This is a genomic window from Kitasatospora sp. NPDC091335 (genome assembly GCF_044757205.1).
GTDB lineage: Bacteria > Actinomycetota > Actinomycetes > Streptomycetales > Streptomycetaceae > Kitasatospora.
Genome location: NZ_JBIVUM010000018.1, coordinates 52,201 through 106,238, shown reverse-complemented (window position 1 = coordinate 106,238; position 54,038 = coordinate 52,201). Strand labels below are relative to the sequence as shown.

At 74.2% G+C, this 54,038-nt stretch carries 58 protein-coding genes and 2 pseudogenes (2 of these 60 only partly in view); 37 read left to right on the top strand and 23 right to left on the bottom strand.

Annotated elements, in window-relative coordinates:
• The 8 genes from ACIQOW_RS31175 to ACIQOW_RS31140 form a co-directional block, all read left to right on the top strand.
• Positions 1–118, top strand: partial view of an ATP-grasp domain-containing protein gene (locus ACIQOW_RS31175; RefSeq protein WP_401090570.1) — the final stretch only. Its footprint begins 1,274 nt before the window's first position; 118 of the gene's 1,392 nt are visible here — the last part of the coding sequence; its start codon lies off the left edge, out of view; its stop codon occupies positions 116–118.
• Between the two features lie 8 nt (positions 119–126).
• Positions 127–672, top strand: a complete 546-nt coding sequence (locus ACIQOW_RS31170; RefSeq protein WP_401090568.1) for a GNAT family N-acetyltransferase — start codon at positions 127–129, stop codon at positions 670–672.
• A 120-nt stretch (positions 673–792) separates the two neighbouring features.
• Complete coding sequence (locus ACIQOW_RS31165; protein WP_401090566.1) at positions 793–1,746, top strand: DUF4331 family protein; 954 nt, start codon at positions 793–795, stop codon at positions 1,744–1,746.
• A 262-nt stretch (positions 1,747–2,008) separates the two neighbouring features.
• The gene (locus tag ACIQOW_RS31160) at positions 2,009–3,109 is read left to right on the top strand and encodes a sugar ABC transporter substrate-binding protein (protein ID WP_401090717.1); all 1,101 of its coding nucleotides are present in this window, start codon (positions 2,009–2,011) and stop codon (positions 3,107–3,109) included.
• A gap of 24 nt (positions 3,110–3,133) precedes the next feature.
• Positions 3,134–3,925: an ATP-binding cassette domain-containing protein gene (locus tag ACIQOW_RS31155; RefSeq protein ID WP_401090564.1), complete on the top strand. Its 792-nt coding sequence runs from the start codon at positions 3,134–3,136 to the stop codon at positions 3,923–3,925.
• Complete coding sequence (locus ACIQOW_RS31150) at positions 3,922–5,202, top strand: sugar ABC transporter permease (RefSeq protein ID WP_401090562.1); 1,281 nt, start codon at positions 3,922–3,924, stop codon at positions 5,200–5,202. Before ACIQOW_RS31155 ends, ACIQOW_RS31150 begins: the two co-directional genes overlap by 4 nt.
• 259 nt (positions 5,203–5,461) lie before the next feature.
• The gene (locus ACIQOW_RS31145) at positions 5,462–6,175 is read left to right on the top strand and encodes a tectonin domain-containing protein (RefSeq protein WP_401090560.1); all 714 of its coding nucleotides are present in this window, start codon (positions 5,462–5,464) and stop codon (positions 6,173–6,175) included.
• A gap of 44 nt (positions 6,176–6,219) precedes the next feature.
• The gene (locus tag ACIQOW_RS31140) at positions 6,220–6,399 is read left to right on the top strand and encodes a hypothetical protein (protein ID WP_401090558.1); all 180 of its coding nucleotides are present in this window, start codon (positions 6,220–6,222) and stop codon (positions 6,397–6,399) included.
• A 452-nt stretch (positions 6,400–6,851) separates the two neighbouring features.
• On the opposite strand, the gene ACIQOW_RS31135 is transcribed toward ACIQOW_RS31140, so the two are convergent.
• On the bottom strand, positions 6,852–7,826 hold the full coding sequence (locus ACIQOW_RS31135) for a helix-turn-helix domain-containing protein (RefSeq protein ID WP_401090556.1): 975 nt from the start codon (positions 7,824–7,826) through the stop codon (positions 6,852–6,854).
• Between the two features lie 227 nt (positions 7,827–8,053).
• Here ACIQOW_RS31135 and ACIQOW_RS31130 point away from each other — a divergent pair, with 227 nt between their 5' ends.
• Positions 8,054–8,395 (top strand): ASCH domain-containing protein, encoded by a 342-nt coding sequence (locus tag ACIQOW_RS31130; RefSeq protein ID WP_401090554.1) that lies wholly within the window; start codon positions 8,054–8,056, stop codon positions 8,393–8,395.
• Between the two features lie 21 nt (positions 8,396–8,416).
• Positions 8,417–8,641, top strand: a pseudogene (locus ACIQOW_RS31125) (GNAT family N-acetyltransferase); the annotation flags it as partial.
• A 26-nt stretch (positions 8,642–8,667) separates the two neighbouring features.
• Here the strand turns inward: ACIQOW_RS31125 and ACIQOW_RS31120 are convergent.
• Together ACIQOW_RS31120 and ACIQOW_RS31115 are read right to left on the bottom strand one after the other, a co-directional pair.
• Complete coding sequence (locus ACIQOW_RS31120; protein WP_401090552.1) at positions 8,668–9,201, bottom strand: NUDIX hydrolase; 534 nt, start codon at positions 9,199–9,201, stop codon at positions 8,668–8,670.
• Positions 9,202–9,511: 310 nt separating this feature from the next.
• Positions 9,512–9,817, bottom strand: a complete 306-nt coding sequence (locus ACIQOW_RS31115) for a TetR family transcriptional regulator (protein ID WP_401090551.1) — start codon at positions 9,815–9,817, stop codon at positions 9,512–9,514.
• 117 nt (positions 9,818–9,934) lie between these two features.
• Between ACIQOW_RS31115 and ACIQOW_RS31110 the strand changes: the two genes are divergently transcribed.
• Positions 9,935–10,591 (top strand): hypothetical protein, encoded by a 657-nt coding sequence (locus tag ACIQOW_RS31110; protein WP_401090549.1) that lies wholly within the window; start codon positions 9,935–9,937, stop codon positions 10,589–10,591.
• Between the two features lie 95 nt (positions 10,592–10,686).
• Entirely contained in the window at positions 10,687–10,971 is a 285-nt protein-coding gene (locus tag ACIQOW_RS31105; RefSeq protein ID WP_401090547.1) for an aquaporin, read from the top strand.
• Positions 10,972–11,192: 221 nt separating this feature from the next.
• On the opposite strand, the gene ACIQOW_RS31100 is transcribed toward ACIQOW_RS31105, so the two are convergent.
• Positions 11,193–12,110, bottom strand: a complete 918-nt coding sequence (locus ACIQOW_RS31100) for an MBL fold metallo-hydrolase (RefSeq protein WP_401090546.1) — start codon at positions 12,108–12,110, stop codon at positions 11,193–11,195.
• Between the two features lie 307 nt (positions 12,111–12,417).
• Between ACIQOW_RS31100 and ACIQOW_RS31095 the strand changes: the two genes are divergently transcribed.
• Positions 12,418–13,332, top strand: a complete 915-nt coding sequence (locus ACIQOW_RS31095; RefSeq protein WP_401090545.1) for a hypothetical protein — start codon at positions 12,418–12,420, stop codon at positions 13,330–13,332.
• Positions 13,333–13,370: 38 nt separating this feature from the next.
• On the opposite strand, the gene ACIQOW_RS31090 is transcribed toward ACIQOW_RS31095, so the two are convergent.
• Positions 13,371–13,904 carry a pyridoxamine 5'-phosphate oxidase family protein gene (locus ACIQOW_RS31090; protein ID WP_401090543.1) on the bottom strand — a complete coding sequence of 178 codons (534 nt, stop codon included), beginning with the start codon at positions 13,902–13,904 and terminating at the stop codon, positions 13,371–13,373.
• Between the two features lie 426 nt (positions 13,905–14,330).
• Between ACIQOW_RS31090 and ACIQOW_RS31085 the strand changes: the two genes are divergently transcribed.
• From ACIQOW_RS31085 to ACIQOW_RS31070, 4 genes are all read left to right on the top strand, one after another.
• Complete coding sequence (locus ACIQOW_RS31085) at positions 14,331–14,699, top strand: hypothetical protein (RefSeq protein WP_401090541.1); 369 nt, start codon at positions 14,331–14,333, stop codon at positions 14,697–14,699.
• A 60-nt stretch (positions 14,700–14,759) separates the two neighbouring features.
• Positions 14,760–14,903, top strand: coding sequence for a hypothetical protein (locus tag ACIQOW_RS31080; protein WP_401090539.1), 144 nt, complete (start codon positions 14,760–14,762; stop codon positions 14,901–14,903).
• Between the two features lie 82 nt (positions 14,904–14,985).
• Entirely contained in the window at positions 14,986–16,143 is a 1,158-nt protein-coding gene (locus ACIQOW_RS31075; protein ID WP_401090537.1) for a glycosyltransferase, read from the top strand.
• 17 nt (positions 16,144–16,160) lie between these two features.
• Positions 16,161–16,475: an isocitrate lyase/phosphoenolpyruvate mutase family protein gene (locus ACIQOW_RS31070; RefSeq protein WP_401090535.1), complete on the top strand. Its 315-nt coding sequence runs from the start codon at positions 16,161–16,163 to the stop codon at positions 16,473–16,475.
• Between the two features lie 100 nt (positions 16,476–16,575).
• On the opposite strand, the gene ACIQOW_RS31065 is transcribed toward ACIQOW_RS31070, so the two are convergent.
• Positions 16,576–17,073 (bottom strand): phosphoribosyltransferase, encoded by a 498-nt coding sequence (locus ACIQOW_RS31065; protein WP_188298224.1) that lies wholly within the window; start codon positions 17,071–17,073, stop codon positions 16,576–16,578.
• A gap of 145 nt (positions 17,074–17,218) precedes the next feature.
• Between ACIQOW_RS31065 and ACIQOW_RS31060 the strand changes: the two genes are divergently transcribed.
• The 3 genes from ACIQOW_RS31060 to ACIQOW_RS31050 all read left to right on the top strand — a co-directional run bounded on the left by ACIQOW_RS31060 (position 17,219) and on the right by ACIQOW_RS31050 (position 19,189).
• A complete protein-coding gene (locus tag ACIQOW_RS31060; RefSeq protein ID WP_188298223.1) occupies positions 17,219–17,509 on the top strand; it encodes a hypothetical protein in 291 nt (96 codons plus the stop codon).
• Positions 17,506–17,898, top strand: a complete 393-nt coding sequence (locus tag ACIQOW_RS31055; protein WP_188298222.1) for a hypothetical protein — start codon at positions 17,506–17,508, stop codon at positions 17,896–17,898. The genes ACIQOW_RS31060 and ACIQOW_RS31055 overlap by 4 nt, the downstream gene beginning before the upstream one ends.
• A 67-nt stretch (positions 17,899–17,965) precedes the next feature.
• Positions 17,966–19,189 carry a glycosyltransferase gene (locus ACIQOW_RS31050; RefSeq protein WP_401090532.1) on the top strand — a complete coding sequence of 408 codons (1,224 nt, stop codon included), beginning with the start codon at positions 17,966–17,968 and terminating at the stop codon, positions 19,187–19,189.
• A gap of 219 nt (positions 19,190–19,408) precedes the next feature.
• Here the strand turns inward: ACIQOW_RS31050 and ACIQOW_RS31045 are convergent, their stop codons facing one another.
• Positions 19,409–19,792 (bottom strand): hypothetical protein, encoded by a 384-nt coding sequence (locus tag ACIQOW_RS31045; protein WP_401090530.1) that lies wholly within the window; start codon positions 19,790–19,792, stop codon positions 19,409–19,411.
• Positions 19,793–20,050: 258 nt separating this feature from the next.
• Here ACIQOW_RS31045 and ACIQOW_RS31040 point away from each other — a divergent pair, with 258 nt between their 5' ends.
• Entirely contained in the window at positions 20,051–21,202 is a 1,152-nt protein-coding gene (locus tag ACIQOW_RS31040; protein ID WP_401090528.1) for a DNA gyrase subunit B, read from the top strand.
• A gap of 63 nt (positions 21,203–21,265) precedes the next feature.
• On the opposite strand, the gene ACIQOW_RS31035 is transcribed toward ACIQOW_RS31040, so the two are convergent.
• From ACIQOW_RS31035 to ACIQOW_RS31025, 3 genes are all read right to left on the bottom strand, one after another.
• Complete coding sequence (locus tag ACIQOW_RS31035; RefSeq protein WP_401090526.1) at positions 21,266–22,903, bottom strand: alkaline phosphatase D family protein; 1,638 nt, start codon at positions 22,901–22,903, stop codon at positions 21,266–21,268.
• Positions 22,904–23,232: 329 nt separating this feature from the next.
• Positions 23,233–24,873, bottom strand: coding sequence for a multicopper oxidase family protein (locus ACIQOW_RS31030; protein WP_401090524.1), 1,641 nt, complete (start codon positions 24,871–24,873; stop codon positions 23,233–23,235).
• Positions 24,866–25,333: a hypothetical protein gene (locus tag ACIQOW_RS31025; RefSeq protein ID WP_401090522.1), complete on the bottom strand. Its 468-nt coding sequence runs from the start codon at positions 25,331–25,333 to the stop codon at positions 24,866–24,868. The genes ACIQOW_RS31030 and ACIQOW_RS31025 overlap by 8 nt, the downstream gene beginning before the upstream one ends.
• Before the next feature lie 139 nt (positions 25,334–25,472).
• Here ACIQOW_RS31025 and ACIQOW_RS31020 point away from each other — a divergent pair, with 139 nt between their 5' ends.
• Positions 25,473–26,387 carry a LysR family transcriptional regulator gene (locus ACIQOW_RS31020; RefSeq protein ID WP_401090520.1) on the top strand — a complete coding sequence of 305 codons (915 nt, stop codon included), beginning with the start codon at positions 25,473–25,475 and terminating at the stop codon, positions 26,385–26,387.
• A gap of 67 nt (positions 26,388–26,454) precedes the next feature.
• Here ACIQOW_RS31020 and ACIQOW_RS31015 read toward each other — a convergent pair whose 3' ends face one another.
• The 4 genes and pseudogenes from ACIQOW_RS31015 to ACIQOW_RS31000 all read right to left on the bottom strand — a co-directional run bounded on the left by ACIQOW_RS31015 (position 26,455) and on the right by ACIQOW_RS31000 (position 30,576).
• Positions 26,455–27,360, bottom strand: a complete 906-nt coding sequence (locus ACIQOW_RS31015; RefSeq protein ID WP_401090518.1) for a neutral zinc metallopeptidase — start codon at positions 27,358–27,360, stop codon at positions 26,455–26,457.
• A 237-nt stretch (positions 27,361–27,597) separates the two neighbouring features.
• Positions 27,598–28,563: pseudogene (gene fusA / locus ACIQOW_RS31010) on the bottom strand (elongation factor G); the annotation flags it as partial.
• A gap of 488 nt (positions 28,564–29,051) precedes the next feature.
• Complete coding sequence (locus tag ACIQOW_RS31005; protein ID WP_401090516.1) at positions 29,052–29,579, bottom strand: hemerythrin domain-containing protein; 528 nt, start codon at positions 29,577–29,579, stop codon at positions 29,052–29,054.
• Positions 29,580–29,655: 76 nt separating this feature from the next.
• Positions 29,656–30,576 carry a DMT family transporter gene (locus ACIQOW_RS31000; RefSeq protein WP_401090514.1) on the bottom strand — a complete coding sequence of 307 codons (921 nt, stop codon included), beginning with the start codon at positions 30,574–30,576 and terminating at the stop codon, positions 29,656–29,658.
• 48 nt (positions 30,577–30,624) lie between these two features.
• Here ACIQOW_RS31000 and ACIQOW_RS30995 point away from each other — a divergent pair, with 48 nt between their 5' ends.
• From ACIQOW_RS30995 to ACIQOW_RS30985, 3 genes are all read left to right on the top strand, one after another.
• Positions 30,625–31,227: a MarR family winged helix-turn-helix transcriptional regulator gene (locus ACIQOW_RS30995; protein WP_401090513.1), complete on the top strand. Its 603-nt coding sequence runs from the start codon at positions 30,625–30,627 to the stop codon at positions 31,225–31,227.
• An 11-nt stretch (positions 31,228–31,238) separates the two neighbouring features.
• Positions 31,239–31,775 carry a DUF6328 family protein gene (locus ACIQOW_RS30990; protein WP_401090511.1) on the top strand — a complete coding sequence of 179 codons (537 nt, stop codon included), beginning with the start codon at positions 31,239–31,241 and terminating at the stop codon, positions 31,773–31,775.
• An 81-nt stretch (positions 31,776–31,856) separates the two neighbouring features.
• Positions 31,857–32,459: an AAA family ATPase gene (locus ACIQOW_RS30985; RefSeq protein ID WP_401090510.1), complete on the top strand. Its 603-nt coding sequence runs from the start codon at positions 31,857–31,859 to the stop codon at positions 32,457–32,459.
• A gap of 20 nt (positions 32,460–32,479) precedes the next feature.
• Here ACIQOW_RS30985 and ACIQOW_RS30980 read toward each other — a convergent pair whose 3' ends face one another.
• Both ACIQOW_RS30980 and ACIQOW_RS30975 read right to left on the bottom strand, forming a co-directional pair.
• The gene (locus ACIQOW_RS30980) at positions 32,480–32,869 is read right to left on the bottom strand and encodes a hypothetical protein (protein ID WP_401090508.1); all 390 of its coding nucleotides are present in this window, start codon (positions 32,867–32,869) and stop codon (positions 32,480–32,482) included.
• Between the two features lie 122 nt (positions 32,870–32,991).
• The gene (locus ACIQOW_RS30975; protein ID WP_401090506.1) at positions 32,992–33,465 is read right to left on the bottom strand and encodes a winged helix-turn-helix transcriptional regulator; all 474 of its coding nucleotides are present in this window, start codon (positions 33,463–33,465) and stop codon (positions 32,992–32,994) included.
• Between the two features lie 109 nt (positions 33,466–33,574).
• Here ACIQOW_RS30975 and ACIQOW_RS30970 point away from each other — a divergent pair, with 109 nt between their 5' ends.
• Complete coding sequence (locus ACIQOW_RS30970; protein WP_401090504.1) at positions 33,575–34,513, top strand: NADP-dependent oxidoreductase; 939 nt, start codon at positions 33,575–33,577, stop codon at positions 34,511–34,513.
• Positions 34,514–34,613: 100 nt separating this feature from the next.
• Here the strand turns inward: ACIQOW_RS30970 and ACIQOW_RS30965 are convergent, their stop codons facing one another.
• Positions 34,614–35,375 carry a helix-turn-helix domain-containing protein gene (locus ACIQOW_RS30965; RefSeq protein WP_401090502.1) on the bottom strand — a complete coding sequence of 254 codons (762 nt, stop codon included), beginning with the start codon at positions 35,373–35,375 and terminating at the stop codon, positions 34,614–34,616.
• 290 nt (positions 35,376–35,665) lie between these two features.
• Here ACIQOW_RS30965 and ACIQOW_RS30960 point away from each other — a divergent pair, with 290 nt between their 5' ends.
• The 3 genes from ACIQOW_RS30960 to ACIQOW_RS30950 all read left to right on the top strand — a co-directional run bounded on the left by ACIQOW_RS30960 (position 35,666) and on the right by ACIQOW_RS30950 (position 38,049).
• Positions 35,666–36,331 carry a DUF4097 family beta strand repeat-containing protein gene (locus ACIQOW_RS30960; protein ID WP_401090500.1) on the top strand — a complete coding sequence of 222 codons (666 nt, stop codon included), beginning with the start codon at positions 35,666–35,668 and terminating at the stop codon, positions 36,329–36,331.
• Between the two features lie 37 nt (positions 36,332–36,368).
• On the top strand, positions 36,369–37,190 hold the full coding sequence (locus ACIQOW_RS30955; protein WP_401090499.1) for an alpha/beta fold hydrolase: 822 nt from the start codon (positions 36,369–36,371) through the stop codon (positions 37,188–37,190).
• A gap of 61 nt (positions 37,191–37,251) precedes the next feature.
• A complete protein-coding gene (locus ACIQOW_RS30950; protein WP_401090497.1) occupies positions 37,252–38,049 on the top strand; it encodes a hypothetical protein in 798 nt (265 codons plus the stop codon).
• A 478-nt stretch (positions 38,050–38,527) separates the two neighbouring features.
• Here the strand turns inward: ACIQOW_RS30950 and ACIQOW_RS30945 are convergent, their stop codons facing one another.
• Both ACIQOW_RS30945 and ACIQOW_RS30940 read right to left on the bottom strand, forming a co-directional pair.
• Positions 38,528–39,301 (bottom strand): dienelactone hydrolase family protein, encoded by a 774-nt coding sequence (locus ACIQOW_RS30945; RefSeq protein WP_401090495.1) that lies wholly within the window; start codon positions 39,299–39,301, stop codon positions 38,528–38,530.
• Between the two features lie 247 nt (positions 39,302–39,548).
• Positions 39,549–40,811, bottom strand: coding sequence for a hypothetical protein (locus ACIQOW_RS30940; RefSeq protein WP_401090493.1), 1,263 nt, complete (start codon positions 40,809–40,811; stop codon positions 39,549–39,551).
• 237 nt (positions 40,812–41,048) lie between these two features.
• Here ACIQOW_RS30940 and ACIQOW_RS30935 point away from each other — a divergent pair, with 237 nt between their 5' ends.
• Positions 41,049–41,699 carry a GNAT family N-acetyltransferase gene (locus ACIQOW_RS30935; protein WP_401090491.1) on the top strand — a complete coding sequence of 217 codons (651 nt, stop codon included), beginning with the start codon at positions 41,049–41,051 and terminating at the stop codon, positions 41,697–41,699.
• Positions 41,700–41,938: 239 nt separating this feature from the next.
• Positions 41,939–43,399 (top strand): purine-cytosine permease family protein, encoded by a 1,461-nt coding sequence (locus tag ACIQOW_RS30930; RefSeq protein WP_401090489.1) that lies wholly within the window; start codon positions 41,939–41,941, stop codon positions 43,397–43,399.
• 679 nt (positions 43,400–44,078) lie between these two features.
• On the opposite strand, the gene ACIQOW_RS30925 is transcribed toward ACIQOW_RS30930, so the two are convergent.
• The gene (locus tag ACIQOW_RS30925; RefSeq protein ID WP_401090487.1) at positions 44,079–44,747 is read right to left on the bottom strand and encodes a TetR/AcrR family transcriptional regulator; all 669 of its coding nucleotides are present in this window, start codon (positions 44,745–44,747) and stop codon (positions 44,079–44,081) included.
• 150 nt (positions 44,748–44,897) lie between these two features.
• On the opposite strand from ACIQOW_RS30925, the gene ACIQOW_RS30920 reads away from it, so the two are divergent.
• The 3 genes from ACIQOW_RS30920 to ACIQOW_RS30910 all read left to right on the top strand — a co-directional run bounded on the left by ACIQOW_RS30920 (position 44,898) and on the right by ACIQOW_RS30910 (position 47,390).
• The gene (locus tag ACIQOW_RS30920; protein ID WP_401090485.1) at positions 44,898–45,605 is read left to right on the top strand and encodes an SDR family oxidoreductase; all 708 of its coding nucleotides are present in this window, start codon (positions 44,898–44,900) and stop codon (positions 45,603–45,605) included.
• A gap of 68 nt (positions 45,606–45,673) precedes the next feature.
• Complete coding sequence (locus ACIQOW_RS30915) at positions 45,674–46,096, top strand: tautomerase family protein (protein ID WP_401090483.1); 423 nt, start codon at positions 45,674–45,676, stop codon at positions 46,094–46,096.
• Positions 46,097–46,247: 151 nt separating this feature from the next.
• Positions 46,248–47,390 carry a Fic family protein gene (locus tag ACIQOW_RS30910; protein WP_401090481.1) on the top strand — a complete coding sequence of 381 codons (1,143 nt, stop codon included), beginning with the start codon at positions 46,248–46,250 and terminating at the stop codon, positions 47,388–47,390.
• Between the two features lie 36 nt (positions 47,391–47,426).
• Here the strand turns inward: ACIQOW_RS30910 and ACIQOW_RS30905 are convergent, their stop codons facing one another.
• Positions 47,427–48,716, bottom strand: a complete 1,290-nt coding sequence (locus tag ACIQOW_RS30905; RefSeq protein ID WP_401090479.1) for an alpha/beta hydrolase family protein — start codon at positions 48,714–48,716, stop codon at positions 47,427–47,429.
• Positions 48,717–48,847: 131 nt separating this feature from the next.
• Complete coding sequence (locus ACIQOW_RS30900; protein WP_401090477.1) at positions 48,848–49,180, bottom strand: ArsR/SmtB family transcription factor; 333 nt, start codon at positions 49,178–49,180, stop codon at positions 48,848–48,850.
• A gap of 170 nt (positions 49,181–49,350) precedes the next feature.
• Here ACIQOW_RS30900 and ACIQOW_RS30895 point away from each other — a divergent pair, with 170 nt between their 5' ends.
• Positions 49,351–50,532, top strand: coding sequence for an MFS transporter (locus ACIQOW_RS30895; protein WP_401090475.1), 1,182 nt, complete (start codon positions 49,351–49,353; stop codon positions 50,530–50,532).
• Positions 50,533–50,604: 72 nt separating this feature from the next.
• On the opposite strand, the gene pgm is transcribed toward ACIQOW_RS30895, so the two are convergent.
• Positions 50,605–52,245, bottom strand: a complete 1,641-nt coding sequence (gene pgm, locus ACIQOW_RS30890) for a phosphoglucomutase (alpha-D-glucose-1,6-bisphosphate-dependent) (protein WP_401090473.1) — start codon at positions 52,243–52,245, stop codon at positions 50,605–50,607.
• 543 nt (positions 52,246–52,788) lie between these two features.
• Between pgm and ACIQOW_RS30885 the strand changes: the two genes are divergently transcribed.
• Entirely contained in the window at positions 52,789–53,709 is a 921-nt protein-coding gene (locus ACIQOW_RS30885; protein WP_401090471.1) for a hypothetical protein, read from the top strand.
• A gap of 32 nt (positions 53,710–53,741) precedes the next feature.
• Positions 53,742–54,038, top strand: the 5' portion of a protein-coding gene (locus ACIQOW_RS30880; protein ID WP_401090470.1) for a hypothetical protein. 42 nt of this gene lie beyond the right edge of the window; only the first 297 of its 339 coding nucleotides appear in the window; the start codon lies at positions 53,742–53,744; its stop codon lies beyond the right edge, outside the window.

The window sequence follows — 54,038 nt, the reverse complement described above, 5'->3', positions numbered from 1 at the left end:
GACCACGGCGGACGGCACCGTGCTCGCCGCGTCCGGCCGGCAGCTGGTGGACGCCCTGCGGTCGGGTTTCACCCTCGAACCCGTGGAAGCGCCCCGGGCGTCGGCCGCGCCGTGCTGAGAGCGCCGGTGCCGCTGTACGTCCGCCCCGCGGTGCCCGCCGACCTCCCCCGGCTGGCGGCGCTGCGCGCGGAGGCCGCCGCCTGGATCGCCCGGGACCACGGCTCGGCCCAGTGGTCGTCCCCGTACGACGCCGAGCGCGGCCTGGCGCTCGTCGCCGCGGGTGCGACCGTGGTCGCCGCGCCGGCGCCGCGGGGCGAGGCCGTCGCGACCTTGACGCTGCGCCCGACCGGCAGCCCCCGTCTGTGGAGCGGCGAGGAACTCGCCGTCCCGGCCCGCTACCTGAGCTCGTTCACGGTGGACCGCCGGTACGCCGGGCAGGGCGTCGGTGCCCGGCTGGGCGACTGGGCCGCCTGGCGGGCCGCGCGGGCGGGCGCGGGGCTGCTGCGGGTGAACGTGTGGAGCGACAACACCGCGCTGCACGCCTACTACCGTGCGCGGGGCTGGCGCTGGGTGCGCACCGTGGCCGGCAGCCGCAGCGGCGCCCTGTTCGAGCGCGCGACGAGCGCGGTGGTGCCGGCGCGGGTCCACGAGGTGGGCCTCCTGCGGGCGTGACGGGCCCGGGCCCGCCGGCCCGCCCGCCGTCCGGACGGCGCAGCAGGGCGGGCCGGGGGCGGGCGTGCGTGCTAGCAATGGGCCGGGGGCCGGACCCAACGCCCGAAGCGGGAGAACGTCTTGTCACACCACCTGAGCGGACCCAACCTGCGCTCGCCCCAGGGCGACGCGCGCCTGGACCTGACCGACCTGTTCGCCTTCGCCGCGCCGGAGCCCGGCCGCGGTGTGCTGATCATGAACGTGAACCCGGTCGCGCCGAGCGGCGGGCAGGCCTTCCACCCGCGGGCGGTGTACCGGATCGACATCGACACCGACGGTGACCAGCGGGCCGACATCGCGTACAGCTTCACGTTCTCCGACCCGGCGGACGGCGCTCAGACCATGACGGTGCGGCGGGCCACCGGCGAGGGGGCGCGCGGGCACGAGGCGACCGGCGAGGTGCTGGTGTCGGGGGCGCCGGTGAGTTTCACCGGGACCCCGGCGGTGGTGGAGGCGGGGGCGTACCGGGTGAGCGCGGGGCTGCGCAGCGACCCGTTCTTCGCGGACCTGGACGGGATCGTGAAGGACTTCCAGTGGACGGGGGTGGACTGGGGCGCGGACAAGAACGTGTTCGGGATCGTGCTGGAGGGCCCCGAGACGGAGTTCGGCGCGGTGGACGAGATCGGGGTGTGGGCGCGGGTGAGCGTGCGCCAGGACGGGGGCCTGGTGTCGGTGGACCGGGGCGCGCATCCGTCACTGACGGCGTACTTCAACGAGGAGGACGCCAAGGACGCGTACAACGCCGGGGAGCCGGTGGACGACTGGGTGACCTACCGCGAGCCGTGGACGGCGAAGCTCCAGCACTTCGGCGGGTACACCACGGACGCGGCCGAGGCGCAGCTGCGGATCGTCCTGCCGGACGTGCTGCGCTACGACCGCACCCGCCGGGCCGGCTACCCGAACGGGCGGACGCTGACCGACGACGTGACGTCGGCGCGGCTGACCATGCTCACCGACGGCAAGGTGTCCGGTGACCACATCGGCCCGCACACGGACCTGCTGCCCGGCTTCCCGTACCTGGGGCACCCGCACTGACGGGGCGGGGCCGGTCGACCCGGTCACGCCCGGCCGTCCCTGATGTTCCGTCGGTTCCGTTCCGGGGGTGCCCGCCGCTCGAAGGGAGCGGCGGGCACCCCCGCTTTCGCGCGCCTTGCGCCCGGGGCGTGTTCACGAAGATAACGAGTGGTTGTGGATTGCGGGCAGTGTGGTTTTACTTATTGACGTCATGTACGCGCTCAGGATTGACTCCCCTCCGACCCTGCCGCGAAGCCGCGGCGACCCCAGGGAGAGGCACATGATGAACGCCGTTCTGCGTCGCGCCCTCGTCTCCACCGTGGGCCTCGCACTGACCCTGTCCATGACCGCCGCCTGTGGCAAGGCCGGCGGTGCCAAGAACGAGAACTCCGCCGCCGCCGGCAACACGGACGCCATCGGCCTGCTGCTGCCCGAGAACGCCTCCTCCGTGCGCTACGAGTCCTTCGACCGGCCGTTCATCGAGGCCAAGGTCAAGGCCCTGTGCGCGCCGTGCAAGGTGCTCTACAACAACGCCGAGGGCAGCGCCGCCAAGCAGAAGCAGCAGTTCGACACCCTGCTCGCCCAGGGCGTCAAGGTGATCATCCTCGACCCGTACAACGCCGAGTCCACCCAGGGCTGGGTCCAGGAGGCCGCCGCCAAGGGCGTCAAGGTCGTCGCCTACGACCGCCTCGCCGACGGCCCGGTCGCCGCCTACACCTCCTTCGACAACGAGAAGGTCGGCGAACTCCAGGGCCAGGCCCTGCTGGACGCGCTCGGGGCGAAGGCCGCCGAGGCGAACATCGTCATGATCAACGGCGACGACGCCGACCCCAACTCCGCCCAGTTCAAGACCGGCGCGCACAAGGTCCTCGACGGCAGGGTGAAGAAGGTCGTCTACGAGCAGTCCGGGCAGTGGGACGCCACCGTCGCCGGGCAGAAGATCTCCGCCGCCGTCACCGAGTTCGGCAAGAACGGCTTCCAGGCCGTCTACTCCGCCAACGACGGCATGGCCGCCGCCATCATCACCCAGCTCAAGGGCGCCGGCATCACGATCCCCGTCGGCGGCCAGGACGCCGGCCTGGACGCGATCCAGCGCATCCTCGCCGGCGACCAGGCGTACACCATCTACAAGGCCTACCGCCCGCTCGCCGAGACCGCCGCCGAACTGGCCGTCGCCCTCCTGCGCGGCAAGGACGTCAAGGCCATCGCCACCGGCAGCGCCGACAACGCCACCGCCAGGAACATCCCGGCCAAGCTGCTCGACGCCAAGGTCGTCACCAAGGACGACATCACCGCCACCGTCCTCGCCGACGGCCTCTACAAGGCCTCCGACATCTGCACCGCCGACTACGCCGCCGCGTGCGCCGCCGCCGGACTCAAGTAGGCCCTCCCCCAAGGTGGTTGAACCGTGAAAGGCGCACCCGTCCTCCGACTGCGCGCGGTCTCCAAGCGCTTCGGCGCCGTACAGGCCCTCACCGGGGTCGACCTCGACGTCCACGCCGGTGAGGTGCTCGCCCTCGTCGGCGACAACGGCGCCGGCAAGTCCACCCTCGTCAAGACCATCGCCGGCGTCCACCCCGTGGACGAGGGCACCCTGACCTGGCACGGCGAGCCGGCCCGGCTGGCCCGCCCCCAGGACGCCACCGCCCTCGGCATCGCCACCGTGTACCAGGACCTCGCCCTGTGCGACAACCTCGACGTCATCGCCAACCTCTTCCTCGGCCGTGAGAAACGCCGCCGCGGCCTGCTCGACGAGGTCGCCATGGAACAGCACGCCCGCCGCCTGCTGGACACCCTCGCCATCCGCATCCCCGACGTGCGCACCCCCGTGGCCGCGCTGTCCGGCGGACAGCGGCAGGTGGTGGCCATCGCCCGCGCCCTGGTCGGCGAGCCCTCCCTGGTCGTCCTGGACGAACCCACCGCCGCCCTCGGCGTCGAGCAGACCGCCCAGGTCCTCGACCTGGTGGAACGGCTGCGCGAACGCGGCCTCGCGGTGGTGCTGGTCAGTCACAACATGGCCGACGTACGGGCCGTGGCCGACACCGTCGCGGTGCTGCGCCTGGGCCGCAACAACGGCGTGTTCCCGGTGGCGGGCACCACCCAGGAGCAGATCGTCGCCGCCATCACCGGCGCCACCGACAACGCCCACGCCCGCCGGGCCCGCCGCACCGAGGAGACCGAGGAGGCCGAGGCCGTATGAGCACCCCCGACGCACCCGCCGGCGCCGCTGCTGCTGCCGGTGCCGCTGCCGCTGCCGCCGCCGCCGACCCCAGGCTGCACCCGCCCGCGCGGGGCTGGGCCGGGCGGGCGGCCGCCGCCCGGCACCGCCTGGCCTCCGGCGAACTCGGCTCGCTGCCCGTCGTGGTCGGCCTGGTCGTCATCGCCGTCGTCTTCCAGTCCGTCACCCACCACTTCCTCCAGGCCGACAACCTCACCAACATCACCCGCTTCATCGCCGGGCCCGGCCTGATCGCGGTCGGCGTCGTCTTCGTGCTGATCCTCGGCGAGATCGACCTCTCCCTCGGCTCCGTCGCCGGCTCCGGCGCCGCGATCGCCGCCGTCCTCGCCGTCCGCCAGGACCTGCCCGAATGGCTCGCCATCCTCGCCGCCCTCGGCGCGGCCTGCGCCATGGGCCTGCTCCACGGCTTCTTCTTCGCCCGCATCGGCGTCCCCGCGTTCGTGGTCACCCTGGCCGGCATGCTCGCCTGGAGCGGCCTCCAGGAGTGGGTCCTGGGCAGCGGCGGCACCGTCAACAACCGCCACGACGGCATCATCGCGAGCCTGGACACCACCTTCCTCGGCGACGGCGACATCGCCTACGCCTGGGGCCTGGCGGTCCTCGCCCCCGCCCTCTACCTGGCCGCCCACCTGCACACCGCCCGCCGTCGCCGCGCCGCCGGCCTCACCGCCCGCCCCACCGCCGACAGCGCCATCCGCGCCGGCGCCCTGGCCGTCCTCACCCTGGCCGCCGCCTACGCCCTCAACCAGGACCGCGGCCTGCCGCTGTCCCTGGTCGTGCTGCTCGGCGCCGTCCTCGCCACCGACTTCGTGCTGCGCCGCACCCGCTACGGCCGGCAGGTCTTCGCCGTCGGCGGCGGCATCGAGGCCGCCCGGCGCGCCGGCGTCAACGTCGCCCGGGTACGGATCTCGGTGTTCGTGCTCTCCGCGTTCCTGGCCGGCCTCGGCGGCCTCTTCTACGCCTCCCAGCAGGGCTCCGCCGACAAGCAACTGGGCAGCGGCAACGTGCTGATGAGCGCGATCGCCGCGGCCGTCATCGGCGGCACCAGCCTCTTCGGCGGCCGCGGCAGGACCTGGTCGGCGCTGCTGGGCATCCTGGTCATCCAGTCCATCACCACCGGCCTGGACATGGTCCACGCCGCCCAGGCCATCCAGTACATGATCACCGGCGCCGTCCTGCTCGCCGCCGTCGTCCTCGACTCCCTCACCCGCCGCACCCGCGGCACCGGGCGCACGTAGGACCCGGCGCCATCACGAGCGCGTCGTCCTGACCGGATACACGAACCGGCGCCCGCGTCGATCCCCCCTGGGTGGGACAACCGTTCCGGCCATCCGCTCCGGACCGGACCCGTCCGCACCCCCGTCCCGCACAGCGACCGGAGGCGAAACATCGTTTTTTCGCCGCAGCCGACGCCGGAACAAGAACGATCCCGCCCGGCCGGCTCGCACCTTCGCCCATGATGACTGCCAACTCCGTTTGACGAAAGGTGAGTTCAACATGGCTGACTGGGTGAAGGTCACGGGCGGTCTCTCCGCCGTCTCGGCGGGCTCCAGGACCACGGTGTGGGGCGTGAACGGGGCAAGCGCCATCTTCCGGTACACCAACTACGACGGCAGTCCGTGGATCAACATCCCCGGGGGTCTCAGCGACATCGGCGCGGCCTCCGACGGCACCACATGGGGCGTCAACGGCGGCAACCAGATCTACCGCTACGTCGGGGACCAGGGGGCGCAGGACCCGTGGCTGGGCATCACCGGCAGCCTGGTGCGCATCGACGCGGGTTCCCGGACCAACGTGTGGGGCGTGGACTCCGCCGGCGCCATCTACCGGTACACCAACAACGACGCCAACCCGTGGATCAAGATCCCGGGGGCGCTGAGCGACATCGGCGCGGGCGCCGACGGCACCGTATGGGGTGTCAACGGCGGCAACCAGGTCTTCCGGTACGTCGGGGACCAGGACGGCTCGAACCCCTGGAAGAACGTCAACGGCAGCCTCAAGCGCATCGCGGTGGGCTCCCGGACGAACGTGTGGGGCGTCGATCCCGCCGGCGCCATCTACCGGTACACCAACAACGACGCCAGTGGCGGCAACCCCTGGATCAAGATCCCCGGCACCGCCACCGACATCGCCGCCGGCGCCGACGGCACCGCCTGGCACCTCAACACCGCCGGCGAGATCTACCGGTACACCGGCGACCAGCCGAGCTGACCCCGCCCCCGCACACCGTGCGGGTCCCCGGGCCGGACGACGAGATGCACCTGACGGCGAAGGAGCGGCCCGGCCCGGCCGTGGCGGAGGCCACCGACCTCCTCCACGGCCGGTTCGGCGCCGACACCGCCGACTTCGGCCGGGCCCGCACCCGGGTCCTCGGCATGGTCGGCATGCCCTCCCGCGGCATCATCGAGCAGTTCCCCGGCGCCTTCGGCCAGTGACCGCCGCCGCTGCTCCCGGCACGAGGCGCCGGGAGCAGCGGCGTGCACCACAGGCGTACACCGAACGGCACGTCCCGGCGCCGGCGGTTCGTCGGCCACGCGGTGAGGGCGAAGCGGATCTCGATGTGGCAGTCGTCGGGGGCGTCGGAGTGCTGGACGGCAATGGCGAACAGTTCGCCGAGGAGGAGTTCGGCGGTGTCGCGGTAGCACTCGCCGGTGGACAGGCCGGAGAGGTAGGCGCGGAGCAAGTACCGGGCCAGGGGCGTGGATTCGATACGGGAATCGAGTCGCGCGACGAACATGCGGGGGCGGCCGCAGAAGACGTCGCCAAGGTGAGGTGCCCACGGCGGCACAGGAACGTGCGCCGTTTCGTGGGCCGGGTATCGTCCACTCATGCACACAGACGGTAAGCGTGCGGCTACCGTCGAATATGAACCGGTGGAATACCGCCCCTATCCGTCCAGGTGGAATCGGTCGGACATGTAGCGCAGCTTCTCGCGGGTGGCCGAGCGCTCGGCGTAGACGATCTTGCGCAGGGTGGCGCGGCCGATCGGATGGTTGCGCACGAGCTGCGGGGCGATGCGCTCCGCCGCCTCCAGGGCCTGAAGCGCCTTGTCGCGATTGCCGTCCCACAGCCAGGCGCGGGCCAGGTCCATCTGGTGATGGCCCCGCCGGGAGGCCGGGAGGGCGGCGACCTTCGCCGGATCGGCACGCTCGTTGAGGACCAGCGCCCGGGCATGGTCACCCATCTCCAGCTGCACGGAAACGGCGTGGATCTGGACGTTGCCGCCGGAGAACGTCAGCGAGTGCCGGTCGAAGAACGGGCCGGGCCGGCCTTCTTCCATCAACTCAGCTGCCCCGTCGGCATGTTGGATGCGGTCTTCGGTCTCCGCTCGCCGGCCGGCGCGTGCGGCGGAGACGGCGGCACGCAGGTGTAGGGACCCCCAAGCCCTTACGGCCAGGGGGTCGTTGGCGCGGTAGCGGTCCTCGACGAGCCGGAGTGCCTTGTCGGACAGCGCCAGGGCGTCGTCCCAGTCCGCTGTGGCCCACATGTCCCACACCCGCATCCAGTCCGCGACCGCCTCCGTCACCGGGTCGCCGGACAGCCGGGCCGACCAGGCGGCCCGTTCGCAGGCCATCGCGATCAGCAGCTCCCGCAGGATGGCGGCGGCCGACACCTGCCACTGGTTCTCCGATGCCGTGCCCGCGACGAAGGGCCGCTCTATGAGGTCGTTGGGGTGGCAGTGCAGCGCTGCCGCGATCTGGTTGATGATGCCGGCCCGGTCGAGTTCGATCGCGCCCTTCTCGACCTTCGACACCCAGCCCTGGGTCCTGCCGGTCGCGGCGGCCAGGTCGGCCTGGGTCATGCCCAGCCGCAGCCGCGCCCGCCGCACCCGCTTGCCGGTCGACTCCCGTTCCTCCAGCACAGCAGTCAGCAGTCCTCCCGCACTCGCGCCCGCCGGCCCTGTCCGTGAGCCCGCGGTGCCACCAGGAAGTTACCCCGTTCCGGCGGGCCGCGTCACAGACCCGCTCGTCAAGGCCATGCTCGGCTCCTCGAACACCGATACCCTCCGGACAGCGCCGTCGGCGAACTGCACGGGCGCCTGACTGCCCTGACCCTTCCTCCCTCGGCACAGAAGCGGAACACCACCCCATGCCAGACCAGGAACGCGTCATCCGGATCCGCCGCCCCTACCTCGACCTGATCGCCAACGGCACCAAGACCATCGAGGTGCGCGTCGGCTACCCCGGCATGCGCAGGATCCACCCGGGCCAGCTGCTCGCCTTCGAGGCCGGGGACGCCCACTGCCGCACCCGGGTCGTCAAGGTCTCCGAGTACCCGAGCTTCGAGGCGATGCTCGACTCCGAGGGCAACGAGGCGATCGGATCCGAGGGCATGGACCGCGCCGAACTCCTCGCCGCCTGCCGGGAGATCTACCCACCCGAGAAGGAACGGCTCGGCGTCCTCGCCATCCACCTGTGCCTCGCCCCGTAGCCGGGGCCCGGCACCTCGCCGCTCGGCGTCCGCCCGCCCTGGCGCGGCACCGGCACCGCCCGCCGCATCCATGACGCGCTGCTGGCCGGGCGCGCCGAAGGCCGTGTCACGTTGCCGGTGAACCCGCTCGCCGGGGATGGGAAAGTCCAGCACCTCTACGAGTCCTGGGGCTACCAGGCGTTCAACGCCCAGCAGCCCTCACCGGACTCACCCCGGCTGACGGCGATGATCCGTCCGACCCGCTGAACCGGACGGGGCACCCACGGGCCGGCCTAAGGACACCGGGCGAGCACCTGGAGCAGGCCGGTGACCGCGACGCCTGCCACGATCTCCCGCCGGTCGATCATGCCCTGGATCCGGGAGACCGGAATCCACTCGATCCGGTCGGCCTCATGGGTGTCCACCGGCGGCGCGACGTAGGTCGCACCGCGGCCGAGAAACACGTGGTGCTCGGCGTTGCTCATGCCGCCGATGGGCTGGGTGTAGGCAAGTGCCTCGACCTCGTCCACCTGCCAGCCGGTTTCCTCCAGCACCTCGCGGACCGCTGCGGCCTCGAGGGACTCCCCGTCCTCGACGATGCCGCTGGGGATCTCCCAGCTCCAGGTGCCCGTCGCAAAGCGGTGCCGCCACATCATCAGCACTTCGTTCCGGTCGTTGATCACGACGACGGCCGCGACCGGTGCGAATCGCACCAGGTGGTGCTCGTAGCGGGCCCTTCCGAGCGGCTCGACGTCGACCAGGTCGAGCCGCACCCACGGACTGGTGTAGACGGGACGACTGCCGTGGACGGTCCACTCGCTGCTCACTCGTGCCTCATGATCTCGGCGGGGCGGGTCGGCGCCATCCTGTCAGAGGTGCCTACGGTGGCGGCCCGCCCGGCTTCGAGGCGACGCTCGACGCCGAGGGCAATGAGGCGATCGACTCCGAGGGGATGAGCCACGCCGAACTCCTCACCGCCGGCCGGGAGACTGTCCAGCGGAGAGGGAGCAGCCCGACACCCCACCTCCACCAGTCACACCCCGTCAACCCAGCGCGCCAGAAGTCGGCGGGTCCGACTTCTGGCGCTGGGTGGTGGTTTGGGTGCGGCAGTGGACGAGGGCGTAGGTGATGCGTCGGTCAGGGCCTGGACGGTGTTCGCGGTGCCGGTGCGGATGCGGACGAGATGACCGCGCCCATCCGCAGGTCCGCCGCCGCGTGGACGAAGCGGCGCAGGGCCTCGAAGGCGTCGTCGTCCGCCGCGGCCGCCGCTTCCGCCGCGCCCTCCAGGCGGGTGAGCAGGTCGCCGGCGAGGTCCCGGACGAGCGCTTCCCGGTCGGGGTAGCGGCGGTAGAGCGTGCCGGGCCCGATCCCGGCCCGGCGCACGATCAGGTCCAGCGGCGCGTCGAGGATCCGTCGTCTGCTGTGTGCCGCATCCGCCCGCACGATGTACCGCCTTCCATCGCCCCACCGAACCGGAGAGTTCTTCTCCGCCTATGCTATCGTCCTAAACGGAGAGAAAATCTCCCCTTAAGGGTTCCATCTCGTCGAAAGGAGCACGCCGTGAACGGCGCGCTGACCGTCCGGACCGTGATCGACGGCACGGAGTACACGCAGGACGACATCCGCCGGTGGGAGCTGGACCGCGCCCGGAACGCGCTCGCCCTGCTCAAGAACCGAATCGGCGACGAGCTGATGCGGGAGCTGCTCTCCGAGGACCTCCGGGTGGCGGACGAGATCATGGCCCCGCTGCCGGACGGCGCGTGGCAGTCCGCCGTGACCGAGATGGAGATCGACGGGATCACCGCCGAGGAGTTCCTGACCTGGTGGCAGGGCCGGCTCGCGAGCGCCGACCGGACGGCGCTGCTCGCGGCCAACCCGGAGCACTACCTCGCCGACTCCGCAGACGGCGTGGTCGAGATCATCGAGACCATCGGCTCCGGACCGCTGCGCTTCTTCCTCACCTTCCACGACGGCGTCGCGATCGAGGACGAGGGCCACGAGACCTACCCCGTCCGGATCGGCGGCACCGGCCGGCTCACGGACGGCACCGAGATCTGCCGCGTCATGCACGAGTTCGGCGACGGTCCCCGCGGCCTGCGCATCCGCCTGACGATCCAGTTCCCCGCGAGCGCCCCCGAGCACGTCTTCACCGGCCACAAGTGGCACTTCGCCTGCGAGTTCCTCAACTGGCTGGAGGCCGCACACGCGGCTCGGTGACGACGGCCGAACGGCGGTGGGGAACCCTCGCGCTGCCCGGTTCCCCACCCCACAGTCCTGCCGGCACGCACCCCACACCATCGAGTCCACCCCTCATGCGGACCAGGAAACCGCCCGCGAATCCGGACACCCCCTCCTCCACGTCGCCTCTCCCGCAGCCCTCCCCCGCCCGGCACACACCCCGCAGCGGCGGATCCGCCAACCCCGCACGACAGTTCGGCCCGGCGCTCCTGTCCGGGAACACCACCGAACTGTGGATCCACCTGCTCGCCCCGGTGATCGGCGCGTCCATCGGCGCCGGCATCCGGCACGCACTCGCCGCACCTGCCCACCGGGCACACACCCGCCACACCCCCGGCACGGGCTCCGGCTCCGGCTGATCAGCCCCCGCTCACGCGTGGGGTACGATCCGCTGCTCCTGCCCCCGTCCGGGTCCGGTGCACCGGCTCCGCCCCTACGTGAGCCGCACCCTGCCACGCGGTGGCCACGGCCCGTACCTGATCCGGGGCCCGGAGCCCGCCACCTCACCGCGCACCGGAAGTCGGCGGGGTCGACTTCCGGTGCGCGGCGCGGACATTGGGGTGCGGGCGCGGGGGTGCGGTCAGTAGTTCCAGACGGCCGGGACGAAGCGGAAGGTGCCGCTGCCCGCGTCCGCGACGTGGCAGACGGACGGGAACGGCAGGTGGGTGGCCACCAGTTGCCCGCCGGTCGACGCGAGCTCGTTCAGGAGGCGCAGCCGCACGCGGGTGGACTCCTCGGGGTCGTGGTCGAAGCCGTTGTGCCAGTCGGGCTTGTCGAACCCGCACTGGAACACGGCGTCGCCCGCGAACGTCAGCCGGTCGCCGCCCGACTCCAGGCGGATGACGCTGTGGCCGGGGGTGTGACCGCCGGTGCGGCGCACCACCACGCCCGGCGCCACCTCGTACTCCGTCTCGAACGGCCGCAGTTGGCCGCGGTACACCTCCAGGAACCGCGACGCGGTCGTGCGCAGCACCTCCGGCACCGGGGCGGGCATGTCGGTGCGCGAGAAGTCGGGCGCCTGCCAGAACTCGGCCTCGGCGGCGGCCAGATGGACCCGCAGGTCGGTGCGCAGCCGGCCGCGCAGCCCTTCGACGAGCAGCCCGCCGATGTGGTCCATGTGCAGGTGGGTGAGTACCACGTCGGTCACGGAGCCGGGGTCGATGCCGGCGGCGTCCAGTCGCATGGCGAGCTGTCCGGCCCGCGGGAAGCCCGGGAACTCCGTGCCCAGTCCGGAGTCGATGAGGATGGTCCGGCCGCCGCTGCGCACCACGGCCACGTTCAGGGGCCAGTCGATCGACTCCAGTGGGAGGAACATGTCGCCGAGCCAGGTCTTCAGGTCGGCCTCGGGGGCGTTGGTGGCCAGGGTCACGGGGGAGATCGGCAGGACCCCGTCGCTGATCACCGTCACGTCGATGTCGCCGACCTTCAGCGCGTAGCGCGACGGGACCGGTTCGTCGCGTCCCGGTGCGTCGGGGTGTGCGGTGTGGACCTGGGTCATGGGGTTCTCCTCGCGATGAGCGTCGGCCGGGGGCTTCGGCGGTGCTGCGGGTCGCACCGTCCGGTCATCTCTAAAGGACAGGCGAGGAACCTGGTTTGTGACAGCGGCCCTGCTCCCCCTCCGGGTTCGACGGCGGGTCCGGCGGCCGGTCCGGCGGGTCAGGTCTGGTACGGCGTCAGGGCAGTTGTCGCGAACGCCCGTTGTGTGCGTGATCGCTGTGATACGTTCCGTAATCCAACCGAAAAACAGGAGACCCCGGCGGTGCTACCAACACCCCGGGGTCAGGCAACAGGAGCCAACACTCCCGATGCGTGTCCATCGTAGCGCCCACGTGCGCGATTTCACCGTGTTGCCCAACGGCATGCTCCAGTGCCGACGTCTCTCGTACACCGCCCGCGGCCTGCTCGCGGACCTCCTCTCCCGTCCGGACGGCCGGCGCGAGGACGGCCGGCGGATGGCCGACACCAGCCCCCAGGGGCGTGGCGCGATCCGCAAGGCGCTGAAGGAGCTGAAGGACGCCGGGTACTACCGGGTCGAGAAGATCCGCCTGCCTGACGGCACGATCGTCAGCGAGGCCCATGTCTACGACGCCCCGCAGCTCGCGCCGCTGCCGGGTGTCAGCCGTCCGGTCCCCGGTGGAGGGGCCGCCGGCGGTGCTGTCGCCCTTTCAAAGGACCGGTACCAAGAACCCTCCCTCCCCGGCCCGCAAGTCGTTGAGGCCCCAGCGGTCAGGGAGATCGAAGGGGCCGAAGAGGCCTCCGACGACGGGCAGTTGCGCGAGGCGGTCGCCACGCTGTTCCGGGTGGTCCGCCCCGAGCCGCGCCTGCGTCCGGGAGAGGCCGAGGCGCGTGAACTCGCGCCCCTGGTCGCGCGGTGGCTGGAGCGCGGCAGCACCGCCGCCGACCTCGCGCAGGCCCTGCTGCCGGGCCTGCCCGCCCCGTTGCACCCGGCGGTCGCCGTCCCGCGCTACCGCCTGGAGCGCAAGCTGCCGCCCGCCCCGGCCGCCGCACGGCCCGCCGCGGCCCGGTACGCCGAGTGCGCCAGGTGCCACGATCCGGTGCCCCGGCCCGGCATCTGCGGCCCCTGTGCGGGCCTGGTGCCCCGGCCGGCCGGGGTCGGCGGCGACGCGACGGCGGCGCGCAGTGGCGCGGCCCGTGCGAGAGCGGTCCTGCGGGCGGCGAAGGGCATCGGTCCGGACCCGGGCGGCCTCGCCGCCGCCTGACGGGCGCTCCTGTCGGGCGCTCCTGACATGACGATGTGTCAGTTCTTCGGATCGGCCTCCCCACTGCCGTCGAACCGGTAGCTGGTCTGGCTGAAGCCGCCCTTGGCGAAGGCGAGGACCTTGGCCGGCCGCACCGCGAAGACGAGGGACTCGCCCCCGGAGGTGTGGGCGAAGCCGCCGTCCGTCACGTGGAACCGCCACTGGCCCGTCCACTTGGCCGTCCAGGCGACGGCGAGGCGTTCGAGCAGCGCGCGGTCGGTGACGCGCAGGGCCGGGCCCTCGACCATCACGTCGAGCCCCCGGTCCCAGTGGTTGCAGCCCGTGGTCAGGACCACGTGGTGGTTGCCGGCCAGGTTCACGGCCTTCTGCTCGTCGGGGCCGGTGGTGAAGTAGAGCTGCCCGTCGAGCCACACGGCCACCAGGGGCGTGGCATGGGGGCGCCCGTCGGAGCGGACCGTCGTGATCCAGAACAGTTGTGCCGCTTCCAGGGCCTCGCGGGCGGTCGCCCAGGGCGTCGCACTGGCATCGGGGTCGCTGAACCGCTCGTCGAGCCGGACTTCCACGTCGTTCATCGTCGTTCGTCACTCCCCACAGGACGGGACGGACAGGCCCCGCCGCGATCGGCGGACATGAGGGACGGTAGCCGCCGGGTCTGACAGTCGGCCGGGACACGGCTACCGGGGCCGGCCGGAATCATGCGGTTCCGGCACCGGCCGTCCGGTGCGGTGGGGGCCTTGGCGTCGAGGAGGGCCGCCTCGCCGTGCGACCGGTCCGCCCGCCCGCGGGGCCGGCGCCCGTCCCGTCCGCCCCCGCCGCGTCCTATTCCGGCGTCCCAGGTCCGGCCCGTCCCCGCTGGTCAGACCCCTGTTCGCCGTCCCACCCTCCCTGTCGCGGCGCCGGGCGTGGCGGCTGGGACGGACCACCGCGCAGGCTTCGGTCGTCCGATCGACGTCCGATCGACACGCCACCCGAGCCGATGCCGAAAGGGGCGCGACCACATGTCCGTCCGCAGTTCCCGCACCCGTCTGGTCACCGCCGCCGCGAGCCTCGTGGTCGGCGCCTTCTCGGTCACCGGGTGCCTCGACAGCGGCAGCGGGGTCATCGAGACGGCGACCGGCCCCTCGCTCAGGGCCGCCGCGCCCACCGCGGCGGCGGCCGCCCCCTCCGCAGAGCCCACCGCCGGCGCGGGCCCCGGTGGCAACGGTGGCAGCGGTGGCACCAATGGCACCGCCGGCACCCCGGCGCCGAAGGCTCCCGCACCCGCCGCCCCCGCGGCTGCGGCCTCCAAGCCGGCCCGCGCCTACGTGGACGACTCCCTCAAGGTCACCTACTGGCAGCAGTCCTCGGGCGACATCGTCTCCTGGTGACCCGCACCGACCGCCGCACCGACCGCACCGACCGCACCCGACGAAGGCAGGCACACCACCATGCTCAGCACCCCTCGCAGGATCGCCCGGCTCCTGGCCGTCTACGCCGGCGTGGCCTTCCAGGTCCTCGTCCTCGGCAGCCCGGACGACCCGGACGGCCCGGGCCTGTCGCGGAGGCCGCCGTCCCCCGGCGCGGGCGCCTGACGCCCCGCCACGCAGCACCGACCCCCGGCAGGCAGGGCCGGAGTTCCCGGCTCCGGCCCGCAGCGCACGCATTGGAGTCCCCATGGCCTTACGGACGGCCGTCACCGCGGAGCCGATACCTTCGCACGTGTCCGCGCTCGACTACGTCATCGGCCCGGCCCTCGAACAGGGCCACGACGTCGCGCTGTACGCCCCGCCGATGTTCCGCCGCGAAGCCCGCCGGCGGAAGGTGGAGTTCCACCGGGCGGGAACGGACTGGACGTGCGACCCGGCCGTCCAGCAGACGGCGAGCGGGATCTGGAGGGAGTCGGGGAACGCGCACTTCGACCGCCACGTCTTCGGCCGGCTCTGGCCGGAGCAGGCCGAGGCGAAGGCCCGTGACCTGATCGGCGCGTGGACCCACGAGCGGCCCGATCTGGTGATCGCCGAGTGCAGCGACCTCGGCGCGCACCTCGCGGCGAGGGTCCTGCGGCTGCCCGTGTGGGCAGCGGACAACGGCCTGGGCCCGGTGCTCCTGGACCTGTGGGACACCGACATCGCGCCCGCGCTGGCGTCCCTCTACAAGCGGCACGAGCAGGACACCCCCGTACTGCCACCGATGCTCACCCCCGCCCCGGTCCCCTGGTTCTACGGAACGCCCCCGCCCGCGGCCCGCGCGGTCCGGCGCACCGTCGCGTCGTTCCGTGCCGCCGCCCCCGGGTGGCCGGACCGCTCCCCCGCCTCCTCCCGTCCGCTCGTCTACGTGAGCCTCGGCACCCTGACCACCGCCATGCCGGGCCTGCGCGGCGTCGTGGGACGTGTGTACCGGGAGGTCATGGCCGCCCTCTCCGCGGCCGGCTGCGATGCGATCGTGTCCGCGGGCGACCTCGCACGGGACCTGCCGAGCGCGGACCCCCGCATCACGGTCGTCGACCACGTCCCGCAGCCCGCACTCCTGCGCCGCGTGGACCTGTTCGTGACCCACGGCGGACGGGCCTCCCTGCTCGACGCCGTCCAGGGGGCAACCCCCGTCCTGGGCCTGGGCGTTCTCGCCGACCAGCCGGACAACACCGCCGCCTTCGCCCGCCGCGGCCTCGGCCGCGCGCTGGACCTCACCGCGACACGGGACGAGATCGCCGCCGCCGTCACGGCCGTCCTCGGCGACTCCCGCCACACCGCCGCCATGACCGCCGCCGGCGCCGAACTGTCACGGCTGCCCTCGCTGGACATCACGCGACTGCGGGCCTGCGCGGGGGCGTAGGCGCGCATCGCTCGCTCATGCACCCCGCACCGACACTCGTGGGCTCCCAGTCCCTGCCCGTGAACGTCCTGGCCGGGCCCGGCGCACCAGCGGTGTCCGAGCTCGCCGAGGCGGGAGCCGCCCGCATCAGCGCGGGATCCTCCATCGCCGAGGCAGCGTACGGGCTGGTCCACCGGGCCACCCGCGAACTGCTGGAGAAAGGCACGACGACCGCACTGGAGGACGGGTTCGACTACGCCACCCTCAACGCGCTGCTTCTGACCGCCGGACGCGGCTCAGGTGCGACGGCGGGACTCCTGCCGCCCGAGCCGGCCGGTCGCGGCGGTGAGTGACGGGTCCCCCTCCTTGCGGGTGTCCACGGCCGCCGCCCGGGGCCGGCCGCCGCTCCTGCCGGTCCTCGCCCCGGAGGAGAACCGGCGTACCACCGCCGAATCAGGCGTCGAGCACCTGGCCGTCACGCCTGACGACCGGCCCCTGCGTCGACCACGGGAACTCGATCCAGTCGTCGGTCCTCTTCCACACGTACTCGCACTTCACCAGGGAGTGCGACTTCTCGTAGATGACGGCGGACCGGACCTCGGCGACATGGTCGACGCAGAAGTCGTGCACGAGCCGCAGTGTCTTGCCCGTGTCGGCGACGTCGTCGGTGATCAGGACCTTCTTGTCGGTGAAGTCGATCGCGGCGGGAACGGGCGCCAGCATGACCGGCATCTCGAGAGTGGTGCCCACGCCCGTGTAGAACTCGACGTTCACCAGGTGGATGTTCTTGCAGTCCAGCGCGTACGCCAGGCCGCCCGCCACGAACACCCCGCCGCGGGCGATGCTCAGGACGAGGTCGGGCTCGTAGCCGTCGTCGGCGATCGTCTGCGCGAGTTCGCGCACCGCCCGCCCGAAGGTCTGGTAATCCAGGGTCTCACGCACATCAGTCACGGCGACCAGTCTCCCTTGGCCGCCGGCCGGGCCGCGAACACCGGCACGCTCGGGACCGCAAGTGTGGCGTTCACCACCCCGGCCGCGCGCTCCGGACCGGCCGAGCCGGTACACCATCGGTACACCATCGGTATACGCTCGTGGTATGGCTGATGCGACGATCAAGGTCTCCCCTGATACGCGTGACCGGCTGGCCGCCCTTGCGGCCACCCGCGGCACCACGATCGGCGCCCAGGTGGCCCTGCTCGTGGAACAGCAGCCCACCGCCGAGCAGATCGCCGAGCGCGTCGCCGAGGGCCGCCGCCTGCTGCGCGAGCACTTCGGGATGACCCTCACCGACACGGAGCTGGACCAGGGCCCGGACCTGCTGCAGCGGGTCTACGGCATCGCCGCGGAGGACGCGCGCGCCAAGGTCGCCCCCCGGCGCAGCGCGTGATCATTCTGGATTCCAGCGCCCTGGCCGCGCTGGCCGCAGGCCACCCGCGTCTGCACCGGATCGTGGATGCCGCTCTGCACAGCCCGTTCCAGCATCTGCTGGTGCCGGTGCTGTGCCTGGTCGAGGCCGAGATCAAGGACGAGGGTGCCGCGCACGCGGTCCTGGCGCTGCCCTCCGTGGAGTTCGAGCCGCTGGACGCGAGTACCGCCGTGGTGGTGGCGAGGATGGTCCGCGACGGTTACGGGGGGCAGGACTTGGCGCACGCGATCGCCACGAGCCTGCCCACTCCGGTGCGTCCGCAGCAGCACCTGGTCCTGACGGCCCGTGCGGAGCTGTATCCGCCGGGGATCGTCACCGTCGACATCGACGACCCCCGCCTGGAGCCGTAGGTCTCGCTGCCGGGAGAGACCGGGAGCGGGCCCGGACGCCCGCCGGGCCGCCGTGGAGAATCACCCCATGCGGATCCTGATCGTCACCACCGGCTCCCGCGGGGACGTCGCGCCGTTCACCGGCCTGGGCCGACGCCTGCTGGACACCGGACACGACGTCGCCGTGGTCGCCCATCCGACCTTCGCGACGCTGATCGAGTCCTGCGGCCTGGAGTACCGGCCGCTGCCGGGAGACCCGGAGGAGCTCATCCGGGCCAGGGCCCGCGCGACCTCCCCGGACGAGAGCCGCGCGCTGCTGACCGCGTACGTGGACGGGCTCGCCGGCGGCGTGGAGGACGCCGTGGCGGGCGGCGCCGACCTGCTGCTCACCGCCTTCGCCCCGTCGCCGCTCAGTCAGACGGCCGGGGAGGCCTACGGCGTGCCCGTCCTCGGCACGTACCTCACGCCCGCCTTCGCCACCGGGGAGTTCCCGCTGCCCGGCCCCGCCGGCGGCACGGACCTGGGACCGGAAGGCAACCTCGCGGCCGGACAGGAGCGGCTGCGGAGCGCGGACCGGCTGTTCTCGGGTGCCGTGGCCCGGATGCGCGAGCGCCTCGGCCTTGCCGGCACGCCGCCGCCGGAACCACTCGGCCGCACCCGTCCGGTCGTCCACGGCTACAGCCCCCTGCTGCTGCCGCGCCCGGCGGACTGGCCGGCCCCGGTCGACGTGGCGGGCTTCTGGTGGCCCGCCCGGCCGCTGGGCTGGCAGCCCCCGGCCGAGCTGGCCGACTTCCTCCAGGCCGGTCCGGCCCCGGTGTTCATCGGCTTCGGCAGCATGGCACCGGGCGAGGGCGCGCGGCTCGGCGAGCTGGTGACGGCGGCGGTACGGCGGGCCGGAGTGCGCGCGGTGGTCCAGGCGGGCTGGGCCGGGCTGGAGGCCACGGGCGACGACGTCCTGTCCGTCGGCGACCTCCCCCACGACTGGCTGCTCCCCCGCACGGCCGCCGCCGTCCACCACGCCGGAGCGGGCACCACCGGCGCCGCGCTGCGCGCCGGGATCCCCGCCGTGCCGGTGCCCGTCATGGCCGACCAGCCGTTCTGGGCGGCCCGGCTGCACCGGCTGGGAGTGGCCCCGCAGCCCGTGCCGTTCACGGACCTCACCGCCGAACGCCTCGCCGCCGCGATCACGGCCGCCCTGGCCGAACCGGTCCGCCGCCGCGCGGCCGCCGTCGCCGGGCTCATGGCGGCCGAGGACGGCGCCGGTGCCGTCCTCGCCCACATCGCCCGGATCGACGAGGCCCCCGGCCACTGAGCCCCGCCGCCCACGGACACCCCGGACCGGGACCGGACGAGGCCGGACCACCTGCGGAGGCTCTCGTCGGGCGGGACCGGAACGGGCGTCCTCCGCTGGGGATCCGGTACGGCACCGCCCTCCTGGCGGGGGCACGACCGCGATCCACGGCTGCCCCGGGCCCAGGCCTGCCGGGGTGGTCGTGGCGGCGGCGCCGTCCAACGCGCCGGAGGAGCGGGCTCATCGGGGCCCGGTGGTGCGCCCCAGGATGTCACCGCTGTGCACCGCTGCCACGACGCCGACCACGGGCGTGGACAGGAACGTGAGCAGCACGGGCCCGTAGCCGGCATCGGACGCCACGGCCACGACGACGGTCTCGCCGAGGTACACCGTTCCGGCGACGGTCCCGGCGAGCAGTCCTCGCAGCGAGGCGTGCCGGGCCAGCCACTCGGGTGACAGCGCAAGTGCCGCGCCGGTGATCGCGCCGGTCAGAACGCCGACACCCAGGCTTCCGCCGACCACGATCGCGATTCGGGCGAGTCCCCCCGTCAGGGCGTGCGGCTCTTCGAGGAGTCGGGCCACGGCGACGCCGAGCCATGCCGAACAGGCCAGCCCGGCGGGCACGGCTCCGATCCGGACTCCCAGTCGAACACCTCGTCGGACCACAGCGGCGATCACGGCGCGAACCCCCATCACTCGGCCGCGGCCACTCTACGGAAGATATTGAACGCGTTCAAATAACATGTGGGGATGCCGTCCGCGACCCTCGGGACGGGCGCTCAGGCGGCCGTACACGCCGTCGGCAGACAGGCTCTGACCTGGTGTCATTCCGAGAATCGCCTAGGCTGGGGAGTTCTGCCGGGCAGCTTCGGAGGGGACACCGTGAGTCAGGACGACAGCACGTACGACAACGTCCGGATCCAGGTACCGGAGGGCCGGGAAGCGATTCGGAAGCGCCCCGGGATGTACATCGGCTCGACCGGTGAACGGGGCCTGGGCCAGATGGTGTTCGAGGTCGCCGACCGGGCCGTGAACGAAGTCCTGGCCGGCCGGGCCGGCCGCGTCGACATCACCCTCACGTCCGACGGCGGGGTGCGCGTCGCGGACGACGGCCCGGGCGAGAGCAGCCTGGAGGCCCTGACGACCCGGACAGGGGCCGGGGCGGGGCTCGGCGGCCGCCATGACGTGATGCTCGGCCGCGCGGGCGTTGGCCCCGTCGTCGCCAACGCCCTGTCGAGCCGGTTGACGGCCGAGGTCCGGCGCGAGGGCGTCCGACGGGTGCGGGAGTACGCTCGCGGTGTCGCCGTCACCCCGGTCACCGACGCGGGGCCGGCGGCCGGCAGCGGCACCACCGTCACCTTCTGGCCGGACACCGAGATCTTCGGGGCGACGGAGTTCCCGTTCGACGACCTGGCGGACCGCTTCCGGGAACTCGCGCTGCTGAACCGGGACTTGGACGTCCTGCTGACCGACAGCCGCCACTCGGACGGCCCCCGGTCGCTCCGGTTCCGGTTCCCCGGCGGGACGCGGGACCACGTCCGCCTCCTCGACGCGCGCACGGCGCACGGCGGCCCCGACGACCCCGGTGGCCCCGGTGGCCCCGACGTCATCGGCTTCGAGCAGGAGGACCCGCGGATGGCGGGGACGATGGAGGTGGCCCTCCGCTGGCGTGACGCCCCTGACGAGCGGGTCCGGAGCTTCGCCAACTGCCACCCCACCCCCCGTGGCGGCACCCACGAGGCGGGATTCCGCGACGGGGTGGCGGCCGTGCTCGACGCCTACGCACGACGCCGGGACCTGCTGGGCGCGGCGGACCCCGGCCTCACCGCCCGGCAGGCCGGCGCGGGCCTGACCGCGGTCGTGTCGGTGAAGCTCGACCGGCCCGAGTTCCACGGCTCCACCCGCGACGTGCTCGGCGACGACACCGTGCGCGGCTGCGTCGGGCGGGCCGTCCGGGAGCACCTCGGCGCGTGGCTGGAGGCGCACCCGGAGCAGGCCGCGGCCGTCGTCCGGCAGGCCGCCCGGAGCGCGTGAGCGCCCCGGGCCCGCCGCCTCCCTCAAGGCGGCGGGGCCGGGGCCGTTCGGCGCCGGACGGCGTCAGGCGGGGCGGATGCCCGGGTTGCCGGCCTCGGTGACGAAGGAGGCGGCGGTGGAGAGGGTGCCGCCGGGGCGGGTGATGTGGGAGACCACCCGGTAGTCGGCGCGGGCCCGGCGCTGGTCGAGGGTGAGCACGGTGTAGCCGCGGCGCCCGTCGTAGTACTTCATGTGCGGGTTGGCCGCCATGAGGGTGCTCCAGTTGGACGGCTTCTCCTCGCCGTCGCCGTCGCTGCTGATCGAGGTTCCGACGAACTCCACGCCCACGGTACGGGAGTTGGGGTCGTCGAAGTTGCGCTTGACGTCCAGGGCGTAGGCCACGTGCACGTCGCCGGTGAGCAGCACCAGGTTCTTCACGCCGGACTGGTCGACGGTCTTCAGGAAGCGCTCGCGGGCGGCGGGGTAGCCGTCCCAGGCGTCCATGGAGAGCTTGGAGCGGTCGGCGGTGGTGTTCTTGCGGCGGGAGAAGACGACCTGCTGGGGTACGACGTTCCAGGTGGCCTTGGAGTGGCGCAGGCCGTCGGCGAACCAGCGTTCCTGGGTGGCGCCCATCAGGGTGCGCTTGGCGTCGTCGGACTCCGGGGTGGGGTACTGCCAGCCGTCGCCGTTGGCCTGGTCGTCGCGGTACTGGCGGGTGTCGAGGATGTCGAACTGGGCCAGCTTGCCGTAGTGGACGCGCCGGTAGAGGGTCAGCTCGGTGCCGCGGGGCTGGGGCATGCGCAGCGGCTGGTTCTCCCAGTAGGCGCGGTAGGCGGCGGCGCGGCGGGCGACGAAGGGGGCCGGGTCCTGGTTCTTCTCCGGGATGCCGGCGGCGTAGTTGTTCTCCACCTCGTGGTCGTCCCAGGTGACGTACCAGGGGTGGGCGGCGTGCGCGGCCTGGAGGTCGGGGTCGTTCTTGTAGAGGGAGTAGCGCAGCCGGTAGTCCTCGAGGGTGGTGGTCTCGTGGTTGAAGTGGGCCGCGAGGGTGCGGTCGGTGTACTTGCGGTCGCCGCCGACGGAGTCGATGCCGTACTCGTAGATGTAGTCGCCGACGTGGAAGACGGCGTCCAGGGACTCGTTGGCGAGGTGGCGGTAGGCGGTGAAGTAGCCGTCCTCGTAGGCCTGGCAGGAGACGAAGGCGATGCGGGCGCTGTCGAGCTTCCTGCCGCGCGGCGGGGCGGTGCGGGTGCGGCCGACGGGGCTGGACCAGGAGCCGACGGTGAAGCGGTACCAGTACTCGCGTGCGGCGTCGAGGTCGTCGACGTCCACGTGGACGGCGTAGTTGAACTCGGCGTGGGCGCGGGCGGTGCCGCGCCGCTCGACGCGGCGGAACTTCTCGTCGCGGGCGATCTCCCAGCCGACCTTCACCGAGCCGGTGGGCGGCAGGCCGGCGCCGGGCTCCAGCGGGCGCGGGGCCAGGCGGGTCCACAGGACGACGGCCTCGGAGGTGGCGTCGCCGGAGGCCACGCCGAGGGTGAAGGGGTTGTCGCCGATGGCGCGCGGGGCGATCTCGTTGTCGGCGGCACCGGCGGTGGGGATGTTGACGCTGAAGGCGAGCGCGGCGGCGGCCGAGGTGACGGTCAGGAAGCGGCGCCGGTCGAGGCGGGCGGCGGCCTCGCGCAGCATCCGGTCGGCGGTGGAGTGGTCGGCGGGGCGGGTCATGGGGGGTGGTGGCCTTTCGCTGCTCGGGGGGTGTGCGAAGGGAATTGGAGTGGACCGCCCCGTACGGCGGGGGTCGGGATCAGGGCAGCAGAGTGATCATCTGATGGGAGCCCCGTGAAGGTCCGGCATATCGCCCCGAGCTGCTCGGAATGCTGCATTCCGGTCTCTTCCACCTCCGCCCCGACCTGTCCTGCCCCGCCCTGACCGGTCTCGGCCCGCTCGGCCGCGGGCATCCCGGCCGCCGGCGGGCCCGGTGGGCGCGGCTCGCACCATGGGCCGGTCAAGCCCCCCCTGCCCGCGCTCACCCGCCCCCCGCACTCACCCGGCGTTCAGACGACTTCCAGGTTGGCCATCATCCCCATGTCCTCGTGTTCGGCGTTGTGGCAGTGGAAGAGGTAGCGGCCGCGGTAGCCGTCGAAGCGGGTGATGATCTCCGCGGACTCCCCGGGGCGCAGCGAGACGGTGTCCTTGAGGCCGGCGTCGTGGGGCAGTGGGGGTCTGCCGCCGCGGGTGAGGATGCGGAAGCCGACGAGGTGGAGGTGGACGGGGTGGTGGACGTCGGCGATCAGGCGCCAGATCTCGGTGTCGCCGAGGGGGACGGTGACGTCGGTGCGGGCGGGGTCGAAGGGCCGGCCGCCGATGAGCCAGCCGTGGCCGCCGTTCATCCGGCCGGCGCGGAAGGCGAAGTCGCGGGTGCGGACGGCGTCCTGGCGGTGCCAGTCGGGCAGGTCGGTGGCGAGGACGGGTGGGATGCGGCTGTCGTCGGTGGCGGGGCGGGTGATGCGGAAGGCCATGACGTCGCGGGTGCGGCCGGTGCCGAGGCGGTTGACGAGGCGGACGAGGGAGCCGATGGGGGCGGTGGCGAAGTCGATGACGAGGTCGTGGCGTTCGGCGGGGGCGGTGGGCAGGGTCCGGTGGGTGACGGGGGTGGCGAGCAGGCCCTGGTCGGCGCCGATCTGGACGAGGTCGAGGCGGCGGCCGTCCTCGGTGAGGGCTTCGAGTTCGTAGTGGCGGGCGTTGGAGGCGTTGAGCAGGCGCAGCCGGTGGCGGGTGGCGTCGGTCTCGTGGACGGGCCAGGGGGCGCCGTTGACGAGGATGACGTCGCCGAGGACGCCGGCGAGGTGGGGTTCGGTGACGCCGGGGGTCGTGCGCAGGGTGGGGTCGAGGGAGGGGTAGCTGAGGGCGCCGTCGGCGGTGAAGGCCCGGTCGGTGATCATCAGGGGGATCTCGCGGGGGCCGGCGGGCAGGCCGAGGTTGTCCTCGGTGTCGTCGCGCACGATGTGGAGGCCGGCGAGGCCGCGCCAGATGGCGGGGGCGGTGTAGTCCATGCGGTGGTCGTGGTACCAGAGCAGGGTGGGGCGTTGGTCGTTGGGGAAGGTGTAGTCGCGTTTCAGGCGGCTGGTGACGGCGCGGGGGTCGGTCATGTGGCCGCCGGTGCCGTGGCCGTCCGTGCCTGACATGCCTGCCATGCCCGGCATGGTGTGGGGGGTGTCGGGCCAGGCGGCGGGCAGGACGAGGTCGGTGGGGTAGCCGTCGGAGTCCGCGGGGGTGCGGCCGCCGTGGAGGTGGACGACGGTGGGGACGGGTAGTTCGTTGTGGTGGGTGACGGTGACGGGCCGGCCGCGGCGGGCCTCGATGGTGGGGCCGGGGAAGGTGCCGCCGTACGTCCACAGGCGGGTGGTGAGGCCGGGCAGGATCTCGGCGGTGGTCTCGCGCTGGACGATGTCGTAGTGGTCGGTGCCGCCGGCGGTGGAGACGGGTCTGGCGACGGCGGGCAGGGGCAGCGGGACCTGGTACGGGGGTGGCAGCGCCGCGGTGCTGCGCAGTCGGGCGCCGGTGGTGGCGGGGCGGCGGGCGAGGGCGGCGGCGGTGGCGAGTGAGGCGGTGGTGAGCAGGCCGAAGGCGCCGCCGATGCCCAGAATTTGACGACGCGTCAGGCCGGGTGGGCGGTTGTCGTGGGGCTCAGGCACGGTCGTCCCCCTCGCGCGCGGGGGCGGTGCGCCGTGCGGGCAGCGGGGTGCGCCACAGGGCGGTGGTGAGGACGACGGTGCCGGCGATGGTGGCGACGCCCAGGGGCAGGTGCAGCCACAGGGCGCCGCCGAGTCCGGCGAAGTACTGCACGGTCTCGGCGGCGGCCACGGCGAGGCTGGCGGCGAGCGGCCAGGCGCGGCGCAGCCGTAGCCACAGGACGAGGGCGGCGATCAGCTGGAGGTAGCCGAGGGTGGTGACGGCGTCGGCGCCGGCGGCGTGCCAGCCGAGGGCGTCGAAGTCTCCGCTGAGGTAGACGCCGGCGAAGACGGGCTGGCCGAACAGGACGGCGGTGTGGGCGGCGGCCAGGGCGCGCAGGGTCCGTCCGGCGGGCCCGGTCCGCTCCCCCGCGGCGGACCGGGCCTCGGGCTCCGGTGGGGTCCTGGGGGCGGCGATGGCCATGGGGGGTCCTTCCTCGTACCGGTCTCGGGCCGCACCGTGTGCCGGTGTGCGGCCCCGCCCCCGACGCTATGACCGTCCGGTTATCCTGTCCAAGATCAGTATTGCTATGGCGTGATGACCGTGGGGGCATGAGGACTTCGTGGACCTGAACACGCTCACCCAGTTCCTGGCGGTGGCGCGGCTGGAGCACCTGAGCCGGGCGGCCGGGGAACTGCGCGTCGCCCAGCCGTCGTTGAGCCGTTCCATCGCCCGGCTGGAGGCCGAGCTGGGCACGCCGCTGTTCGAGCGCGGCGGGCGGCTGCGGCTGAACGACGCCGGGCGGCTGTTCCGCGACTACGTGGAGCGCTCGCTGGGCGAACTGGAGGCCGGACGGCGGGCGGTGGCCGAGGCCGCCGCGCAGGGGCCGGGCACGGTGCGGCTGGCCTCGGAGACCTTCCTGGCCTTCGGCGGGCCGCTGGCCGCGTTCAAGCGCGCCCACCCGGGGGTGGAGATCGAGCTGCACCAGCTGTCCGCGCGGGAGACGGCGCGGCGGCTGCGCGCCCAGGACGTCGACCTCGCCGTGGTCTCCCAGCCGGTCGCCGCCGAGGGCCTGGAGTCGGTGCTGCTGCTGGACGAGGAGGTGGGGCTGGCCGTCCCGGTGGGCGATCCGCTGGCCCACCGCACCGCGGTGGGCGTCGAGGAGCTCGCGCAGCGGCCGTTCATCGCCGCCCGGCCCGGGCACTGGCAACGCCGCCTGCTGGACCGGCTGTTCGCCGCCCACGGCCTGGTGCCGCGGATCGTCTGCGAGAGCGACGAGGCCGGCGCCATCGCCGAACTGATCAGCGCGGGCCTGGGCGTGGGCCTGGTGCCCGCCATCGCCCGGCGCACCGCGACCCGGCTGCCGCTGGTGTGGGTCGGCGTGGACAGCCCCGAGTGCCGGCGCTCGCTGACCCTGTTCTGGGACGGTCAGGCGCGCCTGCCCGCCGCCGCCCGCCGGCTGCGCGAGGCGATCGCGGGCTGGGACTGGGCGGACGGCGGGCAGGCGGACGGCAGCCGGGCGGACGGCGGGTTCTGACGACGGGCAGGCGGACGGCGGCCGGGCGGACGGCGGGTTCTGACGACGGGCCCGGTCGGGGACCCGGTCAGAGCCTGGCGGCCGAGAAGGTGTCGCACTGGGCGGCGTCGCCGCTGCGGTAGCCGGTGGTGAACCAGGCCTTGCGCTGCTCGGCGGAACCGTGCGTCCAGGCCTCCGGGTTGATCCGCCCGGTGGCGCCCTGCTGGATCCGGTCGTCGCCGACCGCCGCGGCCGCGTCCAGGCCCTGGGCGATGTCCTGGTCGGTGAGCGAGGCGATCAGCGGACGGCCGGTGGAGGCCTGCGGGGTGGTCGTGGCGTGGTGCGCCCACACCCCGGCGTAGCAGTCGGCCTGGAGCTCCAGGCGCACCGAGCCGCTGTTGGCGCCCTGACGGTCGTTGCCGACCTTCTGCATGGCGCCGGTGAGGTTCTGGATGTGGTGGCCGTACTCGTGGGCGACGACGTAGGACTCGGCGAACGGGCCGCCCTTGGCGCCGAAGCGGGCGGACAGCTCGTTGAAGAAGCCCAGGTCGAAGTAGGCCTTCTTGTCGCCGGGGCAGTAGAACGGGCCCACCGCGGAGGTCGCCGACCCGCAGGCGGTGGAGACCTGACCGGTGAACAGCACCGTCTCGGCGTTCTTGTACGGGACGTTGGCGCGCTTCGGCAGCTCGGTGCGCCAGAACTCCTGGAGGCTGTTGGTGACCGCCACGATCCGGCAGTCCTGGCGCTTGTTGGCGTCCGCGCCGGTCTTGCAGGCCTGCTGCACCTCGCCGGCCGTCCGGGTGCCGGAGGAGTTGGAGGAGGAGCCGTCGCCGGAGGACAGGCCCAGCAGCTGCGGGTCGACGCCGAGGATGACCGCGAACAGCACCGCGATCAGGCCCACGGCCCCGCCGCCGATGGCGACCTTCCCGCCCGGGATGCCGCGCCGGTCGTCCACCTGCGAGGTGTCGAGGTCGCCCTGGTCGTCGAACTGCATGTGCCCCTGCCCTGCCCGCTTCTGCCGGTCGCTTCTGCCGGTCGCTTCTGTGCGTTCTGGTGACGGTCTGTACCGTCACGGCCCAGCCCAGCCTACGGGCCCCGGCCCCCGCCCCGGCGCAGCGGGGCCCGGTCGGGGCCGGGGCGCTGTAGCGGCGCCGCCCGGCCCTCCCGTCACGGGGAGGGCCGGGCGGCACATGCCCAGCGGGGCGGCACGTGCTCAGCCGGGCCGCACTGATCAGCCGGCCGGGCGGGTGGTGAAGGTGCCGCGGCCCTGGGTGCGGCCGCGCAGGCGGCCCGCGTAGCCGAAGAGTTCGGCCAGCGGTACCAGTGCGCTGACTTGGGCGGTGGTGCCGGTTCCCGGTTCGGTGGCCCGGACGTGGCCGCGGCGGGCGGCGAGGTCGCCGAGGACGGCGCCCAGCGCGTCCTCGGGCACGGTGACGCTCACCTCGGCGAGGGGTTCCAGCAGGTGCGTCCGCGAGGCGCGCAGTGCCTCGCGCAGGCCGAGGCGGGCGGCGGTGCGGAAGGCGAGTTCGGAGGAGTCCCTGGGGTGGGTGGCCCCGTCGGTGAGGGTGACGGCGACGCCGGTGACCGGGTGGCCGCCGAGCGGGCCCTCGGCCAGGGCGTCGCGGCAGCCGGCCTCGACGGCCTGCACGTACTCGCGCGGGACCCGTCCGCCGGTGACGGTGGAGGTGAACGCGAACTCCCCTTCGGTGTCCGGAGGCAGGGGGTGGACGTCGAGGACGAGGCGGGCGAACTGGCCCGCGCCGCCGTCCTGTCTGGCGTGCCGGTGGACGAAGCCGGTGACGCCCTCGACGAGGGCCTCGCGCAGCGCGACCTTCGGCCGGCCGACCGCGGCCTCGATGCCGCTGTCGCGCCGGATCTTCTCCACCGCGACCTCCAGGTGCAGTTCGCCCAGGCCGGACAGGATGCGCTGGCCGGTCTCCGGGTCGGTGGCCACGCGCAGCGAGGGGTCCTCCTCGGCCAGGCGGGCCAGCGCCGTGGCGAGCCTGTCGGTGTCGGCGGCGCGGCGGGCCTCGACGGCGACGGTGACGACCGGTTCGGCGCTCACGGGGGCCTCCAGGACGATGGGGTGGCCGGCGTCGCACAGGGTGGCGCCGACGCGGGTGTGCTTGGGGCCGACGACGGCGACGATGTCGCCGGCGCGGGCGCGTTCGGTCTCGGTGTGGCGGTCGGCCAGGACGGTGGTCTTGCCGGCGTCGACGTGGGCGAGGATGCCGAGGTTGCGGACGGCGGCGATGGTGTCCGTGGTCGCGGCGGTGATCGCGGTGGTGGTGTGGGTGCGCATGGCCCGGGTGCCTTTCGAGGCGGTTCTTCGTGGTGGCGGGCGCGCGATCGGGCAGTGCCGGTGAACTGACTGATCGTCAGATGTGCTTCCGCGAGAAGGCCTCGGGGATCGGACCGGGGCCGGATTCAGGCGGTGGCGGCACTGCTCCGGTGCCGGCCGCGCAGCGGGCACCGGGAGGACGGGGACACCAGGATCACCTCGTACCGCGACGCGGGAGAGGGGGCGGCGGCGCTCTGCTTGGGCACGGCCGCTCGCCCCCTCTCCTCGTTGCTGTCGTCACGGTCGGCGCGGTCGGCGCGGTCGGCCGCGCGTCGGAGCGCGGCCGCGTGGCGAGTGTAGGGACGGCGGGCCCGTCGGGGCGACGGGTTTTACGGGGCCGGGCTCTACGGCGCCGGGCTGGACGGCGTCCCGAAGCGCAGCACCGGCTCGGACCAGCCGTCGTCGCTCACCCCGGCGTCCAGGGCGGCGCCGATGGCGCGTTCCTCGTACGCGAAGTGGGAGTCCATGATGGCGGCGAGCCCGTCGAGTTCGCGTCCGATCGCCTCCGGGTCGGCACCGGGCGCGGCACCGGGGACGGCGCCGGCGGCGGCCTGGTCGGCGAGGTCGCGCACCCGGGTGAGGATGTGGGTGATGAAGCCGTGGTCCTCGACGAGTTTGGCGATGGTCGGCGCCAGGTCGGGCCGTTCGCGCAGGAGTTGGGCGAACAGGCCGGTGTCCTCGCCCTGGTGGTGGTTGGTCAGGGCGGTGCAGAAGGCCAGGCAGTGGGTGAGGAGCCGGCCGTCGTCGGCGTCCGGGCGTCGTGGTCCGCCGAGGTTGGTGCGCAGGTCGGCGAGGCGGCGGCGCAAGTCCTGGTGCGCGCGGGAGAGTTCCAGGCTGAGGGCGGCCGTACGGCCGGTGGAGGGGGAGGCCACGGGGGCGGTCCCTTCGGTTCGGCACCTCCATGCCTGACGCGGTCCGTCATCGGCACGCGATGCTCGGGCCATCCGATCACGTGGCCCGGCCGGCGGGCAAGTGGGGCCCTGCGGACGGTTCCGCGGCAGGCCCCGCGGACGGTTCGGCCGCCCGGGCGCGTGGGCGGCCGAGCAGGATTCCGGCGGCCACCAGCGCCAGTCCCGCCGCCTGGCGCGCCCCGAAGGGGTCGCCGTCCAGCGCGGTGCCCAGCAGCACGCCGGTGAGCGGGTTGAGCAGTCCGAGCAGGCCCACCGTGGCGGCCGGCAGGTGGCGCAGCCCGGCGAACCAGCAGGCGAAGGCGAGCGCGGTGGCGATGACGGTGGTGTAGCCGAAGGCGAGCAGGGTGGGCCCGTCCACGGCCGGGGGCGCGCCCTCGACGAGGACGGCGGGCGGCAGCAGGACCAGGCCGCCCGCGGTCAGCTGCCAGGCGGTGGCGGCGAGCGGGTCGGCGCCCTCGCGCCAGCGGGCGGCCAGGACGTACCCGACGGAGGAGATCAGCATCGCCGCCGCCGAGGCCGCCAGACCCGTCCAGCCGATCCCGCCGCCGGGCCCGGGCAGGGCGAGCGCGACCCCGGCCAGGCCCACCACCGCGCCCGCCAGGTGGGCGCGGCGCGGGCGCTGCCCGGCCAGTGCCCAGGCGGTGAGCAGCATCGCGAGCGGGGAGGCGGCCATGACGGTGGCGGCGGCACTGGTGGGCAGCAGCTGGGAGGCGAGGTAGAGCAGGACGAAGAAGACGGCGGTGTTGAGCAGGCCCAGCAGGGCGCTGCGCCACCACCAGGGGCCGTGCGGGCGGCGGCGGGCGAGGGCGAGCAGCAGCAGTCCGGCGGGCAGGGCGCGCAGGGCGGCGCCCCACAGGGGGTGGCCGGCGGGCAGGTGGGCGTGGGTGACCCAGTAGTTGGCGCCCCAGGCGACGGGGGCGAGGGCGGTGAGCAGCACCCATCGCATATTGGCTTCCATGGAAGGCAATATAGCTTCCCGGGAAGCTACCCGGGTTAGGATGGCCGCATGGAGCACTCCGCCGGGCAGCACCCCGATCACGTCGCGCAGATCCAGGCCGGGTGGCGGCGCGAGCGCCCCGACCTGGACGTCTCCCCGCTGGCCGTGATCGGGCGCCTGCACCGCCTGGCCGCACGCCTGACCGCCGAGCTGACCCTCGTCTACCAGCGCTACGGCCTGAGCGAGGGCGAGTTCGACGTGCTCGCCGCGCTGCGCCGGGCCGGCGCCCCGTACGAGCGGGCCCCGGGCGAACTGGCCGCGCACACCATGGTGACCACGGGGGCGATGACCAAGCGGATCGACCGTCTGGAGCGCGCCGGGCTGGTCACCCGCCGCCCGGCGGTGGACGACCGGCGCGGGCGGGTGGTCGCCCTCACCGACGCCGGGCGGCGCCTGTTCGACGAGGCGTTCACCGCCCACATCCGCAACGAGCACCGCCTGCTGGCGCACCTGGCCCCCGAGGAGGCGGGCGCCCTGCGGACGCTGCTCACCGCCTGGCAGCACCGCCTGGACGGCGCCGGGGGCGACACCGGCCCCGGCACCGGGCCCGACGCAGGGCCCGACGCAGGGAGCGTGCACCGTGCGGAGTCGAGTGGTGACGGCCGGTCATGAGAAGCTGACCCATGACCAGCGCACCGCCCCCGTCCTCCCCACCGCCGCCGCCCGGCCACCGGTCCGACTCCGCTCCCCCGCCCGGCTGGGGGAACCCGGCGGTGCGGGCCGACCGGCGCCTGGTGGCGATGCTGCAGGAACTGCGGGTACTCCAGACCGGCGTGCAGATCGTCTTCGCCTTCCTGCTCGGCGTCGCCTTCACCCCGCGCTTCGCCCAGCTCACCGACGCCCAGCAGGACATCTACGTCGTCACGCTGCTGCTGTCGGTCGTCGCCGCGGCCGTCCTGGCCACCCCCGTCGCCCTGCACCGCGGCCTGTACCGCCACCCCGGCAAGGAGCGGATCGTCGCCGTCTCGGTCCGCGTCGCCCAGGTGGGCCTGCTGCTGCTCGCCACCGCGCTGACCGGCGCCGTACTGCTGGTCCTCGACGTCGTCCTCGGCACGGTGCCGGCGGTGCCGATCACCTGTGCCATCGCGCTGACCTTCGCCGGGCTGTGGTTCGTCCTGCCCTGGACGCTGCGCCGCTCCGCCAACCGCGACCGGGCCTGACCAGACCTGACCTGACCTGACCGAACCCGTCTCCCCCACCCCACGGAGCCCGTCCGCATCCGGACCGTCTAGCGTGCCGGTATGCACACAGACGACAGCCCGTGGGACGTCCTGCTGATCGGCGGTGCCTCCGGGCTCGGCAAGAGCCGGGCCGCCGCCCACCTGTCCGCGCGGCACGGCGCGTTCGTGGTCGAGTTCGACGACGTGGTGGCCGCCCTCCAGGCCGCCACCACCCCCGACGGCCACCCCGGACTGCACCACTTCGACGACCTGCCCGACCCCGACGCACTGAGCGCCGACCGTGTCCTGGAACTCCAGATCGCCACCGCCCGCGCCCTGGACGACGCGCTGCTGGGCGTCGTGCGCAACCGGCTCACCGTGCCCGTGCCCGCGATCGTGGAGGGCGACTACCTCACCCCGGCCGCCGCCGCCCGCGCCGCCGCGGAGGCCGCCGGACAGGGCCGGCGGGTACGCGCGGTCTTCCTGCACGAGGACGACCCCGCGCGCATCGGCGCCAACTACGCGGAGCGCGAGCCGGATTGCGGCCCCCAGACCGGGCGCGCCGCCGTCAGCGCGCGCTACAGCGCCTGGCTCGCCGGGCAGGCCCGCGCACACGCGCTGCCCGTGGTCGACTGCCGCCCGTACGCCACCCTGCCCGAGCGCCTGGCCGCCGCCCTCGCGTGACGGCGGCCGGGCGGGGCAGGTCAGCCCTCCTCGATGTCCGAGATGAGCTTGGTGCTCAGGTCGCTCTGCACCGCCAGCCGGGTGTGCCCGGCGTCGGGGCCGGTGCCCCAGGTGAGGGTGACGGTGGTGAACAGGTGCCCGGCACCCGAGTCGTGGTAGCGCACCTCCCAGTGGGTGGGCACGTCCTGCGCGCGCAGCACGCCGTCGGCGTGGTTGGCCTCCTCCCAGGCCGCCAGCCGCTGGCGCAGGTCCTCGGCGAGGTAGTGGGCGCGCAGCTGCGTACCCAGGTCGTCGGTGCCGTCGTCGACGGCGTCGACGTAGGCGCCGTAGAAGTCGGCCACCCGGTCCACCGCGGAATCCGGGCTGCCGCCCCGCACCGCGGAGCCCGCGGCGGTGTCGGTGTCGGTCATGAACGTCCCCGTCCCTCAGGGCCGGGGACGCGCTCCCGCCCCGGCCGGCCACTCGAACCGGACGGCCCAACGAACCGCCCCCGGAAAGGTTGCGGCCCGGACCGTCCCCGTCCGCGCGGCGGTCAGCCCTGCGCCCGCCGCCCGTCCCGTCCGCCCTGCCCGTCCCGCCCGACCTGCCCGTCCGGCCCGTCGTCGTAGGCGGCTGCGTCGTCGTAGGCGGTGCGCGCCGCCAGCACGTGCGGCATGTGGTGCTCCGCCCAGGCCTTGATCTGCCGCATGAGCGGCAGCAGGTCCCGGCCGAGCGCGGTGAGCGCGTAGTCGACCCGGGCCGGCACCCCGGCGGTGACGGTGCGGCTGACCAGCCCGTCGCGTTCCAGGGCGCGCAGGGTCTGGGTGAGCATCTTCTCGCTCACCCCGGCCAGGCGCCGGCGCAGGCCGCTGTAGCGCAGCGGACCGTCGGCGAGGGCGTTGACGACCAGGCTGACCCACTTGTCGCCGATCCGGTCGAGGAGTTGGCGCGCCGGGCACCAGGCGAGGTAGGCGTCGTAGGCGGCCGCCTCGGCGGCGCGGCGCTGGGCGGCGTCGGTGGTGGGCACCGGCCCACTCTCCTTTCCGTTCGGTACGCACTTCCCGGTGCGTACTTCCCGGTGGAGAGTAACTCTCCTTAGGTTGGGCGAAGTTGCCGAGCCGTGAAGGGTGTGTGTGATGCGAGCCGTGGTGGTGCGGGAGTTCGGCGGTCCCGAGGTCATGGAGCTGGTGGAGGTGCCGCTGCCGCAGCCGGGGCGCGGCCAGGTGCGGGTGCGGGTGGCGGCGGCCGCGGTCAACCCGGTGGACGTGGTCACCCGCTCCGGGCTGCTCGCCGGGGCCGGGCTGATGGCGCCCCGGGCGGTGACCGGCCTCGGCTGGGACGTGGCCGGGACGGTGGACGCCGTCGGGCCCGGCGTGACGGAACTCGCCCCCGGGCAACGGGTGGTGGGCCTGCGCGACCGCCTGGACACCGACCTCGGCACCTACGCCGAGCACGTCGTCCTGGACGCCGGCACGCTCGCCCCCGCCCCGGCCGGCGCCGGCTTCGCCCAGGCCGCGACGCTCCCCCTGAACGGCCTCACCGCGGACCAGGCCCTGGACCGGCTCGGCCTTCCCGCCGGCTCCACCGTCCTGGTCACCGGCGCCGCGGGCGCGGTCGGCGGATTCGTCGTCGAACTGGCCGCCCTGCGCGGCCTGCGGGTGGTCGCGCTGGCCGGGCCGGACGACGAACAGCTGGTGCGCGGCCTGGGCGCCCAGTGGTTCGTGCCGCGCACCGCGCCCGACCTCGCCGCCGCCGTACGGGAGTCGGTGCCCGGCGGGGTCGACGGCGCGGTCGACGCCGCCCTGCTGGGTATACGGGCCCTGGGCGCGGTGCGCGGACGCGGCGCCTTCGTCGCGGTCGCGGCGGGCAGCGCGCCGCCGGCCCTGCGCGGCATCCGGGTCACCAACGTGTGGATCACCGCCGACGGCCCCGCCCTCACCCGCCTGTCCGCCCTCGCCGCCGACGGCCGCCTCACCCTGCGGGTCGCCGGCACCCTGCCCCTGGAGCGGGCCGCCGACGCCCACCGCCGCCAGGAGGCCGGCGGCCTGCGCGGCCGCCTGGTCCTGACCCCCTGACCGCACCCCGGAACGGGGGAAGGCCGCCCACGCCGGACGGCCTGAACTGCGGGTGGCCTGAACTGCGGGGCCGGAGTGGGAAGTCGGACCGGCCGACTTCCTACTCCGCCCCCTGGCCCGCGGAGTCCGCACCGCCGCCCGCGCCGCCCGTGACGGGCCTGGTGTGGAGGACTTCGCGGGCCTGTTCGGCGGCGCGCACGATGCTCTCGCTGATGAAGTCGAGGAAGCGGGCGATGTTCTCCAGGCGGATCGCGGCGGGGGTGCCGGGGCCGAGGACGGCGACGCCCTCGCGGGCGGCCTCGATGACCCTGTCGTTGGCGCGGGCGCTGGCGATGACCGCCTGGTAGTAGAGCTCGTCGTCGACGATGTAGCGGTCGCGGCGGCGTTCGTCGCGTTCCCGGCGCACCAGGCTCTGGCTCTCCAGGAAGGCGATCGCCTTGGAGATGGAGGCGGGGCTGACCTGGAGGCGCTGGGCCAGTTCGGCGGCGGTGAGGCTGCCCGCGTCGGTGGTCGACAGGCAGGTGATCACCCTGGCGCCCATCCGGGACAGGCCCGAGCCCATCAGGACGGTGGTGAACTGCTCCTCGTACGCGGCCACGGCCTCGCTGTCACGCCCTGGCTGCCGCGGCCCGGGCCGCGGGGTGCCGGCAGGGGCGGGCGGGCGGCGCTGGGCGCGGCGCTCGGTGGCCCGGTGGGCGAGGTCGGCGCGGTAGGCGACGGGGCCGCCGTTGCGCATCACCTCGCGGGTGACGGTCGAGGTGGGACGTTCCAGGCGCCGGGCGATCTCGGCGTAGGGCAGGCCGTCGGCCAGCCCCAGCGCGATCTGCTGGCGTTCCTGCTGGGTGAGCCTGCCTCCCGGCATCGCGCTTCTCCTCGGTTCTCGCGGGTTCTCACCGGCGCGTGCTGCCCGGCCGCCCCCACCATAGCGTTCACCCTTCATCCATTGCAATGATCACGGCTGCCGTCGTTGCATTACCCGGCATGCCCGTTGCAACACTTTCCCATCATTCACCTGCAATATCGCCGATCTGACGCAACGAATTAGTTGCCGATCCATTGAAAGCAACGTAGCGTTTCCAATGTCAGAAACACCAACGGGGGCGGATCCGAACCGGGTCCCCGCCCCACCCGCACCCGTACCGGGAGAACACCGTGCAGACGTTCGACACCCCCGCCGCGATCACCGCCGTCCTGGACGTCCCCGGCGGCCGCGTCCAGCTCATCGCCGCCGAGCGCACCGACACCACCGTCGAGGTCCGGCCCGCCGACCCCGGCAAGAACCGGGACGTCCAGGCCGCCGAGCGGACCACCGTCTCCTACGCCGACGGCGTCCTGCGGATCGTCACCCCCGCCGCCGGACACCAGCTCCTCGGCCCCACCGGCTCCCTGGAGGTCACCGTCCGGCTGCCGGCCGGCTCCGCCGTCGAGGGCAGGGCGGCCGCCGCCGAGCTGCGCGCCGTCGGCCGCCTGGGCGAGATCGCCTTCGAGGGCGCGTACCGCCAGACCAAGATCGACGAGGCCGCGGGCCTGCACCTGACCGCCGTCGACGGCGACGTCGAGGTCGGCCGGCTCGCCGGCCCCGCCCGGATCAGCACCACCCGCGGCGACATCCGCATCACCGAGGCCCACCGCGGCACCGTCGAACTGGCCACCCAGTCCGGGAACATCACGGTCGGCGCCGCCGCCGGCGTCTCCGCCGCCCTGGACGCCGGCACCGGCCACGGCCGCATCGGCAACGCCCTGCGCAACGACGGCACCACCGTGCTCGACATCCGCGCCACCACCAGCCACGGCGACATCACCGCCCACAGCCTCTGACCCCGGCCCGGGGCCCGACACCCTCCAGGGGGACGACATGACGAACACCGCCCCACCCCCGACCCACCCGACCGCCTGGACCGGCATGGTGCCGGTCGACGACACCGCCCTGGCCGCCACCGACACCGGCGGCCCCGGCCTGCCCGTGCTCTACCTCAACGGCCAGTTCGCCACCCAGGGCTACTGGCGCCGGGTCATCGCCGAACTCGGCCCCCGGTGGCGGCACATCACCTACGACGAGCGGGCCCGCGGCCGCAGGTCGAAGCGCTCCGCGGACTACTCCTTCGAAGCCGCCGTCCGGGACGTCGACGCCGTCCTCGCCGCCCGCGGCGTAGACCGGGCGCTGCTCGTCGGCTGGTCCTACGGCGCGTTCGTCGCCGCGCACCGGGCCTCCCGCCACCCCGGCCGCACCGTCGGCACCGTCCTCGTCGAGGGCGCCCAGCCCTACGACTGGCTCACCGACGACCTGGAACGGCGCATCCGCCGCCAGTTCCGACTGTGGGGCCCGGTCATGGCACTGCTGCGCCCCACCGGCCTGACCCCGCGGATGACCCCCGGGCAGATGGCCGACTGCAACGTCGAACTCGGCCTGGTCGCCCGCGAACTGGGCCCGGTCCTGGACGCCCTCACCGTCCCGACCCGGTACGTGGTCGCCTCGGGAACGTCGCTGGGCAGCCGCGGCGACGAGCAGGAGGTCATCCGCGCGAGCCTGCCGGCGCTGGCCGAGCGCAACCCGTACGTCGAGGTCGGCGCGAAGGTCGCCAGCAACCACGACGCGATCCTGAGGAAGGACTTCCGCGCCGTCGCCGACGCCGTACGCGAGGTCGCCGCCCTCGACCGCCCCGGGGCCGGCCACTGACGGCCCCCACCACCGGGCGCCCGCCCCGCCGACGCGGCCGGGCACTGCGATCATGGAACGCATGACCGAGGAACCGGACCCGCTCGCGGACCTGTGGCCGCCCGCCCCGCCCACCGCAGCCGGCTGGCTGCCGGAGCTGTGCGGCGACGGCCTGACCGGGTTCATGCCGCCCGCGATGCCCGACGCGGCCTGGGTGCTCAACGCCATGTACGAGCACGAGCGGGGGCCGACCGCGCTCTCCCACCACGAGGAGCGCCAGGCACGCCTGGCCGACGGGAGCGCCGAGCCCCAACTCGTCGCGCCGGGCGTCGACTTCGACACGGCGGGCGTCGTCACGGGCGGCGACCTGGGCCGCGCCGGGCACCCCGGCGCCGGCTGGCGGCGGCTGCGCTGGGCGGAACTCGCCGGACGCACCGGCGACCCGGCCGTGCCCGACGGGCTGCTGCCGTCCCGCGCCTGCTTCCCCTCCGTCAGGAAGCGGGGCAGCTTGCCGCTCGGCATCCTCCCGCCCACCGAGGGCAGCCTGGACCGCGAGAGCTGGAACCGGCTGACCGCCGTCCTCGCCGCCCACAGCCCGGCCGGCCCGGACACCCGCTGCCTGGCCTACTACAGCCCGCTGACGCTCGGAGCGGACGCCGACTACCACAACGCCCACGTCCGCACGGGCCGCCTCGGCGACGCCGGTGTCCTGTACGACAACCCGCGGACCCACTTCAGCCCGTCCAACCTCTGGGCCGAGGACCGCTCCTGGCTCCTGGGCACCGACTACGACCTGTGGGCCACCAAGGTCGCCGGGCCCCCGGCCCTGATCGAAGCACTGCTGGACGACGCCGGGCTCGAAGCCGTCCGGCTGCCCTGACCACCACCGCGCGCGGCGCCGGGCAGCCCGGTGCTCCGGCCGCGTCACAGGTCCCGGAAGGTGCCGAAGGCGCTCGCCACCCTGCTTCGTCCTCCCGCCGGACCCGGCCGACCCGCGCCGCGGCGCCCTGGAGGTGGACAGCCCCGGCATGCTGTCCGTCGCCTGCGCCCTGTTCGACCGACTCTGGTCCGTGGCAGACCCGTTCGGAGCCTGTGTCCCGGTGGACGGGCAGGGCCTCACCGCGGCCGAACGCACCCTGCTGGAGCTGGCCGCGGCCGGCCACACCGACGAGGCGGCGGGCCGCAAGCCCGGCGTCTGTGCCCGCACCGTCAAGCGCCAGATGGCCGACCTGATGGACCGGTTGGGCGCCGCCGGCCGCTTCCAGGCCGGGGTGCGGGCCGCCCAGCGCGGCCGGCTCCGAGCCTGCCGCGGGCCCTGCGCCCGGGAGCGGGACGCCAGGGCCCGCGGCCGTCAGCCGTCAGCCGCCCAGGTGGCGGGCGAAGAAGCGCAGGGCGCTGTCGAGTTCGAAGGCGGGGATGTCGCCGTGGCCGCCGGGGTTGGCGTGCAGGGTCTTGTCCGGGGAGCCGAGGGTGTCGAACAGGGCCAGGGCGGCTTCGCGCGGGACGCGTTCGTCGTCCCACTGCACCAGGAACTCCACCGGGACGGTGATCCGGGCGGCGGCCTCGGCGGAGGTCTCGGCGCCGTTGAGGCCGAGGACGGCGGCGCGCACCCGCGGTTCGGCGGCGACGAAGGGCACGCCGAGGCCGCAGCCGAGCGAGACGCCCCAGTAGCCGGTAGGGCACTCGCCGACGTCCGGGAGCCGGTGCAGCGCGTCCAGGGCGGTGCGCCACTCGGGCACGCTCTGGCCGGCGAGCAGTTCGTGCAGGGCGGCGACGGCGGCGCTGACGTCCCCGCCGCTCCGCATGCGGGTGCGCAACTCGCCGACGGCGGCGGCGAGTTGCGGGCTGCGCGGGCGGTCCCCGTGGCCGGGGGCGTCGAGGGCGGCGACCGCGTAGCCGCCCTCGCGGGCGAAGCGGTGGGCGCGGGCCAGGACACCGGGGGCCTTCTTGTGTTGGCCGCCGCCGTGGCCGACGAGGATCAGCGGGCGCGGGCCGGTGTCGCCCTCGGGGGTCCACAGGACGCCGGGGATGCCGGGGACGCCGCCGTCGGCACCGTCGGTTCCGGAAACGCCGGGGAGGATGAAGAGCTGCTCGGTGACGCCGTCGGTGGACGTACGGGAGGTGAACTGCATGGCGTGTTCACGCCTTTCGGGATTGCCGTCCGCGGGCGCTCCCTAGCCTCCGTACGGGAGGGAGCCCCGACCTGTCACTGCGTTGATCGGTCTCACCTCCTCGGTCCGTGGCCGCGGTTCGTCGCGGTCGCACTCGGCGACGCAGAACGTACCACAGGGCGTGGCCTGGTGAAACGTCAGCGCGGGGTGCCCGGACGGGCACCACCGGTCCCGGGCCCCACCGGCGCGGGTTGCCCGGCCGCGGGCCTCACCGCCGGGCGACCCTCGCCCGGCACGCCGCGCAGGCGTGGACGCCGCGGCCGCCGTAGCGGTGGATCGGCGATCCGCAGCGGGCGCACGGGCCGATCTGCCAGGGCTCGCAGCCGTGCGCGAGGGCCGCGGTGCCGCGCTGGGCGGCGGTGACGTCGAGCCCGCGGCCCTGCGGCGGCACCCTGAACAGCCGCGCGGGCACCTCGTCGAAGGTGCGCAGGCCGGTGCCGGCGGGGTTGCCGCGCCGGGGGCGGTGGTCGTCGAAGGTGAGGGTCTCCTCCCCGTAGCGGCAGGACGCGTCGGGTCCCCGGCGGGTGCAGGCGCCCCCGGCCACGGGCCCGGGCGGGGGGTTCTCGTCGCCGGTGGGGCCGAACATGTCGTGCCAGCGGTCCCGGTCGGCGGCGGGTACCCACATCCGGGAGACGGCCCGCGGGTCGCGCCGGCCGGGGATGCGCATCGGCACGAACTCGCCGTCCGCGCTGGCGACGACGAGCCGGTCGACCTCGGTGGGCGGCTCGGCCGGCAGGCACAGCGCGGGCAGGAACCACCCGGCGTGGAACCGGCCGCAGGAGCCGCCGTTGTCCGGGCAGGTCCGCTCGCTGCTCGGCAGGCACTTCCACTGCTGGAGGTGGCGCACCCCGGCACGCACCATCATGGCGAGCGGGGAGGCGATCTCCTTCCAGCCGAAGCCGTCGACCCTGGCCCACGGTGCCCGCCCGATGACCGGGGACCGGTCGGTGTCGGTCACCCACAGCGGGACGATCCCCTGCTCGGCGGCCGCCCGGGAGCGGCGGCGGACGGTGTCGGCGCTGATCGGGGCGTACTGGGCCTCCCAGCCGATCCGCCGGCCGTGGTCGCCGGTGACGAGGACGTCGGTGCGCACCCGCCCGTCGGTCGCGCGCGCCTCGACCTCCGCGCGCAGACCGTGCCGCTCGGCGACCCGCGCGATCCGCTCCTTCATCGCCTCGTGCTTCGCGCTCTCCTCGGGCGTGGGGGTGTGACGCACCGGCAGGTGGGCGGCCACCCACCCGGTGCGTCCGCCGGCCGTGCGGCGACGGATCGTCATCCACGGGGACCGGCCGTGCTCCTCGGCCCGGCAGGAGCCGGAACGGTGGTCCAGGCACTCCAGGAGTTCGCGCTCGCGCCGCTCGATCGGGGTGGTGATCTCTTCCAGCAGACCGGGACGGTCCGGGTCGCCGAGGTCGGGCAGGGTCAGGTCGATCTCGATGCCGTACACGGTGTGGAACACGCCGTTAGCCATGACCGGAGAATAGGAACAGGAACCGGCGATTTGAACACCGCTGCGCATGTTTGGAATCGCCGGAAGGGCTTCTTCGACAACGCGCGGACGGGCACGCCGCGACACCGGCCACCTGCTGCGCGACCGCCCTCGCCGCCCCGGAGGAGGACCGCGCCCGATCCGCCCGGCGCCTCCCCTGCGGCGCGCGCCCCCGAAATGGCGGTGCACGCCGCCCCGCCCGCTGGGCACACTGGCCCGATGATCGCCGACCACTGGCCCCTGTACGGGCTGCGCGTGACCTCGCCCCGCCTGGAACTGCGCCTGCCCACCGAGGACGAACTCGCCGAGGTGGCCGGCGTCGCCGCGCGCGGCGTCCACCTGCCCCGGGACCGCCCGTTCCTGACGCCGTGGGGCGAGCTGCCGCCCGCCGAACGGGCCCGGCACGTGGCGCAGTCGCACTGGCTGCGGCTGGGCCGCTGGAGCCCGCGGGACTGGGCGCTGAACCTGGTCGTCTTCCACGGGGGGCGCCCGGTGGGCATCCAGGACATGCGCGCCAAGGAGTTCGGCGTGCGGCGCGAGATCGTCTCCGGTTCCTGGCTCGGCCTGGAGCACCAGGGCAGGGGGCTGGGCACCGAGATGCGCGCCGCGATGCTCCACCTGGCCTTCGCCGAGCTCGGCACCCAGTCGGCGACCTCGCTCTCCTTCGCCGACAACCACGCCTCCCTGGCCGTCTCCCGCCGGCTCGGCTACCGCGGCGACGGCATCGACCGCGACGTCCTGGACGGGCGGGTGGTCGTCTCCGAGCGCCTGCGCCTGACCCCCGAGGCCTGGGCCGAGCACGCCCGCACCCCGGTCACCGTCACCGGCCTGACCGACGCCTCCCGCGCCCTGTTCGGCGCCCCCGCCTGACCGGAGCGCCGCTCCCGGTCCCGCGGCACCGGTTGTGCGGGAGGCCCGCCTCCCGCACAACCGGCCTGTCCCGTCCCTGACACGCCTCGCGCTTGCCCCGCCTCCGGAGGGCTCCGGCCCAGGCCGGAAGGCGAAGCGGGCAAAGTAGGATGACTCAATCCCCGCGCTACGCGCGAAGAGTTCCATAAATGTTCTATTTGCCCGTTTTATCTCCGCTTCACACGCACGGAGCCACCCTCATGGACAACCCGTCCACCGCCGAAACCGGCGGCGCGATAGAGACCCGCGGTATCGAACCCGTCCCGGACCACGAACGCCGGGGCAGAGTCCGCGAGCTCTTCCCGACCTGGGTCGCCGCGAACATCAGCGTCCTGCTCCTCACCATGGGCGCGGCCCTGGTGGTGTTCAACCAGCTGAACTTCTGGCAGGTCCTGATCGTCGCCGCGTGCGCCGCACTCGCCTCCTTCGGCATGGTCGGCGTGCTGTCGGTCTCCGGGAAGTGGGGCGGGGCCCCGGGTGCCACGCTCTCCCGGGCCACCTTCGGCGTGCGCGGCAACCTCTTCCCCGGCGCGATCCTGTGGGTCGCCCGGTTCGGCTGGGAGACGATCAACGCCGTCACCGGCGCCTACGCGGTGCTGACCGTCCTCGACCTGCTCTTCGGCGTCAGGAGCAACACCGCGCTGATCGTCATCACGCTGTTCGCCTTCGTCGCCTGCACCTTCCTGGTCTCCGGCCTCGGACGGAAGGCGCTGAACGTCTGCAACACCTGGTCGACGTACCTGTTCGGTGTCTTCAGCGTCCTGGTGCTGGGCTACCTGGTCGCGACCATGCACTGGAGCGAGGTCTTCTCCAAGCCCGCGGGCACCACCGCGATGATGATCGCCGGCATCGGGACCATCGCCGCCGGCGGCATCAGCTGGGTCCCCACCGGCCCGGACTTCGCCCGCTACCTGCCGCACGCCGCCTCCGGCCGGAAGATCGTCGGCGTGACGGTCTCCGGTGCCGGCCTGGTGATGGTGCCGATGGTGCTGATGGGCGCCGTGATGGCGGTGGCCTCCCCCGGCCTGGCGCAGGCCGCGGACCCGGTCTCCTTCCTCGGTGACCTGCTGCCGACCTGGCTGGCCGTGCCCTACCTGCTGACCGCGATCGTGGGCATGCTGCTGATCAACAGCCTCTCCATGTACTCGGCCGGCTTCACCGCGCAGACCATGGGCGTGAAGCTGCCGCGCGCCATGGCCGTCAGCATCAACGCCGTGATCTCGCTGGTCGGCGGCCTGCTGCTGATGCTGGTCGCCAAGAGCTTCCTGGGCTCCTTCATCACCTTCCTGATCCTGCTCGCCGTCTCCTTCTCGGCCTGGATCGGCGTCTACGCGGTGGACATGTTCCGGCGCCGCTCGCGCGCGGTGCGCTACGACGCCGCCGCGCTGATGGACACCAGCAGGAACAGCCGGTACTGGTACAAGGGCGGCTTCTGCTGGCAGGCGATGGTCTCCTGGGTGCTCGCGCTGCTGACCGGGCTCGCCTTCACCAAGTGCGACTGGTTCGCCGGCCCGTTCTCCGACACCCCCGTCGGCCGGTACGGGCTGGCCTGGGCGGCGACCATCGTGATCTCCGCCGTGATCATGGCCGTGCTCCCCACGCCCCGGGAGAACACCCCCGCCGACGTCCCGGCGCAGCGCGCCGAACGGGTCACCGTCTGACCGCACGCCCCCGGACCGCCCGGTCGCCCGCTCCGTCGAGCCGGCCACCGGGCGGTCCGCTTTCCCGGCCACGCCCGCCCCCGCCGACGGCGCCCGGCCCGTACGGGAGCAAGCCCGGCGCCCAGACCCCGGCGAACGCCCCCGCGCACGAGAAGTCGGCCCGGCCGACTTCCGGCGCGCGGCGGCAGCCCTCACGGCCCGGGAGCCCCGGGCGGCGAGACACCCCGCGTGAGAAGTCGGCCGGGCCGACTTCTCACGCGGGGCGGGGGCCGGCCCACGGTGGAGGGCGGAGCGGGAGTGCCGGTCGAGCCCGGTGATCTTCGGTGCGTCGCCGGGCGGGAGGAACTGCGGCACCGGGTCGGGCTCCGGGCGGGACTCCTTCGCGCCGCTCGCGGTGTCGACGTGGATGTTGTGGCGGTCGGCCCCGGCCCGCCGGTAGTACGTCGATCCGGTGATCGGAATTCGGGTCGGCGGTCGAGACCCGAGGTGCCGTTCCCCGACGTTGAATGTCGGGAGTGCAGGGGGTCAGCGGGTTTCGAGGAGGTCTTTCAGGACGTCGAGGTTCTTCGCGACGGCGCGCCTGACCCGGGGGCCGGCGACCGCGGCGACGGCCTTGAGGGCTCCGGGGGCGGCCCGGTCGGTATGTGGGGGGTCCTTCCGTTCCCGGTTCCGTACGGCGCTAGGCGGGTGCCCGGCCGTTGTCCGCGCGGGCGGCGGTCAGGCGGTGGCGGGCGGCGGTCAGGAGTTCCGCGGACAGGGTGTCGTCGTCGCTGGCGCGGGCGAGGAGCAGTGCGCCGACCATGGTGGACAGGTCGGCGAGGGTGTCCTGGCGGGCGGCGCCGTCGGGCAGGGCGGGACCGTCGGGCAGGGCGGCGCCGTCGGGCAGGGCACCGTCGGGCAGGGCGGCGCCGTCGGGCAGGGCGGCGAGGGCGTCGAGGAGTTCGCGCAGTCCGGTGGTGTAGGCGGTGCGCAGGGGGGAGCCGGGTTCGGTGCGGGCGGCGTCGGCGGCCAGGGCGGCGGCGGCGCAGCCGTGGCCGGGGTGGTCGCGGTGGAGCGGGGAGAGGTAGCGGTCGAGGAACTCGTCGCGGGGGGTGTGTCCGGCGGGGGGCTGGCCGGCGAGTTGTTCCATGGCTTCGCGGCGTTCGGTGAAGGCGGCGGCGAGGGCCTGGGCGAGGAGGTCGTCCTTGGAGGCGAAGTGGCGGTAGAAGCCGCCGTGGGTGAGGCCGGCGGCGGCCATCGCCTCGGGGACGCTGACCTGGCCGGTGCCCTTCTCCCGGATCAGGCGGGCGGTGTGGTCGATGACGCGGCTGCGGCTGCGTTCGGCCTCGGCGCGTGACACGCGGGGCATGCCGTGGCTCCTTTCCTCCGGCGGTCGGCGGTGTGGTGTGCCGGTGTGGTGTGCCTACTTTCCCATCCGGTTTAGATGATGATAATAATCTAAATGCTGCGGCGCCCGCCAGGCAACGGCCGGCGCCGCCCGGAGAGCGAGGAGACGCACATGACCGTGATCGAAGGCTCCACCGTCCTGGTGACCGGAGGCCTGCGCGGCCTGGGCCGGGCGTTCGTCGGGGAACTGCTGGCCCGCGGCGCGGCGAAGGTCTACGCCACCGCCCGCACCCCCTCCCCCGGCGCCGGCCGGGACCCGCGGGTGGAGGTCCTCGCCCTGGACGTCACCGACGACGCCTCGGTGGCCGCCGCGGCCGCCCTCGCCGGCGACGTCGACATCGTCTTCAACAACGCCGGCGTCCTGTACCCGGCACCGCTGCTGACCGGCGACCTGGACGGGATCCGGGCCACCTTCGAGACCAACGTCCTCGGCCCGCTGCGCATCGCCCGGGCGTTCGCGCCGGTGCTGGCCGCGCGCGGCGGCGGCGCGCTGGTGGACATCCACTCGCTGCTGTCCTGGGGTTCGGGCTCCGGGGCCTACGGGGCGTCCAAGGCCGCGCTGTGGTCGCTGACCAACTCGCTGCGCCTGGAGCTCGCCGCCCAGCGCACCCAGGTCCTCGGCGTGCACCTGGGCTTCGCGGACACCGAGATGGTCGCGGCCGTCCCGGTCGAGAAGATCCCGCCGGCCGAGGTCGCGCGGGCCGTCCTGGACGCCCTCGCGCGCGGCGACAGCGAGGTGCTCGTCGACGACGCCACCCGGGCCCTCAAGGCCGCCCTGTCCGGGCCCGTGGAGGGCCTGGCCGTACGCATCGGCCGCTGACCGCCGCACCCCGAACGGCGCCGCACCGCGCCGCACCCGCGAAACACCGACACCCAGGAGCGCATCCCATGCCGCTGTGGCACGTCTACCACCCTCCCGGCGCCTACACCCCCGAGCAGAAACGCCGGCTCTCCGGCGACATCACCGGGTTCTACACCCGCGTCGGGCTGCCGGAGTTCTACGTCATGACCCTCTTCCACGAGGTCGCCGCCGACTCCTTCCACGTCGGCGGCGAGCCCACCGGCACCGCGGTGCGCGTCACGGTCGAGCACATCGCCCGCCACAACGCGGACCCGCAGGCCCGCCGCCACACCCGTGAGGCGCTCGCCGCCCTCCTCGCGCCCCACACCACCGGGCGCGGCCTGTACTGCGAGTTCCACATCGACGAGACGCCCCAGGACCTGTGGATGACGGACGGCATCGCCCCGCCCCCGTCCGGCAGCGAGGCCGAGCGGCTGTGGGTCCGCGAGAACCGGCCCGTGCCGTACTGATCCCCCGTCTCCGGGACGGATCCGGGAGCGGGAGGCCCGTCGCCACGGGCCTCCCGCTCCGCCGCGCACGGGCATGCGACGGCCTCCGCGCGGCCGGCCACCGGCCGGTGGCAGCCTGGATTGAATGATAGGAGATGGGTATCATTGATTCATGCTGTATCAGACTCCCCGCCTCGACTCCGTCGACCACCAGGTCCTGGAGCAGGTCGACTCCATGCGCGACCAGCTGCGCCACGCCGTGCAGCAGGCCCCGACGAAGTGGACGTCCGACCTGCGCAAGGCCCTGACGGCCAGCGCCATCGCCGCCTCGAACACCATCGAGGGCTACCGGGTCGACGCGAGGGACGTCGCCGACCTGATGGACGGCGAGCGCGAGGTCGAGGCCAGCGACGAGAACAAGAAGGAGACCCTGGCCTACCAGCAGGCCATGACCTACATCCAGTCCCTCCACGACGCCGCCGACTTCCGCCACAGCAAGGAACTCCTCAACGCCCTGCACTGGATGCTCCAGGGCCACCACCACCCGCTCAGGACCGCCGGACAGTGGCGCAGGACGGCCATCCGGATCACCGCCCCCGGTGATGATCTCGCCACGGACTACGAGGGACCGGACCACGAACTGCTGCCCGGCCTGACGAGCGAGCTCGTCGACTGGCTCAACGAGGGCGACCTCGACAGCCACGTCCTCGTACGGGCCGCGATGGCCCACCTCAACCTGGTGAAGATCCACCCCTGGTCGGACGGCAACGGCCGGATGTCCCGCTCCTTGCAGACCCTCCTGATCGCCCGGGGCGGAGTCCTCGCCCCCGAGTTCTCCTCGATCGAGGAGTGGCTGGGGATGCCCGGCAACACCTGGGAGTACTACAAGGTGCTGCGCGAGGTCGGCGGTCCCGTCTGGTCACCCCAGCGGGACACCCTGCCGTGGATCAAGTTCAATCTCCTCGCGTACCACCAGCAGACGCAGCGGGTCCAGCGCCGCGTCGACCGCTCCAACGACTGCTGGACCCAGCTCATCGAGGCGGCCGGCCGGCACGGGATCACCGAGCGGCAGACGACCGCTCTGCACGAAGTGGCCATGGTGGGCAGGGTGCGCCGCTCGCGCTACGAGAAGGCCGAAGCGATCAACACCCAGCAGGCGACGCGGGACCTGCAGGCCCTGACCAAGGCGGAACTGCTGACAGCGGTGGGGCAGACCAAGGGCCGCCACTACATCGCCGGGCCCCGGTTCCCGCAGGAGGTCCTGGAGACCGCCCACCGGCACCACACCATCGTCAACCCGTATACCGCCGGGTAGCAGGTGGCCGGCGCGCGGGAGGCCGGCGCGGCGGGTTCAGGCGTCGAAGCGGATCTCCGGCCAGCGGGGTGTGGGCGCGTCCAGCAGGGGGGCCGGGATGCCGCGCAGGTGGAGACCGAAGTAGGCGGTGAGGAAGGCGCGTTGGGCGTCGACGGCGCGGCGGGGGTCGCCGGTGCCCAGGAAGTGCTCCAGCCGGTCGGCGGGCCAGGCGAAGACGGACTGGCCCTGGGGGACGAGGAGTTGGAGGTCGCAGTAGGAGAGGTGGCCCGAGCGGGTGAGGGTCAGGCGGCGGCGCCAGCCGGTCAGGCGGGGCCACAGGGCGTCCCACATCGCGTCGCGGGCCGGGCTGTCCCAGGCGGAGGCCATCAGCAGCAGGGGGCGGTCCAGGCCGGCGGTGGCGGCGGTACCGAACAGGGGGCCGTCCAGGACGGCTCCGGCGCGGATGCGCGGGTCGTCGCGCAGGGCCTGGACGGTGGTGGCGCCCCCCATGGAGTGGCCGAACATGCCGACGGCGTCGAGGTCGAGGGCGGTGTCGAGGCCGGCGGGCAGCGGACCGCGTTCCAGGCGGTCGAGCAGGAGGCGCACGTCGGCGGCGCGGTAGGCGACGATCCCGGCGTCGGTCATGGCCTGGACCCGGGCCTTGTCGCGCACTTCGAGGCGGTGGCCGGGGAATTCGACCTCACCGGCATCGAAGGTGTGGTCGACGGCGGCGACGACGTGGCCGTGGGAGGCGAGTTCCTCGGCGAGGACGGTGTTGAAGGAGCTGTCGGCGCCGGAGCCGTGGGAGGCGAGGACCACGGGGTGGCGACGGCCGCGGTCCACCGGCGCGCAGGGGCGGGCGTGGGTGGCGGGCCAGGCGAGGCGGGCACCGGGGACGGCGAAGTAGGCGGCTTGCAGGTGGGCGGTCTCGGCCGGGCTCATCCACGGCGCGTACGGGCCACGGGCGCCGGGGGCCGCCGGGTACCAGAGACGGGCGCGCAGCTCGCGCGGGCGCGGCGTGGGGGCCCAGGCGTCGGTGCGGGCGGGATCGCTCAGGTACAGGTGGGCGGCGCCGACGGGGTGGGGGCCGGTGGGCGCGGGCAGGCTCAGGCGGGGCCCCGGCACGCCGTCGGCGCGGACGGGCCCGGCACCGGAGGCGACGGCGGCGGAGGCGACGGCGGCGGCACCCAGGGCGAGCGCCCCGAGGACACCGCGACGGCCGGGCCGACGGCCGGGCAGCGAGCCGGACGGGCTGCCCGACAGGCGGCCGGGCAGCGAGCCGGACGGGGGGTCGGACGGGGAGTCGGGCAGGGGGTCGGACGGGCGGCTGGGCTGGGATCCGGTCACCCGCCCACTGTGCCGACGCGCCGCCGCCCCGCGCGTCCGCCCGCGGCAGGAGGCCCGCGGCGCCCTGCGACCACGGGCCTACGCCCGTGGCGGCAGCCGGGGCGAAGCCCGCCCGAGGACCCGGCCGGCCCTTACCGCGAGGGAGCTGCCGGGGCGTCCAGGAGCGCGTCGAGCAGCCCGGGGAAACGGGCGTCGAGATCGGTGCGGCGCAGGCTGACGAAGCGGTTGCGGCCGGCGACGCGGGTGGTGGTGACGCCGGCCTCGCGCAGCACCCGCATGTGGTGGGAGACGGTCGACTTGTGGAGGTGGTCCAGGCCCAGGTCGCGGGGGGCGCAGGAGTGTTCGGCGTCGTCGGCGTAGCTGAGCAGCAGGGTCATCCGTACGGGGTCGCCGAGGGCGTGCAGGACCGTGACGAGGTCGATGTCGGCGGTGGCGGGCTGGGGAAGCCGCTCGTCGTCGCTCATGGCACTGCTCCTCGGACCGCCGGGGGTGAACGGATGGTTTGACAATCATCCACCCATCCCCGAGTGTTTGACGAGCGTCAAACTGTTGCATGCCTATCCAACAGTCCGCCCGACAGTCCGCCGGGCGGTCCGTCCGCCGATCCGTCCCATGCGCCCCGGGGGGCCCTCCCGTGCCCGTACCTCTGCTCCTGCTCGCCCTCGGCACCTTCGCCATGGGCACCGACTCGATGGTCTTCGCCGGCATCCTCGGCCCGATCGCCGCCGACCTGGACGTGTCGGTGCCGGCCGCCGGCCAGCTGGTCACCGTCTTCGCGCTCGGCTACGCGCTGCTGGCCCTGGTGCTGGCCACGCTCACCGCCCGCTGGCCGCGCCGGCGCCTGCTGCTGATCGCGCTCGCCGTGTTCAGCGCCGCCAACGCGCTCAGCGCGCTGGCCCCCAGCTACGGGCTGCTGCTGGCCACCCGGGTGCTCGCCGCGGTCGGCGCCGCCCTCTACACGCCGACCGCCAACGCGGTGGCCACCACCCTGGTCGCCCCCGAGCGGCGCGGCCGGGCGCTGGCGACGGTGCTCGGCGGGATGACGGTGGCCACCGCCCTCGGGGTGCCGCTGGGCACCTGGGTGGGGCGCACCGACTGGCGGATGACGATGTGGCTGGTCACCGCCCTGGGCCTGGCCGCGCTGGCCGGCCTGGCGCTGCTGCTGCGCGACCTGCCCGCCCCCACCGCCGCCCCCGCCCTGAAGGCCCGGCTGGCGCCGCTGGGGCAGCGCCGGGTGCTGGGCGCCGCGGCCACCACGCTGGTGTTCTTCCTCGCCTTCCAGAGCGTCTACATCTACCTGTCCACCGCCGTGGCCGGCGCCACCGGCGGCGACTCCGACCGGCTGAGCCTGATCCTGCTCACCAGCGGCGTGATGTCGGTGGCCGGCAGCTGGCTGGGCGGGCGCCTGGTGGACCGCGTCGGGGTGCGCCGAGTGCTGCTGACCGGCTCGGCGGTGGCCGCGGGCGCGTTCGCCGCGCTGCCGTGGCTGGGGCGCAGCATGCCGGGGGCGCTGGGGTACGCGCTGGTGGTGCCGCTGGCGGGGTGGGCGGTGTCGGTGGCGCTGCCGCACCGGCTGGCGTCGATCGATCCGGGGAGCGCGCCGCTGCTGATCTCGCTGAACAGCAGTGCGCTGTACCTGGGGACGGCGGCGGGGGGTGTGGCGGGGTCGGCGGCGATCTCGGTGCTGGGCGGGCGGTGGTTCCCGTTCGTGGCGGCGGTGCTGGCGCTGGTGGCGTGCGCGGTGGCGGCGGCGAGCACCCGCGACGGGCGCCCGGCGCGGGCCGGGGAGGCCGCGGCGCGGCCCGCCCGGGTGTGAGGGAGCGGGCCCGGGAACGGCGCGGGTGCCCCGGGCCGGCGGTGAGCCGGTCCGGGGCACCCGCGCGGGGGTTCAGCCCCGCAGGACCTCGCCGACCAGGGCACGGGCCTCGTCCTGGACCCGGGCGAGGTGGTCGTCGCCGTGGAAGGACTCGGCGTAGATCTTGTAGACGTCCTCGGTGCCCGAGGGGCGGGCGGCGAACCAGGCGTTCTCGGTGCAGACCTTGATGCCGCCGATCGCGGCGCCGTTGCCGGGGGCGTTGGCGAGGACGGCGGTGATCTTCTCCCCGGCGATCTCGCCGGCGCCGACCCGTTCCGGGGAGAGCCGGGCCAGGCGGGCCTTCTGCTCGCGGTCGGCGGGGGCGTCGACGCGGGCGTAGGAGGGGGCGCCGTGGCGCCCGGTCAGCTCGCGGTAGCGGGTGCTGGGGGTGGTGCCGGTGACGGCGGTGATCTCGGCGGCCAGCAGGGCCAGCAGGATGCCGTCCTTGTCGGTGGTCCACACGCCGCCGTCGCGGCGCAGGAAGGAGGCGCCGGCGCTCTCCTCGCCGCCGAAGCCGATGGAGCCCTCCAGCAGGCCGTCGACGAACCACTTGAAGCCGACCGGGACCTCCACCAGGGCGCGGCCGAGGTCGGCGGCGACGCGGTCGAGCATCGAGGAGGAGACCAGGGTCTTGCCGACGCCGGCGTCGCCGGGCCAGTCGGCGCGGTGGCGGTAGAGGTAGTCGACGGCCACCGCCAGGTAGTGGTTGGGGTTCATCAGGCCGCCGTCGGGGGTGACGATGCCGTGCCGGTCGGCGTCGGCGTCGTTGCCGGTGGCGATGGCGTACTGGTCCTTGCGGCCGATGAGGGAGGCCATCGCGGCCGGGGAGGAGCAGTCCATGCGGATCCTGCCGTCCCAGTCCAGCGTCATGAACCGCCAGGTCGGGTCGGTCACCGGGTTGACGACGGTCAGGTCCAGGCGGTGGGTCTCGGCGATGCGCGCCCAGTAGTCCACCGAGGCGCCGCCCAGCGGGTCGGCGCCGATGCGCAGCCCGGCGGCGCGCACCGCGTCCAGGTCCAGGACGGAGGGCAGGTCCTCGACGTAGCTGCCGAGGTAGTCGTGGCGTCCGGTGGTGGCGGCGGCCAGGGCCCGCGCGTACGGGACCTTCCTGACGCCGCGCATGCCCTCGCGGATCAGTTCGTTGGCGCGGTCCTGGATCCGGCTGGTGGCCTGGGATCCGGCCGGGCCGCCGCTGGGCGGGTTGTACTTGAAGCCGCCGTCGCGCGGCGGGTTGTGCGAGGGGGTGATCACGATGCCGTCCGCGAGGGCGCGGGGGCTGCGCCGGTTGTGGGCGAGGATCGCGTGGGAGACCGCCGGGGTGGGGGTGTAGCCGTCGGCGTCGTCGATCAGGACGTGGACGCCGTTGGCGGCCAGCACCTCCAGGGCGGTGACCTTGGCCGGCTCCGAGAGGGCGTGGGTGTCGGCGCCCAGGAACACCGGTCCGGCGACGCCCTGTTCGGCGCGGTACTCGCAGATCGCCTGCGTGGTCGCGGCGATGTGGTCCTCGTTGAAGGCAGCGTCCAGCGACGAGCCCCGGTGTCCCGAGGTCCCGAACGCCACCCGCTGCCCGGGCTCCTGCGGGTCCGGGTTCAGCGCGTAGTACGCCGTCACCAGCCTCGCCACGTCCACCAGGTCACCGGGCTGCGCCGGCTGCCCGGCCCGTGCGTGTGCCATCCGTCTTCTCCCGCCGAAAGTCGGTAACTACGCGGCACGTCCCCGTCCCGCGCTCACCGATCGTAGCCAGAACGCGACCGTGCCCCGAACCGCGCGGGCGGTCCGGGGCGGCAGCGACGACGGGGACGGCGGGCTTCAGGCAGGTTTGAGGCGGGCTTGAGGTCCGCTTCAGACAGGCTTCAGGTCCGCTTCGGGCGGGCTTCGGGCGGGCTTCGGGCGGGCGGCTGCCGACGGTGCGCCGCGAGCGCGGGGCGGGTTCCTTCGGGCAGGTGTGCCCGGCCTCCCCGGTCGCCGCCCCGCGCACCCGGCCCCACCGGGTGCGCGTCCCTGTGGAATTGAACCGCTGGGACGACATCCGGCGGTGTCACCGCGCGGCGGGGTTCCGGGCCGCGGTGGGACGTGTAGAAACGAGCCGCACCTGGCCGGGCCGCGCCCGCCGTCCCGTCGCCGCCCCGGCCCCGCGTCAGGTCGGGCGCGTCCGGTGGCGGACCGGCCCGTCGGCGCCCGCCCCCAAGCCACTTCTCGTCCAAGGAGACCGGGCACATGCTGAGAATCACCGCAGACGTCTATTCCGGCCGGCCCAACCCCGTCGCGGACATCACCGACGCGGCACGGGCGCGCACAGCCCTGCGGGAGCTGACGCGGGACCGGGCACTGTTCTCGGGCCCCCGGCCCTCCGACCCGCCCGCGGGCCCCCTGGGCCTGCGGGGGTTCTGGCTGGAGACCTTCGACGACGAACTCGCGCACGACTTCGGCGTGGAGTCCCGTCTGTACCTCCCGGCGGGGGCCCAGGCCCCCGCCGGGCGCTCCGCCGAGGTCGCCGAGCGGCTGGTCACCCTCGCGGACTGGGGCCAGGCCCCGGCCGCCCTCGCCGGGCCCACGCCACCGGTCGACGCGTCGTTCCGGGAGTTCCTGCTCGAACAGCTGGCGAGCAGCGGCCGGGCCTCCCTGAAGGACCGGGTCGGGCCGGCGGGCGGCGGCCAGGCGGAGAACCCCACGGTCACCTGCACGATCGAGGTCGGGGCGTTCAACCCCGGGTTCTGGAACAACGACCCGAACGTCCTGGACAACAACAACTGCTACAACTACGCCAGCAACTGGCGCACGAACACCTTCGCGCAGCCCGGCCGCGGCTGCGGCAGCATGTACACGCAGATCACCTGTGAGGAGGTGACCCGCGCGGCGCTCTGCGACGGCATGCACCACCGGTTCGACTGTTTCCCCGACAACGAGGCGCCGCGTCCCCTGGTCGCCCTGGTCGTCATCCCCGGCGGCGGCGACTACCACTGGTACCGGAGGCAGAAGGAGGGCTTCTGGGGCCACAAGCCGGGCGGGACGGCGGCTCGCAACTACGACAACAGCGGGAACGTGATCTACGACCCGGAGACCGCCGACCGCGGGCCCTACACGATCTTCTGCGGCTACTTCTACGGCTGCAACAGCCAGCGGCAGAGGATCAACTGACGAGCGCCCGGGGGCCCCGGACCGTCGTCGAGGTGGACCTCTACAGCGGGCGGCCCAACCCTCGCTTCCCCCTGGAACCCGCCACGGCCGACGAGCTGGCGCGCCGGATCGGGGCGCTGACGCCGGCGCCCGCGAGCGGGCCGCCGGACGTCGGGCTCGGCTACCGGGGACTGCGGGTCCTGGCCGGCCCGCACGGCACCGGCGCCGGGACCGTCGTCTCCGGCGGGGTGGTGACCCTGCGCGGCCCGGACGGGACGCCGCGCCGCCTGCGGGACCCCGGGCGGGCACTGGAACGCTGGCTCCTCGCCCGGGGCGTGGGGCACCTGGAC

Excerpts from the sequence above, each read along its gene's own strand:
- ACIQOW_RS31160 (WP_401090717.1), top strand. The coding sequence starts at position 2,009 with ATGAACGCCGTTCTGCGTCGCGCCCTCGTCTCCACCGTGGGCCTCGCA.
- ACIQOW_RS31150 (WP_401090562.1), top strand. The coding sequence starts at position 3,922 with ATGAGCACCCCCGACGCACCCGCCGGCGCCGCTGCTGCTGCCGGTGCC.
- ACIQOW_RS31145 (WP_401090560.1), top strand. The coding sequence starts at position 5,462 with ATGGCTGACTGGGTGAAGGTCACGGGCGGTCTCTCCGCCGTCTCGGCG.
- ACIQOW_RS31140 (WP_401090558.1), top strand. The coding sequence starts at position 6,220 with ATGCACCTGACGGCGAAGGAGCGGCCCGGCCCGGCCGTGGCGGAGGCC.
- ACIQOW_RS31130 (WP_401090554.1), top strand. The coding sequence starts at position 8,054 with ATGCCAGACCAGGAACGCGTCATCCGGATCCGCCGCCCCTACCTCGAC.
- ACIQOW_RS31105 (WP_401090547.1), top strand. The coding sequence starts at position 10,687 with ATGCGGACCAGGAAACCGCCCGCGAATCCGGACACCCCCTCCTCCACG.
- ACIQOW_RS31100 (WP_401090546.1), bottom strand. The coding sequence starts at position 12,110 with ATGACCCAGGTCCACACCGCACACCCCGACGCACCGGGACGCGACGAA.
- ACIQOW_RS31095 (WP_401090545.1), top strand. The coding sequence starts at position 12,418 with ATGCGTGTCCATCGTAGCGCCCACGTGCGCGATTTCACCGTGTTGCCC.
- ACIQOW_RS31090 (WP_401090543.1), bottom strand. The coding sequence starts at position 13,904 with ATGAACGACGTGGAAGTCCGGCTCGACGAGCGGTTCAGCGACCCCGAT.
- ACIQOW_RS31085 (WP_401090541.1), top strand. The coding sequence starts at position 14,331 with ATGTCCGTCCGCAGTTCCCGCACCCGTCTGGTCACCGCCGCCGCGAGC.
- ACIQOW_RS31080 (WP_401090539.1), top strand. The coding sequence starts at position 14,760 with ATGCTCAGCACCCCTCGCAGGATCGCCCGGCTCCTGGCCGTCTACGCC.
- ACIQOW_RS31075 (WP_401090537.1), top strand. The coding sequence starts at position 14,986 with ATGGCCTTACGGACGGCCGTCACCGCGGAGCCGATACCTTCGCACGTG.
- ACIQOW_RS31070 (WP_401090535.1), top strand. The coding sequence starts at position 16,161 with ATGCACCCCGCACCGACACTCGTGGGCTCCCAGTCCCTGCCCGTGAAC.
- ACIQOW_RS31060 (WP_188298223.1), top strand. The coding sequence starts at position 17,219 with ATGGCTGATGCGACGATCAAGGTCTCCCCTGATACGCGTGACCGGCTG.
- ACIQOW_RS31050 (WP_401090532.1), top strand. The coding sequence starts at position 17,966 with ATGCGGATCCTGATCGTCACCACCGGCTCCCGCGGGGACGTCGCGCCG.
- ACIQOW_RS31035 (WP_401090526.1), bottom strand. The coding sequence starts at position 22,903 with ATGACCCGCCCCGCCGACCACTCCACCGCCGACCGGATGCTGCGCGAG.
- ACIQOW_RS31025 (WP_401090522.1), bottom strand. The coding sequence starts at position 25,333 with ATGGCCATCGCCGCCCCCAGGACCCCACCGGAGCCCGAGGCCCGGTCC.
- ACIQOW_RS31015 (WP_401090518.1), bottom strand. The coding sequence starts at position 27,360 with ATGCAGTTCGACGACCAGGGCGACCTCGACACCTCGCAGGTGGACGAC.
- ACIQOW_RS31000 (WP_401090514.1), bottom strand. The coding sequence starts at position 30,576 with ATGGAAGCCAATATGCGATGGGTGCTGCTCACCGCCCTCGCCCCCGTC.
- ACIQOW_RS30995 (WP_401090513.1), top strand. The coding sequence starts at position 30,625 with ATGGAGCACTCCGCCGGGCAGCACCCCGATCACGTCGCGCAGATCCAG.
- ACIQOW_RS30990 (WP_401090511.1), top strand. The coding sequence starts at position 31,239 with ATGACCAGCGCACCGCCCCCGTCCTCCCCACCGCCGCCGCCCGGCCAC.
- ACIQOW_RS30985 (WP_401090510.1), top strand. The coding sequence starts at position 31,857 with ATGCACACAGACGACAGCCCGTGGGACGTCCTGCTGATCGGCGGTGCC.
- ACIQOW_RS30980 (WP_401090508.1), bottom strand. The coding sequence starts at position 32,869 with ATGACCGACACCGACACCGCCGCGGGCTCCGCGGTGCGGGGCGGCAGC.
- ACIQOW_RS30970 (WP_401090504.1), top strand. The coding sequence starts at position 33,575 with ATGCGAGCCGTGGTGGTGCGGGAGTTCGGCGGTCCCGAGGTCATGGAG.
- ACIQOW_RS30965 (WP_401090502.1), bottom strand. The coding sequence starts at position 35,375 with ATGCCGGGAGGCAGGCTCACCCAGCAGGAACGCCAGCAGATCGCGCTG.
- ACIQOW_RS30955 (WP_401090499.1), top strand. The coding sequence starts at position 36,369 with ATGACGAACACCGCCCCACCCCCGACCCACCCGACCGCCTGGACCGGC.
- ACIQOW_RS30950 (WP_401090497.1), top strand. The coding sequence starts at position 37,252 with ATGACCGAGGAACCGGACCCGCTCGCGGACCTGTGGCCGCCCGCCCCG.
- ACIQOW_RS30945 (WP_401090495.1), bottom strand. The coding sequence starts at position 39,301 with ATGCAGTTCACCTCCCGTACGTCCACCGACGGCGTCACCGAGCAGCTC.
- ACIQOW_RS30940 (WP_401090493.1), bottom strand. The coding sequence starts at position 40,811 with ATGGCTAACGGCGTGTTCCACACCGTGTACGGCATCGAGATCGACCTG.
- ACIQOW_RS30935 (WP_401090491.1), top strand. The coding sequence starts at position 41,049 with ATGATCGCCGACCACTGGCCCCTGTACGGGCTGCGCGTGACCTCGCCC.
- ACIQOW_RS30930 (WP_401090489.1), top strand. The coding sequence starts at position 41,939 with ATGGACAACCCGTCCACCGCCGAAACCGGCGGCGCGATAGAGACCCGC.
- ACIQOW_RS30925 (WP_401090487.1), bottom strand. The coding sequence starts at position 44,747 with ATGCCCCGCGTGTCACGCGCCGAGGCCGAACGCAGCCGCAGCCGCGTC.
- ACIQOW_RS30920 (WP_401090485.1), top strand. The coding sequence starts at position 44,898 with ATGACCGTGATCGAAGGCTCCACCGTCCTGGTGACCGGAGGCCTGCGC.
- ACIQOW_RS30915 (WP_401090483.1), top strand. The coding sequence starts at position 45,674 with ATGCCGCTGTGGCACGTCTACCACCCTCCCGGCGCCTACACCCCCGAG.
- ACIQOW_RS30910 (WP_401090481.1), top strand. The coding sequence starts at position 46,248 with ATGCTGTATCAGACTCCCCGCCTCGACTCCGTCGACCACCAGGTCCTG.
- ACIQOW_RS30900 (WP_401090477.1), bottom strand. The coding sequence starts at position 49,180 with ATGAGCGACGACGAGCGGCTTCCCCAGCCCGCCACCGCCGACATCGAC.
- pgm (WP_401090473.1), bottom strand. The coding sequence starts at position 52,245 with ATGGCACACGCACGGGCCGGGCAGCCGGCGCAGCCCGGTGACCTGGTG.
- ACIQOW_RS30885 (WP_401090471.1), top strand. The coding sequence starts at position 52,789 with ATGCTGAGAATCACCGCAGACGTCTATTCCGGCCGGCCCAACCCCGTC.